Source organism: Haloferula luteola (genome assembly GCF_014201715.1).
Taxonomy (GTDB): domain Bacteria; phylum Verrucomicrobiota; class Verrucomicrobiia; order Verrucomicrobiales; family Akkermansiaceae; genus Haloferula; species Haloferula luteola.
The window spans coordinates 115,343-173,013 of the sequence record NZ_JACHFD010000004.1 but is presented as its reverse complement, the minus strand read 5'-3'; the positions used below and the strand labels follow the sequence as shown (position 1 = coordinate 173,013).

General features: G+C 61.2%; 44 protein-coding genes and 1 pseudogene (2 of these 45 running past the window's edge). 29 read left to right on the top strand and 16 right to left on the bottom strand.

Translation table 11 applies throughout. The features are described 5' to 3' along the window. A protein-coding gene (locus HNR46_RS05495) for an A/G-specific adenine glycosylase (protein WP_184016596.1) crosses the window boundary here: on the bottom strand, positions 1–613 show its 5' portion. The gene continues 380 nt to the left of window position 1, outside the view; 613 of the gene's 993 nt are visible here — the first part of the coding sequence; the start codon lies at positions 611–613; the stop codon falls past the left edge of the window. A 114-nt stretch (positions 614–727) separates the two neighbouring features. Here HNR46_RS05495 and rnhC point away from each other — a divergent pair, with 114 nt between their 5' ends. The 3 genes and pseudogenes from rnhC (at position 728) to HNR46_RS05480 (ending at position 2,717) form a co-directional block, all read left to right on the top strand. Next, positions 728–1,669 carry a ribonuclease HIII gene (gene rnhC, locus HNR46_RS05490; protein ID WP_184016594.1) on the top strand — a complete coding sequence of 314 codons (942 nt, stop codon included), beginning with the start codon at positions 728–730 and terminating at the stop codon, positions 1,667–1,669. Between the two features lie 74 nt (positions 1,670–1,743). Then, a pseudogene (locus HNR46_RS05485) lies at positions 1,744–2,073 on the top strand (HU family DNA-binding protein); the annotation flags it as partial. Between the two features lie 251 nt (positions 2,074–2,324). Beyond that, on the top strand, positions 2,325–2,717 hold the full coding sequence (locus HNR46_RS05480; protein ID WP_221285027.1) for a septal ring lytic transglycosylase RlpA family protein: 393 nt from the start codon (positions 2,325–2,327) through the stop codon (positions 2,715–2,717). On the opposite strand, the gene HNR46_RS05475 is transcribed toward HNR46_RS05480, so the two are convergent. Beyond that, positions 2,695–3,561: a phosphatidylinositol-specific phospholipase C gene (locus HNR46_RS05475; RefSeq protein WP_221285026.1), complete on the bottom strand. Its 867-nt coding sequence runs from the start codon at positions 3,559–3,561 to the stop codon at positions 2,695–2,697. The two genes, HNR46_RS05480 and HNR46_RS05475, sit on opposite strands and share 23 nt — an antisense overlap. Before the next feature lie 247 nt (positions 3,562–3,808). Between HNR46_RS05475 and HNR46_RS05470 the strand changes: the two genes are divergently transcribed. Next, positions 3,809–5,305, top strand: coding sequence for an oligosaccharide flippase family protein (locus HNR46_RS05470; RefSeq protein WP_184016586.1), 1,497 nt, complete (start codon positions 3,809–3,811; stop codon positions 5,303–5,305). 7 nt (positions 5,306–5,312) lie between these two features. Here HNR46_RS05470 and HNR46_RS05465 read toward each other — a convergent pair whose 3' ends face one another. After that, complete coding sequence (locus HNR46_RS05465) at positions 5,313–6,446, bottom strand: glycosyltransferase family 4 protein (RefSeq protein WP_184016584.1); 1,134 nt, start codon at positions 6,444–6,446, stop codon at positions 5,313–5,315. Beyond that, positions 6,443–7,669: a WecB/TagA/CpsF family glycosyltransferase gene (locus tag HNR46_RS05460; RefSeq protein ID WP_184016582.1), complete on the bottom strand. Its 1,227-nt coding sequence runs from the start codon at positions 7,667–7,669 to the stop codon at positions 6,443–6,445. The genes HNR46_RS05465 and HNR46_RS05460 overlap by 4 nt, the downstream gene beginning before the upstream one ends. Before the next feature lie 201 nt (positions 7,670–7,870). On the opposite strand from HNR46_RS05460, the gene HNR46_RS05455 reads away from it, so the two are divergent. The 24 genes from HNR46_RS05455 (at position 7,871) to HNR46_RS05340 (ending at position 35,196) form a co-directional block, all read left to right on the top strand. Continuing rightward, positions 7,871–8,503, top strand: coding sequence for a response regulator (locus tag HNR46_RS05455; RefSeq protein ID WP_343076018.1), 633 nt, complete (start codon positions 7,871–7,873; stop codon positions 8,501–8,503). 127 nt (positions 8,504–8,630) lie between these two features. Continuing rightward, positions 8,631–9,467: a hypothetical protein gene (locus HNR46_RS05450; protein WP_184016578.1), complete on the top strand. Its 837-nt coding sequence runs from the start codon at positions 8,631–8,633 to the stop codon at positions 9,465–9,467. Next, positions 9,460–10,494: a hypothetical protein gene (locus HNR46_RS05445; RefSeq protein WP_184016576.1), complete on the top strand. Its 1,035-nt coding sequence runs from the start codon at positions 9,460–9,462 to the stop codon at positions 10,492–10,494. Before HNR46_RS05450 ends, HNR46_RS05445 begins: the two co-directional genes overlap by 8 nt. After that, complete coding sequence (gene xrtZ / locus HNR46_RS05440) at positions 10,461–11,876, top strand: exosortase Z (RefSeq protein WP_184016574.1); 1,416 nt, start codon at positions 10,461–10,463, stop codon at positions 11,874–11,876. Before HNR46_RS05445 ends, xrtZ begins: the two co-directional genes overlap by 34 nt. 346 nt (positions 11,877–12,222) lie before the next feature. Then, positions 12,223–12,777 (top strand): heme NO-binding domain-containing protein, encoded by a 555-nt coding sequence (locus HNR46_RS05435; RefSeq protein WP_184016573.1) that lies wholly within the window; start codon positions 12,223–12,225, stop codon positions 12,775–12,777. Continuing rightward, positions 12,774–14,213 (top strand): PAS domain S-box protein, encoded by a 1,440-nt coding sequence (locus tag HNR46_RS05430; protein ID WP_184016571.1) that lies wholly within the window; start codon positions 12,774–12,776, stop codon positions 14,211–14,213. The genes HNR46_RS05435 and HNR46_RS05430 overlap by 4 nt, the downstream gene beginning before the upstream one ends. 5 nt (positions 14,214–14,218) lie before the next feature. After that, positions 14,219–15,352, top strand: a complete 1,134-nt coding sequence (locus tag HNR46_RS05425; RefSeq protein WP_184016568.1) for an FIST signal transduction protein — start codon at positions 14,219–14,221, stop codon at positions 15,350–15,352. Then, complete coding sequence (locus HNR46_RS05420) at positions 15,345–18,017, top strand: ATP-binding protein (protein ID WP_184016566.1); 2,673 nt, start codon at positions 15,345–15,347, stop codon at positions 18,015–18,017. Before HNR46_RS05425 ends, HNR46_RS05420 begins: the two co-directional genes overlap by 8 nt. A 158-nt stretch (positions 18,018–18,175) precedes the next feature. After that, the gene (locus tag HNR46_RS05415) at positions 18,176–18,844 is read left to right on the top strand and encodes a sugar transferase (RefSeq protein ID WP_221285040.1); all 669 of its coding nucleotides are present in this window, start codon (positions 18,176–18,178) and stop codon (positions 18,842–18,844) included. Next, positions 18,841–20,139, top strand: coding sequence for an LbetaH domain-containing protein (locus tag HNR46_RS05410; RefSeq protein WP_184016564.1), 1,299 nt, complete (start codon positions 18,841–18,843; stop codon positions 20,137–20,139). The genes HNR46_RS05415 and HNR46_RS05410 overlap by 4 nt, the downstream gene beginning before the upstream one ends. Further along, positions 20,085–20,384: an STAS domain-containing protein gene (locus tag HNR46_RS05405; protein ID WP_184016562.1), complete on the top strand. Its 300-nt coding sequence runs from the start codon at positions 20,085–20,087 to the stop codon at positions 20,382–20,384. The genes HNR46_RS05410 and HNR46_RS05405 overlap by 55 nt, the downstream gene beginning before the upstream one ends. 40 nt (positions 20,385–20,424) lie before the next feature. Then, positions 20,425–22,095 (top strand): SpoIIE family protein phosphatase, encoded by a 1,671-nt coding sequence (locus HNR46_RS05400; protein WP_184016560.1) that lies wholly within the window; start codon positions 20,425–20,427, stop codon positions 22,093–22,095. Positions 22,096–22,099: 4 nt separating this feature from the next. After that, positions 22,100–22,474 carry a response regulator transcription factor gene (locus HNR46_RS05395; RefSeq protein ID WP_184016558.1) on the top strand — a complete coding sequence of 125 codons (375 nt, stop codon included), beginning with the start codon at positions 22,100–22,102 and terminating at the stop codon, positions 22,472–22,474. Further along, on the top strand, positions 22,471–23,652 hold the full coding sequence (locus HNR46_RS05390) for an alkaline phosphatase family protein (RefSeq protein WP_343076017.1): 1,182 nt from the start codon (positions 22,471–22,473) through the stop codon (positions 23,650–23,652). Before HNR46_RS05395 ends, HNR46_RS05390 begins: the two co-directional genes overlap by 4 nt. Positions 23,653–23,688: 36 nt before the next feature. Beyond that, positions 23,689–24,957 carry a glycosyltransferase family 4 protein gene (locus HNR46_RS05385; protein ID WP_184016556.1) on the top strand — a complete coding sequence of 423 codons (1,269 nt, stop codon included), beginning with the start codon at positions 23,689–23,691 and terminating at the stop codon, positions 24,955–24,957. Further along, positions 24,954–26,081, top strand: coding sequence for a hypothetical protein (locus HNR46_RS05380; protein WP_184016554.1), 1,128 nt, complete (start codon positions 24,954–24,956; stop codon positions 26,079–26,081). Before HNR46_RS05385 ends, HNR46_RS05380 begins: the two co-directional genes overlap by 4 nt. A 6-nt stretch (positions 26,082–26,087) precedes the next feature. Next, a complete protein-coding gene (locus HNR46_RS05375; RefSeq protein ID WP_184016552.1) occupies positions 26,088–27,293 on the top strand; it encodes a glycosyltransferase family 4 protein in 1,206 nt (401 codons plus the stop codon). After that, positions 27,277–28,161, top strand: coding sequence for a glycosyltransferase family 2 protein (locus tag HNR46_RS05370; RefSeq protein WP_184016550.1), 885 nt, complete (start codon positions 27,277–27,279; stop codon positions 28,159–28,161). The genes HNR46_RS05375 and HNR46_RS05370 overlap by 17 nt, the downstream gene beginning before the upstream one ends. Continuing rightward, positions 28,158–29,381, top strand: a complete 1,224-nt coding sequence (locus HNR46_RS05365; protein WP_184016548.1) for a glycosyltransferase family 4 protein — start codon at positions 28,158–28,160, stop codon at positions 29,379–29,381. Before HNR46_RS05370 ends, HNR46_RS05365 begins: the two co-directional genes overlap by 4 nt. Then, a complete protein-coding gene (locus HNR46_RS05360; protein ID WP_184016546.1) occupies positions 29,378–29,983 on the top strand; it encodes a uridine kinase family protein in 606 nt (201 codons plus the stop codon). Before HNR46_RS05365 ends, HNR46_RS05360 begins: the two co-directional genes overlap by 4 nt. Further along, positions 29,980–31,182: a glycosyltransferase gene (locus tag HNR46_RS05355; RefSeq protein WP_184016544.1), complete on the top strand. Its 1,203-nt coding sequence runs from the start codon at positions 29,980–29,982 to the stop codon at positions 31,180–31,182. Before HNR46_RS05360 ends, HNR46_RS05355 begins: the two co-directional genes overlap by 4 nt. Positions 31,183–31,184: 2 nt before the next feature. Next, positions 31,185–33,128, top strand: a complete 1,944-nt coding sequence (locus HNR46_RS05350) for a GumC domain-containing protein (RefSeq protein WP_184016542.1) — start codon at positions 31,185–31,187, stop codon at positions 33,126–33,128. Between the two features lie 8 nt (positions 33,129–33,136). Beyond that, the gene (locus tag HNR46_RS05345; RefSeq protein ID WP_184016540.1) at positions 33,137–34,120 is read left to right on the top strand and encodes a polysaccharide biosynthesis/export family protein; all 984 of its coding nucleotides are present in this window, start codon (positions 33,137–33,139) and stop codon (positions 34,118–34,120) included. Next, positions 34,117–35,196, top strand: coding sequence for a polysaccharide biosynthesis/export family protein (locus HNR46_RS05340; RefSeq protein ID WP_184016538.1), 1,080 nt, complete (start codon positions 34,117–34,119; stop codon positions 35,194–35,196). Before HNR46_RS05345 ends, HNR46_RS05340 begins: the two co-directional genes overlap by 4 nt. On the opposite strand, the gene HNR46_RS05335 is transcribed toward HNR46_RS05340, so the two are convergent. The 7 genes from HNR46_RS05335 to HNR46_RS05305 all read right to left on the bottom strand — a co-directional run bounded on the left by HNR46_RS05335 (position 35,177) and on the right by HNR46_RS05305 (position 47,235). Beyond that, on the bottom strand, positions 35,177–36,613 hold the full coding sequence (locus tag HNR46_RS05335; protein ID WP_221285025.1) for an O-antigen ligase family protein: 1,437 nt from the start codon (positions 36,611–36,613) through the stop codon (positions 35,177–35,179). The genes HNR46_RS05340 and HNR46_RS05335 overlap by 20 nt on opposite strands. 119 nt (positions 36,614–36,732) lie before the next feature. Beyond that, positions 36,733–39,117 carry an immunoglobulin domain-containing protein gene (locus HNR46_RS05330; RefSeq protein ID WP_184016534.1) on the bottom strand — a complete coding sequence of 795 codons (2,385 nt, stop codon included), beginning with the start codon at positions 39,115–39,117 and terminating at the stop codon, positions 36,733–36,735. Positions 39,118–39,180: 63 nt separating this feature from the next. Continuing rightward, the gene (locus HNR46_RS05325) at positions 39,181–39,888 is read right to left on the bottom strand and encodes a PEP-CTERM sorting domain-containing protein (RefSeq protein WP_184016532.1); all 708 of its coding nucleotides are present in this window, start codon (positions 39,886–39,888) and stop codon (positions 39,181–39,183) included. A gap of 24 nt (positions 39,889–39,912) precedes the next feature. Continuing rightward, positions 39,913–42,342 carry a glycoside hydrolase family 27 protein gene (locus tag HNR46_RS05320; protein ID WP_221285024.1) on the bottom strand — a complete coding sequence of 810 codons (2,430 nt, stop codon included), beginning with the start codon at positions 42,340–42,342 and terminating at the stop codon, positions 39,913–39,915. Between the two features lie 203 nt (positions 42,343–42,545). Continuing rightward, positions 42,546–44,330: an NPCBM/NEW2 domain-containing protein gene (locus HNR46_RS05315; protein WP_221285023.1), complete on the bottom strand. Its 1,785-nt coding sequence runs from the start codon at positions 44,328–44,330 to the stop codon at positions 42,546–42,548. Between the two features lie 138 nt (positions 44,331–44,468). Beyond that, positions 44,469–46,667: a serine/threonine protein kinase gene (locus HNR46_RS05310; protein ID WP_184016528.1), complete on the bottom strand. Its 2,199-nt coding sequence runs from the start codon at positions 46,665–46,667 to the stop codon at positions 44,469–44,471. After that, positions 46,657–47,235, bottom strand: a complete 579-nt coding sequence (locus HNR46_RS05305; RefSeq protein ID WP_184016526.1) for an ECF-type sigma factor — start codon at positions 47,233–47,235, stop codon at positions 46,657–46,659. The genes HNR46_RS05310 and HNR46_RS05305 overlap by 11 nt, the downstream gene beginning before the upstream one ends. A 216-nt stretch (positions 47,236–47,451) precedes the next feature. On the opposite strand from HNR46_RS05305, the gene HNR46_RS05300 reads away from it, so the two are divergent. After that, positions 47,452–52,065: a hypothetical protein gene (locus HNR46_RS05300; protein WP_184016524.1), complete on the top strand. Its 4,614-nt coding sequence runs from the start codon at positions 47,452–47,454 to the stop codon at positions 52,063–52,065. A 76-nt stretch (positions 52,066–52,141) separates the two neighbouring features. Here HNR46_RS05300 and HNR46_RS05295 read toward each other — a convergent pair whose 3' ends face one another. The 5 genes from HNR46_RS05295 to HNR46_RS05275 all read right to left on the bottom strand — a co-directional run. After that, the gene (locus HNR46_RS05295; RefSeq protein ID WP_184016522.1) at positions 52,142–52,645 is read right to left on the bottom strand and encodes a YciE/YciF ferroxidase family protein; all 504 of its coding nucleotides are present in this window, start codon (positions 52,643–52,645) and stop codon (positions 52,142–52,144) included. Between the two features lie 178 nt (positions 52,646–52,823). Then, positions 52,824–53,279 (bottom strand): hypothetical protein, encoded by a 456-nt coding sequence (locus HNR46_RS05290; RefSeq protein ID WP_184016520.1) that lies wholly within the window; start codon positions 53,277–53,279, stop codon positions 52,824–52,826. Between the two features lie 31 nt (positions 53,280–53,310). Continuing rightward, a complete protein-coding gene (locus HNR46_RS05285; RefSeq protein ID WP_184016518.1) occupies positions 53,311–56,466 on the bottom strand; it encodes an efflux RND transporter permease subunit in 3,156 nt (1,051 codons plus the stop codon). Then, a complete protein-coding gene (locus HNR46_RS05280; protein WP_184016516.1) occupies positions 56,466–57,566 on the bottom strand; it encodes an efflux RND transporter periplasmic adaptor subunit in 1,101 nt (366 codons plus the stop codon). The genes HNR46_RS05285 and HNR46_RS05280 overlap by 1 nt, the downstream gene beginning before the upstream one ends. Before the next feature lie 8 nt (positions 57,567–57,574). Further along, positions 57,575–57,671: the end of a TolC family protein gene (locus HNR46_RS05275; protein WP_184016514.1), read on the bottom strand. Its footprint extends 1,136 nt past the window's final position; only the last 97 of its 1,233 coding nucleotides appear in the window; its start codon lies off the right edge, out of view — the gene reads right to left on this strand; the stop codon is at positions 57,575–57,577.

Below are 57,671 nucleotides of genomic sequence, written 5' to 3'. Positions count from 1 at the left end.
CCAGGCAGTCGGGAACCCCCGGTCGACACAGCGTCTGCCCCAGCTCCATCAACGCCGAATTGAAAATCCGCGGTTTCCGTGGATCCACGAGTTCCCCCGCCCATTCCCAGATTTCCCGGAGTCCCGGCCCATCAACTGCTCCAAAAAAGTTGACGATTCGTGATAGAACGCGAGCGACATTCCCGTCTACAACGGTTGCTTTACGGTTGTAGGCGAATGAAACGACCGCTCCGGCCGTGTATTTTCCGACTCCCGGTAATGCCAGCAGTTCTTCATGGCTCTCAGGAAACCGGCCACCGTGGCGACTCACCACCGCTCGGGCAGCCTCTCTCAAAAACCGGGCCCTCCGGTAGTAACCCAAACCTTCCCACGCCTTTAGTAAGTCCTCATCACCCGCCCCCGCTAGTGATTCCACTGTTGGAAACCGTTCCATAAATCGCCCATAAAAGCCCTTCCCCAGAACCGTCCCAATCTGCGTCTGCTGCAACATCACCTCGCTCACCAGGATCGCGTAAGGATCCTGCGTCCGTCGCCAGGGATAGTCGCGGCCGTGCCGCTCGAACCAATCGCCCAACGCCACCCGAAACCCCTCGGGATCGTCGAGCGCCGGCATTTCGCACCTCGGTTTCAACACGCGCGCACTCTGAACTGCGCCGCCCACACCGCTCCAATCATTTCGTTCTTCGGTGTTGGTTCCTCTCTCTCTCATGTGCATGATCTCCCGACCATGTCTGCCACCTCCCACACGGCTGCGCTGACGCTCCCCCAAGCGGAGAAACTGCGCACCCTGCTCGGCGACCGCGGCTTCGACTTCATCGAAAAGCCGTACACCCTCTTCGCCGCCCGCAAGGGCAAGCTCCAGGTCTCCGTGTACCAAAAGGGACCGAAGATCCTCGTCCAGGGCAAAGAAACCGAAGACTTCGTGCGCTTCCTGCTCGAGCCCGAGATCCTCGGCGAAGCACGCCTCGGATACGAGGAAACGCTCCATCCCGACCGCTACGCACCCCACTTTGGCATCGATGAGAGTGGCAAGGGTGACTACTTCGGCCCCCTAGTCATCGCCGGTGTCTACACCGACGCCGCCATCGCCCGCGCCCTCGCCGAAATCGGCGTGATGGACTCCAAACGCATCACCAGCCCGCAGCGGATCCGCACCCTCGCGGCAAAAATTCGCGACCTTCCCGGAATCGAAACGGCCATCGTCTCGATCGGTCCCCAAAAATACAACGAGCTTCACACCCGCCTCGGCTCCATCAACCGGCTTCTTGCGTGGGGCCACGCCAGGGCAATCGCCCTCCTCCACGAAAAACGACCCGACTGCCCGCGGGCTCTTTCCGATCAATTCGCCCAGCCCCAAGTGCTCGAACGCGCCCTCAAAGGGCAGAAAGTCGAGATCACCCTCGAGCAACGCACCAAGGCCGAATCCGACCCTGCCGTCGCCGCGGCCTCCATCCTCGCCCGCGAGAGATTCATCGATTGGATGGATCAAACCTCCGCCGCCAGTGGGGTTTCCCTCCCTCTGGGAGCTTCGGCTTCGGTCATCGACGCCGCTAGGCAGGTGATTGATCTTCATGGAATTGCATCTCTCGAGAAGATTGCAAAATTGCACTTCAAAACCACCCAACAAGTGCGGGCAAATGATGGTAAAACTGGCACGGAATCCGCATGAATTTTCATGATTTTTCGCGGGACAAATGCCCGTGGTTATGATGTCCATCAACCCGCACAACACGCTATCTTTCAAATAGATCCATGGCCACTGTCACTAAGCGAGAACTCGTCATCAAAATCAGCAACGAAACGGGGCTGACACAACAGCAGGTCTTCGATGTCATTCAGAAGACTCTCGATTCCATCACCGACGCCTTGGCTCAAGGCGATGCCGTCGTGATGCGGAATTTCGGCGCCTTCCAGGTGAAGGAGACCAAGGCCAAAATTGGCCGGAATCCTAAGGACCCATCGAAGGACGTGCCGATTCCGGCCCGCGCCATCGTCAAATTCAAACCCGGTAAGGAAATGAAGGAACAGGTCGCCGCCACGCTCCCGCTGATCCGCGAGCGCGAAGGCTCCTGAACCTCAGGCTCCCCGCGAAAGATCCGACCCGGAACCTTCTCAGGTTCCGGGTTTTTTTGTATCGTCAAAATCCCGTCCCGAACCGGGATAACACCTTGATCGAATAGGCTTTAGAGATATCATTCGATGCTATGCGGAAGTTTATTTCGTTCATTTACGTAACACTTCTCGTTTCATGCGCCCAACCTGGGGGTAACTACGAAGGTTACATGACTCGTTCCTATCATGTTCGTGGCCAAACCTATCATCCCATGGACGTGGAAACTGCCCTTTACCATGGCGAGGTGGGGACCGCCTCCTGGTACAACGAATCGCGCTGGTTCGGCCTCGTCCGCGGCAATACTTCCTTGGGTGAGAAGGTCATGCCTTGGCACAACATCGCTGCCCACAAGACCTTACCCCTCCCATGCGTGGTCAAAGTGACCAACCTGGAAAACGGCCGTTCCGTGAAATGTCGGGTCAACGACCGCGGCCCCTTCATTGGCGACCGCGTCATCGACCTCTCCCCCCGTGCAGCCAAAAAACTGGGCTTCTACGACCAAGGACTGGCGACGGTTGAAATCGAGGTTCTTTCCGTGGGGGATGGCCCCTATCGACGAAAACCCAAGAAACCGGGGTTCTTCAGCCGCCTTTTCGGCGGCTAAGCCCTGCTCCGTTCCGCTCATAGAGCGCGCGAGCCAAATCTGGAGTCACAAAATCCATCATCACCACTCCCAGACGGCCCCGAGGATTTTGCTCCAGCCAAGCCGCCAGCCGAGCATGCATCGGCCTCGCCACCGCCCGGATGTCGGGCAGACCCCATGCCCACGGCTGATAGCCACTGGTGAAATTCACCACCAGAACGGAACTGGGCCCCGTCGCTGCCTCTTTCAACATGGCCTCGACCGCCTCCCACTTGGACGCAATGTTCTCCACCCGATAACCATCCTGCACCCGCCACCGATGGTCCCCAAAAGTGCGATTGTCGGGCCACTCCGAAGCCGCGAACCCGAGTGGGCCTTCGACAGCAGAGAACCTTCGAAAGAGGACCACCTTGCCGCGAGCGGCACCTAGGGAAGGCATTTTTTCCCCGATCAACCAACGATCGGGGTGATGGCTCCAATAAGCGCGAAAAGTCTCCTCGAAAGACCTCGTGGTCTGCGACGGCCGGTGCTCCTCTTGAACACTCATCACCACCGTTTCCGTGGGGTGATGATCGAGAAACCCCGCAACACTCGCCCAAACTTCGTCAAACGACAGCTTCTGGTCGATGCTGCCGTGATAGACCTGAAAGGCATCGCCGACGTGGCGGCAGCGGACATCGAGAAACCGCACCCCCGCCTCAAGTTGTTGTGAAATCTTGAGAGTCTGGCACTTGGCAGTCCCGCGCAAGGGTTCATGGAGGGCTCCCGAATTGTGGGTGCCAGGCAAGGTCAGCGCGGTGATGGGCCGATCATCGGGCAGCTTGGACATCCAATCTTCGCCCGCCGCGGCGAGCGACGAAAGCATTCCGCAGAAAAGCCCCGAAAAAACCACGCACCTGGACCAGCCCCTTGAGATGATGCATCGAATCCGCACGCTGGCCTCCTAATCCTTCCGTCGATTCCCAGCAAGCCAGGCATTCCATCGGCACCCACCCAATCTAAGATTCCTGCATTCCCGAACATTCCACGATTCCAAAACAAGCCCACGACTGCTAGGAAGCCGTCCACCGGAATCTCCGGCGCTCTTTTCACCCGAGACCCCTTGAAGATCCATGGCTGAGTGGCAACGCCGATTCTGGAGTACGACCGCGAGTGGCTACGTCGCCCTCGTCACCCGCATGATCTCAGGCCTCGTGATGTTTCGCCTGATGTTCCAACACTTCAGCGAGGCGGAGTTTGGATTTTGGGCACTGCTGTGGTCCTTGTTTGGCTACGGAATCCTGCTCGATTTCGGTTTCGGCTTTACCGCTCAAAAGGCCGTCGCGGAGAAGACCGCAACCGGAGACCGCGAAGGGCTCAGCCGCCTGCTCGCCACCATTTTTTGGACCTTCGTCGGCATGGCGGGACTGCTCCTGACGGTCTTCCTCCTGATCCGCGGCCCCTTTCTCGCACGCATGGGAGTTCACGCCGAAGATCATCCCGAGTTCGCCCAGGCCTACACCGTCTTTTTCATCGGCCTCGCCTTCATGTTCCCCCTCGGCCTGTTCCCCGAAATTCTGCGCGGCCTCCAACGCATCGACATCGCCAACTGGTTCGGAACCCTTTCCACCGTCCTCAATTTTGGCTTCCTCGGCTGGGGACTGCATGCCGGCTGGAGCCTGCCCTGCCTCATGGCCGTCAGCGTGGTGTCCTCCGCTTTCCCCAACTTGATTGCCGCCTTCTACTCGCTGCGTCGACTGGAGGGGGTTTCGTTTTCGCCCCGCTGGTTCGAATGGCGGTCGGTCAAAGCCCAAATGGGCTTCTCGATCGCCGCCTACCTCATCACCTTCAGCAACATGCTGATGGGCAAGAGCGACCAACTGGTTCTGTCCCTCACCATCGGAGTCGCCTTCGTCGCCGTCTATCAGGCAGGCTTCAAGGCCAGTGAAATGCTTGGCCTGTTCAGCTCCCAACTCCAGCAGGTCCTCTCCCCTGCAGCCGCCTCTCTGCATGCTCTCGGCGACAAGGAGGGCTTGCGACGATTGCTCCTCTCCAGCTCGCGCCTGGTCTTCCTTCTGGTCACTCCCTGCTACCTCCTCGCCGCCGTCTACCTCGAACCTCTCATCCGTCTCCTCACCGGATTGGAGGCGGTCCCGCGGGAAACGTGGCTGGTAGGTCAGGCGCTGCTCTTTGCCACCTTCAGTTCCCAGCTCACCAGTGGCTCCTCGAAGCGCGTGCTCATGATGTGTGGAGATGAACGGCAACTTCTTTTCATCTCGCTCGTCGATGCCGCCATCAACCTGGTCCTCAGCATCATCCTCGCTTTCAAGCTCGGCGTCCTCGGTGTCGCCCTCGGAACCTTCTTCCCCACGGTGCTCGTCGGTTGGCTATGGATCGTCCCGCTCACGGTGCGCCGTCTGGAGCTCCGCTGGACCACCTATCTCTCCCACCATCTCCAAGGCACCGTCGCCCCCCTGGCGGCCTTCACCGCCGTCCTCTTGCTTCTCCGATTTGCCTACCCGCTTCCCGAAGACGGGGGCCTGATCGGACTCGGCTGGCGAGGCCTCGTGTGCATGGTCCCTCTGCTCTTCCTCGGCCGTGGAGTGATTCGACAAATGGCCCGTGCCTAAGCCGCTCTCATCGCTGCACCCGGCGATACACCTCGACCACCCGGTCCGCAGCATGCGCCCACACAAACCGCTGAGCATTCGCCAAACCCTTCTCGCGCAAGGCCCCTGCTTCGGCCGGATCTGATGCCACCGCCACCAAGGCTCGTGCCATATCCGCAACATCTTCGGGGTCGATCACTCGCGCCGCATCGGCAACCACCTCTTCCAAGGCTCCCCGCGTGCTGCTGATGACCGGAGTTCCGCAGGCCATGGCTTCCACAGGAGGCAGTCCGAAGCCCTCAAACAAGCTGGGATAGACCATGCATCGGCTCGCTTGATAAATCGTCGCAAGATCCCCATCCGGCACAAATCCCAGAAAACGAATGTCCTTCGCAAAGGGAGATGCGGCAGCCGCAGCATGGATGGCTTCGGCTCCATGCCACTCACCACCGCCTAGGGCGAGCTGCCAATCGGAACCCGTCTCGCACTTGAACTGATTGAAGGCCTCGATCAGCCGCACGTGGTTCTTCCCCGGATGCTCAAGACGTGAAATATACAAAAAGAACGGAGCATCCATCGCATGCTTCGACGCCATCCAGGCCCTCGCCGCCGCAGGCTCTCCGGGTTGGAAGCGGTGGTGGTCGATCCCATTGTGAATCACCTCGATCCCCTCCTGCGGAATGCCAAAGAAACGCTCGATATCCTGGGCAGTGCAGTGGCTCACCGCAATCAATCCATCCTGGCGCCGCGCCAAATCCTTCACCACCACGCGGCCGTAAAACATTCGTGCCACGTCGTACTTCCCACGAACATGAAAGGGCGCCAAATCATGAATGGTTCCCACGGTAGGGCATGGCGCCTTGCGCACCAAGCGGCGGTAGCTCGGCACATGCAACACATCGAGTTGCAGTTCCCCCGCCATCCCCGGCAAGCGCAGTTGATGCCAGAGAATGTTCTTCACCGGAGGAGCAAACTCCCGCGGCACCTCGACCAACTCGCAATGATCACGCGCGAAGTCGAACAGCTTCCGCTCGTCCTCAAGAACGAACACAAAAAGCTCCAAGTCCTTGCGCTTCATCAGCTCGCGCACCAGCGCGAACACATACTGAGCGACGCCGGACTTCCCGCCCTGCACCATCGTTGCCGTGAGTCCAACCTTCATGACCCTTCCACCATCGCCAAAGCCTCCTTCACGGAGGGCGCTTCCACAAACAAGCTGCGCAAACGCATCAATTGCAAAGTCCCCAGCATCGACTCATTGGCTTCCGCCAAAATGCACTTCCCTCCCTTTTCACGGGCCGTGCGAGCAAAGCGGACCAACTTCCCGGTTCCGGTGCTATCCAGGAACGTCGTCCGCGAGGCATCGAGAACCAGCGAGGCCAGTTCTCCCTCCGGCCACAATGAAGCGTCGCGTGCCGCCAGCGCATCCAGCCGCTCGGGCAATCGCACCACTCGGGCCTTTCCTTCGACAACCACCGGCGGCACTGATGTCGCCGACTCGGTCGGGGCGCTTGCCATAGCCGAAACCTCATCCGTTTTCACGGGGACCTCGGAGACCCCCTCGACGATCGGGGCCAACGGCGCGGCCGCAGCCGCAGGAGATTCCTCACGCGGGGCCGAAGGCACCAACAGTGCACCTGCCTTCTCCGATCCGGAACGCATCCGAATCCATTGCCGAGTCAAACCTGGCATCACCACGCGAATGTCCCGCCAATAGCGGCCTGCGAGCCGCCGCGGCTCCTGCAGAACCCGGTAAAACCATTCCAACCCTGCCTTCCGCATCCACACCGGAGCCCGTTTCACCGCCCCGGCAATAAAATCAATCGTTGCGCCCACCCCCATCGTCACCGGGACTCCAGCTCGGCGGTAGTTCATCGAAAGCCACTTCTCCTGCTTCGGGCAGCCAAACGAGACAAACAGCAAATCCGCCCTCGCCTCCTGGATCTTCCTACAAATCCCGTCGTGATCCATCTTCTCCAGTGGCGCGAAGGGGGGCGAGTACATGCCTGCAATCTGCAACCGCGGCCAACGCTCCAAGAGCTTTTCCTCTGCTACGGCCACCACCTCATCGCGCCCGCCCAGGAAAAACACTCGATGGCCTTTTTCCTGCGCCAGATCCAGTAGCAAGGGCACCATGTCGCTCCCTGCCAAGCGCTCCGGCAAGGGATCGCCAAGCCATTTCGACATCCACACCAAGGGCGTCCCATCGCAGAAAATGAGGTCCGCATCGACCAAGATCTGCTGAAGATCCTCATCCTCTTGCACTTGAGCAAGAAAGTCGACATTCGCCGTCGCCAACAAATGCGGCCTGCGGCTTTGAATCATCTCCTCCGCCACCTCCAACGCCTGCGCCGTATTCAACTGATCGAAAGGCACTCCCATCATCACAATGGGAGGAGGAAGCCGGTCGGACCAAGGCCGGGTGGAAGCCGACGCCGGGTCCATTACGTGAATTGTGGAAACGGACATTCGACAGCAAAGATGAAGTTTTGTAAGAAGCCACTTAACAGCAAACTTTCTTGCGTTTTGAAAGGCGAGATTTCCAAAAAGCACAGCAATCCTGACCATGAACCTCCCCGCCTCCGGGTGGCAGTGATTGAAGATGATCGAGTGGCACGCGCCGTTCTCGAAAAACTCGTCGGTGCCCGGACGGACATGGAACTGTGCGCATCCTGGCAGGATGCGGAGTCCGCCCTCGCTCAGGCCGTCACGTTGCGCCCGGATGTGGTCATCGTCGACCTTGAGCTACCCGGCATGTCCGGTGCCGACCTGATCCGCAAGCTCTCTCTCGCCCTCCCGTGCACCGCATTTATGGTGCTCACCGTACACGATGATCCGGAGCGGGTTTTCGAAGCGATCCGCGCCGGGGCCAACGGCTACCTCCTCAAGGAAAGTGCCATGCAGTCTCTGGGCGACAGCATCCATGCCGCCCATCGCGGGGGCTCTCCGCTCAGCCCGGAAATTGCGGGCCTGGTCATCCGGGCATTCCAGAAAGCGCCCAGCCAACCGAAGACCAGTGAACCGCTACCGTCCCTCGCCCCGCGCGAACGGGAAATCCTCGAATACCTGGCGACAGGCATGGCCCCCAAGGAAGTCGCCGCCGAAACCAATCTCAGCTATGAAACGATCCGCGATTACCTGAAACGCATCTATCAGAAGCTCCATGTTCGCAGCCGGACCGAGGCCGTCATCCGCTTCCTCGACGCCACTGGCGGTTGATCCGATTCCCCGCAATTGCGGGGATTGCGAATCCCTCATAACGGGTATGCTTCCTCCCGTCACCCCAAGGTTCCTGTCACGATTTCCGTGACGCCCCAAAGGTTCCATCATCACCCACACCCCACCCTTGCAAACGTTCCCTCGTCTCCTCGCAACCGTCTTTGCCGGACTCCTCACGGCAGCTTCGGCTCAGGATGTCACCTCACGCGCCCTCACCGATGCCATCTATCGGGGCGACGGCGTGATCAATCTGCTGAAAGACATCAGCGGTTCCGCCCTCACCAGCTATTTCACCCAAACCGGCGGCTTGCTCCTGCTCGGTGCGGATGTGAACGAGAGCAATTCCGGCAATGAAAGCCGCGACTCCCTCGGTGTCGCCATCAAGCAGGTGCAACTCTCCATCACCACCACCGCTGGCGATTTCACCTTCAGTGACTTCTTCACCAACACGACCGCCCAGCTTCGTGAAAACGGCAGCTCGGTGAGCAGCGACTACTACACGCTCTTTGGCCAAGCGGGCAGCAGCAACATCACCGGCAATGCCAACCTCGGCACCTTCGACGACGTGATGTGGCTGGAAAACGTCACCTTCACCGGTGAAATTCTTTCCGCCAACCTGCAGATCACCTTGCTCGATACCCCGACCAAGAACGCCACCGGCAACGAATCGTTCTTCGACTTCTCCGGCGGTTTCGAAGATTTCGCTCTGCTCAGCGCCGCGGATGCCGCCCAGATCGATGACGCCAACATCGGTGTCTCCGCCGCTCCATCCGACATCAACTTCGCCACCACCCGCTCGGTGGGCGAAGCGATCGCTGCCGCCACGGCCGGGACCTCACCCGCGCCTGAAGCTGGCGCACCGGCCCCCATCACCTCTCCCCCCGCTGCACCTGCACCACCCTGGCTGTTTGCCGCCGCCCTCGGAGGGCTGGCGTTTCTCAAGCCGCGCAAGTCTCATGCCTGATACCCGACGGGGGATAACCTTCACCTTGCAAGCACCGACCGCTCTGGTGGCCGGTGCCTTGCTATTCTGTTCCGGATGCTCCCGGAAAGTGCCCGAGCAGGTCGAATCCCCCCTGCCCGGCACTTCGGTCGTCATTGCCTCCGCCTCCGGTGGCGTCGATCGCCAGCGCCTGGAGACCATGCTCTGGCAGGACATCGCGCCCACCGCGGAAACGACCCTCAGTCTCGGCCTGATCTCCGAGGTCATGGCGGCCAGCGACGGGAGTGAAGCCTCTCCCTGCCGCTACCTGCGCGGCTTGCTGGAGCTGTCCTCCAACCACCCTGAAGAAGCTTCCAACGAGTGGGCGGCGATCCCATTGGAGGATTTTCCTCCCGATTTCCTCTATGCTCCGTGGCGCGTCGCCGAATCCACGGCGAAGGATGCCAACCGCTACACCGAGCCCCTCACCGCCGCCGTCACCGACAACAAGACCAGCCCTCTGGTCACTGCCCGTTGGCATGGTGGCCACGGAGCCTTCAATCGCGCCCTCAGCGCCTACCTCAAGAGCGATCCCGCCCAATGGACCCCTCATGAGCTTGAGCAATTGCGCGTCATGAAGCTCTACCAACCGCTGACCAGTGAGGTGACACGGATGGTCGCCGGAGCCCTCAAAGGCGGCCGGATTCCGAAAGCCCTGCAGGCCGATTTCCTCCAGCTCCTTCAAGCTCCCGCCGAACCCGATAAGGAACAGGTCACCGAACTCCTCAAGTCCGACCCCGTCGTCGCCAGGGCCGCTGTCGAAGGCGCGCGCCGTCAACTCGATCTCCGTCAGGCCTTTGCCTCCGATCGGTTTGAAGACGTCGTCGCACAAACCCGGAACCTCGATACGGCCACCGCCACGGACGAAACCGTCCTGCTCGCCTTCCTCGCCTCCACCCGCACCGGGGAGAAAGACCTCGCCTCTCGTTGGGCCGAAGAACTCCTCCGCCGCAAGCCCGGCTCCGAAACCGAAACATGGATCCAGAACATCCAGCAAAGCTCCCCCTGATTCGCACGGTCATCGCCGGCGTGTTGGTGTTTGTGCTGCTGCAAACCACCCGCACTTCGGATGCCTTGTCCTGGCTCACCCGGCCCGCCGTGCTCGCCGTCACCCGCTTGTTCGGGGGCACCGTGTCGGATGATGGAGGCTTTCTCCACGTCGGACGCCTGCTTGTGCCCTGGTCGCGCGACTGCGCGGGTTTTGACGTCCTTCTGGTCCTCTGGGGGCTGATCCTGTGGGGAAGCCGCTTTGAACCCGTATCCCGAAAATTCTGGATCCGCATGGTCGCCGCGCTGCCCGCTGCCGTGGTCGCCAATATCGCGCGGGTCCTGACCATCATTGGCTGGCGGGAAGTCTTCTACCCCGCAGTCGAAAGCCCGCAGACCCACTACTTCATCGGCTTCCTCTGGCTCCTGCCCCTGCTCTTCCTATTCGTCCCCCGTGGACAACGCAAAGTCGGCCCATGGCTGGTCGGCATGATGCTCCCCGCGGCCGCGCTTTCACTGGCCGCCCCTCAAGCCTCGGCCCCCGGCGGCGTGTTGGTCACCGCCTGCACTCTCATCCTCCTCGGCTCCCAGCACTTCCACCGGCTCCAAAATACGGGAGAACGCATCCTGGGCGTGCTGTGGCTGATCGGCGCCCCCGTCATCGTCAGTTCCGGTCTCGAATCCCTCTGGCTGCCCTGGCTGCTCGCCTGCCCGTGGTTCTTGCCTCGCACCCGTGGCTTGCTGGCCACCTTCCTCCTGCTCCCCGGTACGGTACCTCTCGTTTCCATGACCGTGCCATGGCTGATCGGTGGCCTCCTGGTCATCATGGCCATATTGCTCTATTTTCAGTGGCGGAAGACCGACCATGCTCCTGACTCATCTTCGGAGAAATTCAGTACGACGCGGGCAGCCGTTCTCGTCATCCTGTTTCTCGTTCCCTTTGTCGCCTCCACCTTGGGGCCTGCCATGCAGAGTGGCATCCAGCCACCTGCTGGCGTCATGGCCCAGCCGATGGAAGCTGGCACCTGGAACATCCGGCTACCACGGCAATCCCCGTACATCTCCCTGTCCTGGTTCGCTCCGAGTGGCTCCGGCCGCCATCACACCCTGCCGGTCTGCATGAGCTATCGCGGTCGCAAGCTCGAACCTGTCGAAGGTCTGCAGGGTCTGTATGCCGATGATGACCTGTGGCTCGCCGAATCGTTTCTCCTGCCCGATGGCAGCCTGCATGACTACCGCAGCTACCTCAAGGCCACCCTCGTCCCCTTCCGCAGCCCGGGCATTCACCTGATCGCTTCCGCCCGTCGTGATCAACTCAGCCCATCCCGGTTCAGCGAGGACTCCCAAGCCCTTTTCGAAGCCATCGCCCGCCATGCGGGTTCCCACCGCCCCGCCCTGCCATGAAACCAGATTTCTCCGATTTTGGCACCGCGATGGGCACCCCCCAATTGCGAGAATGGTTCTTTCTCAAAGACAGGCGAAACTCAACCTGTCACTCCCTACGGAGAAATCGTCGCGGATCTCCCCCGGTCCACGGCTTTCTCCCTCGGGGTGTCACCCGTGTGAAGACGGTCCTCCTCTCGGGGGAGCCGCACCGGTCGGGAACCCTGCTCACAGGGTCTGGACCGGCGGAGAACACCCCACTCCGCCGGGATCGGAATCCCGGCCGGAGCGGTCAATCGTTCCTGGGGTCCCCCTTTCCGGGAATGCTGCTGACATGCCTCAGTCACCCAGATAATACGCAGCAACCATGTACGGACTCGTCAACCGAGCGATTCGCGACCTCATCACCACCCGCTTTGGCGACGACGCCTGGCACCACATCAAACAACGGGCGGGCATCGAGGTGGAGATCTTTATCCTCAACGAAAGCTATCCGGATGAGATGACCTATGACCTCGTTTCGGCCTCGGTCGAAGAGCTCGGCATCCCCCGCACGGAGATGCTCCGCATGTTTGGCGAATTCTGGGCCCTCGATACAGCCTCCGGGCCCTATGGCGCGTTGATCACCGCCTGCGGCACGACCCTGGAGTCATTTCTCATCCACCTACCCAACCTCCATACTCGGGCATCGATGATGTTCCCCAACCTTGATGCGCCCCGGTTCGAATTCGAGCCGACGGGGAAAAACCAGGGAAAACTCCACTACATCACCCCCCGGCACGGCCTCACCGATTTCATCATCGGCATCGTCACCGGGGTGGCCAAGTTCTATGGCTCGCCCTGCGAAGTCCAGCCACTCGAACTCAAGAGCGATGGCGCCGATCATGACGTCCTCGAAATCTCGTGGCCTGATGCTGCATGAAGGAACCCTCAACACTTCCCTTGCTCCCAGGCACCTTTCTTCCAGAGGTGTTTCCGTTCTACTTCCACTGGAATGCGGACATGACACTGCGGGCGCTCGGCCCCAGCCTCACCAAAATCTTTCCCGACGCTCAACTCGGCCAACCCATGGCCGAACTGTTCCGCTTGGTCAGTCCGGCTGGCTCTTGGGAAATCTCCCGATTTCAGGGCGGTCCCTCGGTCGTCTACCTCTTCGAGATCCCTGCGCTCGGCCTCAAACTGCGGGGGCAGATTCTCGAACTCCACGAACCCGCCAGCTTTCTCATGCTGGCCTCCCCCTGGATCTCCAATATCGAGGACATCGCCCGCCTGGGACTCTCGATCGACGACTTTGCGCCGCATGATCAGACCATGGACCTCCTCCAAATGGTCCTCTCCTACCGCATTTCCATCGATGACCTGAAGAAGCTCGCCGACTCGCTCACCGAACAGCGCGCTCGCATGCACGCCCAGCAGGCCGAAGCTCGCAAGCTGGCACTCGTTGCCGCTCGAACCGACAACGCTGTCGTCGTCACCGATGCCGAAGGACGCATCGAATGGGTCAACGATGGCTTCACCCGCATCACCGGCTGGAAACTGGATGAAGTGATCAAAAAGCGCCCCGGATCTTTCCTCCAAGGCCCTGATACCGACCCGGAAACCATCGCCCTCATTCACAACAAGCTGATCCACGCCGAACCGGTCACCGCTCAGATTCTCAACTATTCGAAAAACGGTCGGAAATACTGGGTCGATCTCGAAATCCAACCCATCCACGACGAGGACGGACGCCTGATCAACTTCATGGCGATCGAAAGCGACATCACCTCCCAACGGGAAAGTGAACGCCAACTGCGGGAAACGGCCGCCCTTCAGCACGCCATGCTGCAGAGTGCCGGCTACGCCATCATCGCCGCCGACACCACCGGCATCATCCGCCTTTTCAACCCCGCCGCCGAACGACTCCTGGGCTACACCGCTTCCGAACTCATCGGCCTCGTCACACCGGGCGTTTTCCATGATCCCGATGAAGTCGCCGAGTATTCCCGGCAGCTCAGCCACGAACTCGGATTCCCGGTGGAACCCGGCTTCGAAACCTTCGTCGCCAAGGCCCGCCGGGGTCGCATCGACCAACGCGAATGGACCTACATCCGCAAGGACGGCGTCCGCATCCCGGTGTTGCTCTCCGTCACGGCTCTGACCGACGATCAGCAAATCACCGGGTTCCTCGGCCTCGCCACCAATCTCACCGAAATGAAGAAGGCCGAAGAACGCGTCCGCAACACGCTCTCCGAGCTGGAACGCCTCAACCGGGTCATGATGAACCGCGAAGAACGCGTTCTCGAACTGAAACAGGAAATCAACGAGCTCTGCCAAATCCATGGCCTGGCTCCCAAGTATCCCTCCGCCCTCGACTGACCGCCATGGAAACGCTCACCACGCTTTGGACGCCGGAAAACGGTTGGGATCTTGACCTGCAAACCGGCGGTGACCCCCGCCTCATTCTCTACTTCGGCAATCGCAAAGCCTTAGGATCAGGAGCCATCCATGAACTCGGTGAGCGGTTTCCGGATGCCCTCGTCTGCGGCTGCAGCACCTCCGGGGAAATCCACGGAGCCACCGTGCATGATGGAGCCATCGTCGCAGCTCTCTGCACTTTCCACGGCACCCGTGTGCATGCCGTCAGCCAACAGCTCCCCGAAAACTTCGACAGTCGCGAAGTCGGCCGCCAGCTCGCCGAGAACCTGATCGGTCAGGACCTCAAACATGTCCTCCTCCTCTCCGATGGCATTCACGTCAATGGCAGCGCCCTCATCGAAGGCTTCCAGCAAGTCCTCCCCCCCGGCGTGATCGCCTCCGGCGGGCTCGCCGGCGATGGCTCCCATTTCGGCGAAACTCTCGTCGGCCTCGGTGACTGCATCAAATCCCGCCAAATCGTTGCCATCGGGTTCTATGGCCCCCACTTCGATGCCAGCTTTGGAGCCTGCGGAGGCTGGGAAGCCTTCGGCCCCCGGCGCCTCATCACTCGCTCCGAGGGCAACACCGTGTTCGAGCTCGATGGCCAACCCGCCCTCCAGCTCTACAAACGCTATCTCGGAGAACTGGCCAGCGGACTGCCCGCCACCGGCCTCCTCTTTCCCCTCGGTCTGGTCCGCGGGGACGAACCCGAGCAAGTCGTGGTGCGCACCATCCTCGGCATCGACGAAGCCACCCAATCCGTGCGCTTTGCCGGCGATATGCCGGAAGGCACTTTCAGCCGCCTCATGAAGGCCAGCGCCGAGCAGCTCATCGACGGCGCCGCAGAAGCCGCCGAAATCGCCCGCCCCATCGGCGATTTCACCCCCTCCCTCGCTCTCCTCGTCAGCTGCGTCGGCCGCAGGCTCGTGCTCGGTCAACGGGCCGAAGACGAGCTTGAGGCCGTTCTCGACAACCTTCCCCCATCGACCCCGACCCTCGGATTTTATTCCTACGGTGAAGTCTGCCCCCACCATCGCACCGGCTCGTGTGCGCTGCACAATCAGACGATGACCGTCATCCTCCTTGGAGAAAATGTCTGACATCCATCCCCTACTGCTCCGCCAACTCCGCCGGCTCCCCCAGCTGGATCTGGACTCCCATCCAGATCTGCAACGCCTCGTGACTGTCGTTGGAAAGACCTACGAGGACTTCCAAACCCAGCACCAATTCCTCTCCCATACCCTCGAAACCGCCTCAGAAGAACTCACCGAAGCCAACGAACGCCTCCGCCAAGAGTCCGAATCCCGAATTCGTGACCTCTCCAAGCTCTTCGAGGAAACCCTCAACGAACAACCCAACATCATCTTCCGCTGCGCGCGCCACGAGGATGCCTTCCAAGTTCACCTCGCCCGCGGCCGCAGGCTGATCGCCCGCCTCGGCTGGAATCACAATCGGCTCGAAAAGGAAACCATCGCGATGCTGATCGAGGACCCCCGTCACTCGATCCATTTCCTCCGCGCATGGAAGGGCGAAGAGCAACGCTTCGAAATCGACTTCTGGCACGCCAACATCGTCTGCGAAGTCATCCTCCTCCCCATCCGCGAGAACCATAAGGTCAAGGAAATCATGGGCGTGATGGCCGACATCACCCGCCAGAAAGCCGCCGAAGATCGCCTCCGCCACGCTTCCGACGACCTCACCCGCCGCGCCGAGGAACTCGAAAAAAACCGTCGCGTCATGCTCAGCATGATCGAGGACCTCGACCAATCGCGCACCCGCATCACCCAGGAGCGTGACCGCGCCAACGCCCTCGCCGACGAAGCCGCCAGCGCCAACCGCGCCAAGAGCGACTTCCTCGCTACCATGAGCCACGAAATCCGTACTCCGATGAATGGCGTACTCGGATTCGCCCAGCTGCTCCAGCAAACCATCCTTTCTGACCAGCAACAGGATTTCGTCTCCGCCATCCGCACCAGCGCCGAGGCTCTCCTCCGCGTTATCAACGACGTCCTCGATTTCTCCAAAATCGAATCGGGTCACATGGAGATCGAAGACCATCCGTTCTGCCTCCAAACCTCCGTCGACGATGCCCTGGGCACCGTCTCGACCGCTGCCGCGGAAAAAGGCATCGACCTCGCCGCCCGATTCGAACCGAACGTCCCCACCTCCATCACCGGCGACTCGCATCGTCTTCGACAGGTTCTTGTCAACCTCGTGGGCAACGCCGTCAAATTCACCCCTCACGGCGAAGTTCGCCTGGAAATCTCCGCCAACAAGCCGGACGCCACAGGCGAAATCGAACTCACTTTCCGCATCTCCGACTCCGGCATCGGCATTCCCGCCGACCAAATCGGTAAGTTGTTCACCCCATTTCACCAACAAGACAGTTCCACCTCGCGCCGCTTCGGTGGCACCGGCCTGGGGCTCGCCATCTGTCGCCGACTCGTCGAACTCATGGGCGGAACCATCCGTGCCGATAGCACTCCCGACGTCGGCTCCGTCTTCACCTTCACCTTGCGGACTCGCAAGGCCGAGGACCTCCCTGATCTCATCCAGCCCGTTCCGCACCCCGGCCTCACCGGTCTCGCCGCCCTCATTCTCGATACCCACGGCTGGAGCCGCAGCGTGCTCGCCGAGCTCCTCGAGCGTTGGGGCATGAGCGTGCGCGTTGCCTCCACGGTCTCCGAAGCTCGCTCGAGCTTGCTCGAAGGCCCCATCTCCACTGCCCTCGTCGATCAAGGCTCCGCGGAAACCCCCGAGGGCATTGAATTTGTCCGCGAACTCGCCGAATCGGGAACGCCACCCCTCATTCTCTGCCCTCCTGGCGACCTCGTGGCCGAACGCGATCGTTTTGGCGACGCCATCTCCGGCACCGTTTCGAAACCCCTCAAGGTCTCTCCCTTCTTCAACCTTCTCATCAAAAAGACCGCCAAGGATTGGGTCCCTACACCCGAAGTCCAACCCGCAGCGTCTCCTGCCGAAAAAGAACAATTCGAGCTGCGCCTGCTCCTCGCTGAGGACAACCCCATCAACCGCAAACTCGCCCTCGCAGCACTCGCCCAGATCGGCTGCACCCCGGACATCGCCGTCGATGGCCAGGAAGCCCTCGATGCCGCCGTCCGTGAACGCTACGACATCATCCTCATGGATGTCCAAATGCCCGGCATGGATGGCCTCGAAGCCACCCGCCGGATCCGTGAATGGGAGGCCGACCATCAAGTCCCTCCCGCGAAGATCATTGCCCTCACCGCCAATGCCTTATCCGGTGACCGCGATCTTTGTCTCAAGGCGGGCATGAATGATTATCTTCCCAAGCCGATCAAGATCCATTCCCTGCGTGATATGATTCGATCCAACTCCCGGCCCGATGCCGCTCCCTTCCAGGAAACCCCTGAAAGCCAAGCGACTCGCACACTTCGCCAACTCGCTCAGGAACTCACCGTCGAGGATGCCGTCACTCTCGCGGCCGAATTCAATCAAGATCTCGAAGCCCAGATTGATTCCATCCGCCACTCCCTCGACCTGCGCAATGACGAGGATGCGCGCCGCCACGCCCACTCACTCAAAGGATCCTCCTCCATTTTTGGCCTGGAGGACCTCCGCCACGCCGCCGCGGCAGTGGAAAAAGCCTGCGCCGACCGCGATCTGAATCTCGCCAATCAGCTCATGCCCGACCTTCAAAAAGTCGCCCAAACGGCCTCCCGTGAGCTCCACGACGCCGTCCAAGCACTCGGAGTCAATACCGTTATTTTCCCGATGTCTTGAAATTTCGCATTTGCTTCAAGACGGTGGGATGAACTTCATAAGGGGTCTCGATTCACCCCAGTCCCACCGTGTTAACTCAGGAAGCCATCGCTGAACTCTCCGCCAAGCGCCTGCTTGGTAGTACGAGTCGCATGGGCCGGCTCCGCATGCGGGCGTACATGGCGTGGAAACGATCCGCATGGCGGCTCACCATCGGCTTCACCCGGGGAGTCAAACGCCTCATGGATCTGGTAGCTGCCGGAATCCTGCTGCTCGTTTTGTCCCCGGTGATGATCACCGTGGCCCTGCTCGTGCGACGCGATGGCGGGCCGGTCTTTTTCCGTCAAACCCGGGTCGGCTTCCGTGGCCGGGAGTTCGGCATGCTCAAATTCCGCAGCATGTGCGTCGATGCCGAGGCCCGCCTCAAGGAACTCCTCGCCCACAACGAGAAGTCCGATGGCATCACCTTCAAAATGAAGGACGATCCCCGCATCACCCCAGTCGGGCGCTTCATTCGCAAATCCTCGATGGATGAACTGCCTCAGCTCATCAACGTCCTCCGGGGTGAAATGTCCCTCGTCGGACCCCGCCCGCCATTGCCCCGCGAGGTGGCCCTCTATTCGCCGGATGACCGACGCCGCTTGCTCGCCGTGCCAGGCATCACCTGCCTCTGGCAGATCGGCGAACGCGAAGGCCGGCTCCTTGAAGTTGGCGATCGCAACCAGATCGAATTTCCCGAGCAGGTCGACCTCGATGTCCGCTACATCGAGAGCCAATCCGTCTTCAAGGACCTCCTCATTCTCGCCAAAACCGTGCCGGCCGTGCTACTAGGGAAAGGAGGAGCATGAGCCACGCCCATTTCATCTGCCCGGATACCCGAGAAGGCCTCGCCGACCACACCGGTGGCCTGCCGCTCGTGCTCGGACTCTATCTGGGAAAACCTTTCCTCGATCATGCCCTCCACGGTTGCTCCGTCGCAGGCGTGAAATCCGTCACCCTCTACGCCAGCGATCGTCCTGCGGAGTTGCGCGATTACCTGAGCGGAGGCTCCGCCTGGGGGCTCGATGTCCAAGTCGTCGCCACTCCTCACGAACTCAGCATCGCCGAGGCCCGCAGCCGCTATGACATTCCCACCGAGGCATCCATCGAGCCGCTCGATCACCTCCCCCAACGCCCGGATGTTCCCATCCTCACCGGACCGGCGGACTGGCATGCCTCTCGCGCCGAACTCCTGCCCATCCTTGCTCCAGGCCAAGTCGGCGCCCGGGAAATCGCCCCCGGTATCTGGGCCGGCATGAAGACCCGTATCTCGCCCACCGCCGTGCTCGTCGCGCCCTGTTGGATCGGCCATCAAGCCGCCATTGGCGAGCACGCCCACCTCGGCCCACGCGCCTTTGTCGAAAATGACGCCCTCGTGGAGGCCCACGCCGAAATCGCCGATTCCACGCTCGGCTCCCGAACCTACCTCGGCAGCCTCACCCACCTCTCCCGCTCGGTCGCCACCGGTTCGTCCCTCACCAACTGGTCGAATGGCTCTCAGGTCCGCCTCACCGATGCCTTCCTGCTGTCCCACCTCGATCCCCCAAGGGAAGCTGCCTCGCGGCTCACCTGGCGCATGCTGGCGCTGGGCATGCTGGTGCTCACCCTTCCCCTGCCCCTTTTTGCCCTCCTCCTCGCCCCGATCCGGCGGCGGCCATTTTGGAGAAGCCGACTCGCCGTCCTGCCCAGTGCACCGGGCGAGGGACTTCGCAGCATCTCCTTTGGGGACCTTCCCGCTCTTCCCGGCACTTGGTCACGCTGGCCGCAGCTCTGGCGGATCGTCACCGGCCACTTCGCGTGGACCGGCAATCCTCCCCTCGATCCCGAGCAAGCCTGCCTTCTCCAGTCCGAATTTGAGCGCCTCTGGCTTCATCTTCCTCCCGGGGTCTTCACCGCTCCCGAGGCGGAAGGCTGCTCCGCACCCTGGGACGATGAAGCCCGCGCCCATGCCGCTCTCTTTGCCAGCCACCCCACCTTCGCTTGGCGTCGTCGCATCCTGTCCCGCGGGCTTCGCTCGCTCGTTTCCCGAAACCGCCCATCACCCGATCCATGCACACCGAAGCCACCGGTGACACCCTCCGTGTCTCCGGCATCACCGAACTGACCGCCGGGTCCGCCCGCGATGTGAAAGACGAGATCCGGTCCCGCTTGGAGAATCACGTCATCCACATCGATTTCGACGCCTCCGCCCTCTCGTTCCTGGATTCCAGCGGACTCGGCACCCTCATCTCCCTTCAGAAACTCGCCGCCGAACGGCAGGGGCACTTCCGCTTGCTCGCGCCCACCCCTCCCGCCATGCAGGTGCTCGAACTCACCCGCCTCCACCGCGTCTTCGAAATCGTTCCCTGAAGACCTTCCATTGAGCCCGACCCAAGAAATCGGCAACCCGATGGCCCCTTCCACCGCCGGCACCTCCTGGCGTTGGTCAGGTCCCTATACCCTTGAGGCCGTCCGCGACGCCTCAATGCAGGCCCGCCAGTTCCTCAACACTCACCGCGTTCCCGAAGATCACGCCTCTGGCTGGGAACTCGTCCTTTCCGAAGCCGGAAACAACTGTGTCCTCCACCCGGGTGACCCTCCTCCCACCGGCGACCTTGAGGTCACCCTCACCCTTCATCCTGAGGAAATCGTTCTCCACCTCACCGATCGCACCCCTGGATTCGATTGGCCCGACGATCCTCAACTCCCTCCCGAAGACTCCGAGTCCGGACGGGGGCTGTTCCTCATTGAAGCCCTCACCGACGACCGCATCTATGCTCGCGGTCGCCACGCCAATCTCCTCCGGCTCAGCCGCCGACTCCCTGCACCTCTGCCACCCGAGGAAGACTACGAGGCCACTCTCGATGCCATGACCGAAGAGCTCTCCGCCTGCTACGAGAGCCTTTCGTCCATCTTCCGATTCACCGAGGAAGCCCGCAACGCCCGCTCCATCGACGAATTCGCCCGCCACCTCCTCGACCACCTCATCACCGTCACCTCTGCCGACCTCGGCCTGCTGCGCATCGTCCAGGATCAAGAACTCACCTGCCTCGCCCATCAGGGAGTCGCAGACTTCGCCCCCACTGCCTCCGAACTGCAAGCCATCGAAACCCGTCGCGATCTTTGGTGCGAAGGCTCCGACGCCGAGCTTCTTCCCGCCGGCTCCCGCACCGGAATCATCCACCCCTTCTTCCAGGAAGATGCCCCCATGGGCTCCCTCATCCTGGCTCGCACCCGTTCGGACGAACCCTTCAATGCCGGTGAGGTCAACCTCATCCACACCTTCTGCGAATTCCTCACCCAACAACTTCTCACCCACCGCCACCGCCAAGAAGCCATCCGCTCAAGCCTCGCTCGCCACGAGTTCGAACTCGCCGCCGCCATCCAGCGCTCCCTCCTGCCACCCAGCCTCCACCCCGTTGAAGGCATCCAAGTCGTCGGCCATTGCGAAAGCGCCCTGTCCATCGGTGGAGATTTCTACGACCTGATTCCCTGCGAAGGCACCGGCTACTTCTTCGTCATCGCCGATGTCATGGGAAAAGGCGTCGCCGCCAGCATGATGGCAGCCGTCACCCGAGCGATCATTCGCACCCTCGGAGAGGACTTCGACCACCCGGGAGTCGTTCTCGAAAAAGTCGCTGCTCAGATGTTCGAGGACCTCGATCGCCTCGAAATGTTCGTCACCCTCGCCGTCGGCATTGTCGACGTCCCCTCCGGCACCGTCCGCATCGCCAATGCCGGGCACGCGCCGATTGTCGTCTCCAATGGCAGCCTCATGGAGGCCGGACCCCTCGAACCCCCCATCGGCATCGAGCCCTATCCCCGCTTCACCGAACACACCCTCTCCATCGGACCCGGCTCCCGGGTCTTCGCATACACCGACGGCCTGACCGATCCCCGCAACGGCCGCCCCACCTTCGAAACCCAAGACGAAGTCGCCGCCTGGTTCCACCGTGAAACCCGCGGCATCACCGACCCCGAACAACTCAAATTCCTGCTTCTCCAACACCTCGGTTATCACCCCACCGCCGCCCCCTTGGCCGATGACCAGACCTTCATCCTGCTCACCCTTCCCCACTGATCCCATGGCCTTCCTCGTTGTCGCTGAAGACGCTCCCCACATGCTCAGGTTGCTCGAAATGACCCTGCGTCGTCAGGGTCACCAATGGACCTCATTTGGCGACGGAAACTCCGCCCTTGAGTCCATCCGCAACCACCACCCCGATGCCGCGATCCTCGATGTCATCATGCCAGGCATGGACGGGCTTGAAGTCCTCAAAGCCCTCAAGGCCGACCCCAAAACCGCCGACATTCCAGTGATCATCCTCACCGCCCGCGGCCACACCTTCACCCGCGAGCAGGCCGAGCAATCCGGCGCCGCCGCCTTTCTCACCAAGCCGTTCAGTCCGACCGAGCTCCTCGACACCATTTCCCGTCACACCTCGCCCGCCGCCCCGTGAAAGATCGCCTCTCTCTCTTCATCATGATCGACGCCTGCGGGTGGGAGATCGTCAAAAACCATCCCTTCCTGCAGTCGATGGCTCCCCATCGCCGGCGCCTCGAAAGCGTCTTCGGCTACAGCTCCACCTGCGTCCCGTCCATCCTCTCCGGCCGCTGGCCCGACGAGCACCGCAACTGGTGCTACTTCGTCTACAACCCCGCCGAATCCCCCTTCCGGCCGCTGCGCGCCTTGCGCTGGCTTCCCACCGCTCTCACCAGCCGCCGCATCGTCCGCCGCTACCTCACCAAGTTCGTCAAAACCCACCTGGGCTTCCGAGGTTACTTCGACCTCTACAACATCCCGTTCCGCTACATCCACCTCTTCGACTTCACCGAAAAGAAGAGCCCCCTTCAGCCACGTGGCATGAACGTCGGCCCCAACATCTTCGACCTCCTCGAAGAAAAGCAGGTCCCGTACTACGTCACCAACCCCGCCCTCCCCGAAGAAGAGCACCTGCGCCTTCTCCTCGCCGATATCAAAAGCGAACGCATCGACTTCGCCTTCCAATACTGGGCCGGCCTCGATGGACTCCTCCACAGCGTCGGCAACGACTCCCCGGAAATCCCCAAAAAACTCGACCACTACGATGCCTGGATTTCCCAAGTCATGGAAACCGCTCGCAAACACTATCGCCATATCGACCTCCACGTCTTCAGTGACCACGGCATGGCCAACTGCGACGAACACCTCGACCTCCGCGCCAAAATCGACACCCTCGGGCTCCGCATGGGCATCGACTACGCCGTCGTCTACGATTCAACCATGGCGCGCTTCTGGTTTCTCAAGCCCGGCGTCCGGGAAAAAGTCGAAACTCTCCTCGCTACCGTTCCCGAAGGTCGGATCCTGCCCGAAGAGGAACTTCGACACTACCGCACTTGGTTCGACGACCAGGCCTTCGGAGAACTCATCTGGCTGGCGCGCGAAGGAGTCCTCATCGTCCCCAGCCACATGGGAGAGCGCCCCATCCGCGCCATGCATGGCTATCACCCGACCGATCCTCAAAGCTACGCCACCCTCTTCAGCAACACCGACCAAGTCCCGGAGGACCTCACCCACATCCCCCATATCCACCGACTCATGGAACAGGCCGTGCTCGCTCATGCCGCCGCCCGTAGCTCCCAACCAGCCACCCCCTGAACCACGGTGCGCCGGTCCGAGCCGACATCTCCTGCCATGCCTTCCATCATCCACGTTCCCAGACGCTTTGTCGCCAACGAATGGGGCGGCACCGAAACCGTCATCCTCGAAATCTCCAAACAACAGAAAGCCGCCGGAGCCCATCCCCGCATCATCACCTCCATGGCCCTGGCTGAGACCCACCATGACGTGATCGGCGGCATCGAAGTCGAGCGCCACGCCCACCTCTACCCCTTCTTCGGCCTCACCACCGAACAACGGGCCGCCATGGACAAAAAAGGCGGCAACCTGCTCTCCCTTCCGCTCCTCTCCGCGCTCTTGCGCGCGCCCGACGTCCGCCTATTCCACGCCCACGCCCTCAAGCGCCTCGGCGGCACCGTCCGCACCGTCGCCCGCCTACGCCGGAAACCGTACGTCGTGTCCCTGCACGGCGGCATCTTCGACGTGCCCGCTGCCGAACTCGCCGACCTCACCCAGCCCATTCAGGGGAAATTCGAATGGGGCAAACCTCTCGGGGCCCTCCTCGGGGCCCGCCGCGTCCTTGACGATGCCGATCACGTCATCTGCGTGGGGGAAAGCGAAGCCATCAAGGCCCGCCAACAACTCGGACACGACCGCGTCAGCTATCTTCCCAATGGCGTCGATAGCCAACGCTTTGCCCACGGGGATGGTTCCGCCTTCCGGGCCCGCTTTCAGGTTCCCGCCGACGCCTTTCTCATCGTCAATGTCGGTCGCATCGATTCCCAAAAGAATCACCTGTGCCTCCTCCAGGCATTCGCCCGCTTCCACGCCACCACTCCGCACGCTCGCCTGGTTCTCATCGGCCCCATCACTCAGCCCACCTACGCCGAGAAACTCCGCGCCTTCATCGCCGCCGAGAACCTCACCGAATCCGTACAGATCATCCCCGGCCTCGGCAATGACAGCGGCTCCCTGGTCGATGCCTACCACGCCGCCGATGCCTTCGTTCTCGCCTCCCGCCACGAACCCTTCGGCATCGTCGTTCTGGAAGCTTGGTGTGCCGCCCGCCCTGTCATCGCCAGCCGCGTCGGCGGCCTCCAATCCCTCATCCGCGATGGCGAAACCGGCCTCTTCTTCGATCCCGAAGCCGCAGATGCCGCCGATCAACTTGCCGACCGCCTCAACCGCCTTCATGCCAGTCCATCCCTGCGCCAGCAGTTGGGAGAGGCCGGCCGCCAGGAAGCCTTCGCCCACTACGATTGGGCCCGAATATCCGAACGGCTCGAAGGAATCTATCAACTCGCCGAAACCCACGCCGCCGGCCCACGCACCCACGCCTCGTGAACTCGCAACGCTTCACCCGCGACGGATCCGATGCCCTCGAAGAGCGCATCGACAGCACCTGCCGTGACATCGCCACCGAAATCACCCAACGGATTCCATCAGACCGCCTCCAAGGCCTGGTCCTCGCGGGCGGTTACGGTCGCGGCGAAGGAGGCGTTCTCGAAACCCCAGAAGGACACGCCCCCTACAACGACCTCGAATTCTTTCTTCTCCTGCGTGGCATGCCACGGCTCAACGAGCGCCGGCACGGGGCCGAAATCCACGACCTCGCCCACCGCATGACCGAGCGCCTCGGCATCGAAGTGGAGTTCAAAATCACCTCCCTCGAAGCCCTCGCTGGCGGCATCACGACCATGTTCATCTACGACCTGGTCGAGGGCCATCGCATCTTTGCCGGCCCGGAGAACCTCCTCGAAGTTTGTCGCCCCCACGCCAAGGCCTCGCGGATCCCACCCCACGAAGCCACCCGCCTCCTGATGAATCGCTGCAGCGGACTTCTCTACGCCAAAGAGCGCCTGAGCCGCGATGCCTTCAACCGTGAGGATGCCGACTTCGTTGCCCGCAACATCGCCAAGGCCCGGCTCGCTCTCGGCGATGCCCTCCTCGCCGTCCACGGCCTCTACCACTGGTCCTGCATCGAGCGCCACCAAGTCCTCCGCCAACTCGAATGGCCAGAGCTGCCCTTGGAGGAACTCATCACCGCCCACGCTGATGGTGTGGACTTCAAACTCCATCCCACCACCTCCACTGCCACCCACGACGAACTCGCTGCCCGCCATCAGTCCACCCTCGAACTCGCCTGGCCCGTGTGGCGCCATGTCGAAGAGTGCCGCCTCCACCGTCCGTTCCCATCGCCAGCGACCTACTCACGCAGCGGCGACAAGTGCCCCGAAACCCAAGCACTCAAGAACCTCCTCCTGCGGCTCCGCACCTTTGGCCGCCGCGGTCTCCACAGCCGCCCCTTCCGCTACCCCCGCGCCGCCCTGCTCAACACCTTGCCGATCCTCCTTTGGGATGCGGAAGCTGCCGATCCTGCTTGGCTCTCCTCCCAACTCGTCGCCCCCGTCACCGGATGGCGCGATGCCATCCCCGCCTATCAACGCCTCTGGGAACACTACAACTAGATCCCCATGAAGCTCCTCGTCCTCTACCCCTACGCTCCCTGGCCCCTCGACCGCGGCACCTACCAGCGCACCTTCCATCTGCTCAAGGCACTCGCCCAGCACCATCAGGTCGACTTCATGGCCCTTGTCGAAATAGGCGAAGACTCCCCGGAAAAGCGCGCCGTCTTCGAGGCCTTCTGTCACGACGTCGAGTTCGTTCCGTTCGAGCACCCACCGTGGGAAAAAATGTTTCCCCAACGCATCCTCAACCCCCTGCCATCCAGCGTCCAACACTGGCAACAACCCGAAGTGGCCGAGGCCATCAACCGGCGACTCAGCCCCGGCCGCTACGACATGGTTCATGTCTGCGACCTGGTGCTCATGCCCTACGTCCTCCCCCATCGGCACCACACCCCTTTCGTCGTCGATCGATCCCGCGTCGACCTCCAGTTCCAGCTCATGGAATACCAAACGCGTCGCCACGCCCTGCGCGACAAGGCGCTGCGCTGGGAGGGTCTTTCCAAAATGTGGTTCTACGAAAAACGCCTTGCTCGCGAAGCGCGACTCGAAGTCGTTTGCGGCCCCGATGACGAAACCTTCATCCATCGTCACGTCTCATCGGATGCTCCCGTCATGGTCGTCGCCAATGGCGTCGACCTCGACTACTTCCACCCCGCGGCCGCTCCCGATCCTCGGGCTCCCATTCCCACCGTGATCTTTTGTGGAGCCATGGACTACACGCCCAATGTCGATGCGCTCGACTGGTTCTTTCACGGCGGCATTCACGGCCAATTGCTCGCCCGCATTCCCGAGGTCGAAATCCTCATCGTGGGCAAAAACCCTATCGATGAAGTCAAAGCCTACGGTTCGCGAACCGGAGTCACCGTCACCGGCGGCGTGCCCGATGTCCGGCCCTACTACCGCCGCGCCTGGGTTCAGATGGTTCCCCTCCGCATCGGGGGCGGCACCCGCCTGAAGATCGTCGAATCCCTCGCCATCGGCACCCCGGTCATCTCCACCACCATCGGTGCTCAGGGGCTCGAGCTGCAGCACGGACACGATATCCTGCTCGCCGACGATGAATCCTCGTTCGCAGCCGAAATCGCTCGCGCACTCACCGACGAAACCCTTCGTACTTCGCTCGAACGCGAAGGCATCTCCACCGCCAACCAACGCTTCGGCTGGCCCGCCATTGGCGCCCGCCTCGCACGCCACTATGAATCCCTTGCCTGAAGCCGTTTCCGTTGTCATGCGGAGTTTCAACGAAGGATGGGCCATCGGCGATACTCTCCGCGAACTCTTCGACCAGGACTTTCCCGGAGAAATCGACCTCATCGTCATCGACTCCGGATCCAGCGACGAATCTCTCGAACTCATTCGCCAGGAAAGCCGCGCCCGCCTGATCGAAATCCCGCTCGGCACCTATGTTCCCGGTCCTGTCCTCAATCTGGGTGCCCGCGAAGCCCGGCACGACTGGATCGTCTACCTCAATGCCGATGCCAAACCGGTCGGCCGCGATTGGCTGGTCAATCTCCTGCGACCCTGTCTCGACGATCCCCAATTCGGTGCCGCCTTTTCCCGTCAAATCCCGCGGCCCGACTGCCAGGCCGTCTTCGCCCATGACTATGACCGCTGCTTCGGACCCGAGCGGGAATCCGTGAACTGGGATCACTTCTTCAGCATGGTCAGCTGCGTCACCCATCGCTCCGTCCTCGATAAAGTCCCCATCCGCGAGGACCTCCAATACGCGGAAGACGACGAGTGGACCCGGCGACTCATCGAACATGGCTACCACGTGCTCTACGCCATCGACTCCGTGGCCATGCACTCCCACAACTACACCCTCAAACAAACTTACAAACGCTCCTTCGGTGATTCGAAAGCCGCCGCTGCCACCAGCACCGTCGAGCCGAGGGCCATGAACTACCACTACTACGTCTTTCTGGGTTGGCTGCGCGATTCCCTCAAAGACGCACGCTGGTGCCTCAAAAATGGCCACACCGCTGGCATCCCCCACGCCGCGGCCGTGCGCATGGCCCAGCGCCTCGGCCGCCGCGATGGCTACCACGCCGGCTGGAAACACTACCAACGCCAAGCATGAGGATCCTCGTCCTGTCCAACCTCTACCCTCCGCACGAAATCGGGGGATACGAAATCCGCTGCCGCGACGTCGTCGACCGCCTCCGCGCCGCTGGCCACGACATCCGCGTCCTCACCTCCGACCATCAGGTCGCCGGCCGACCCGTCGACACCACTTCCCATGTCGCCCGCCGCCTAAAGGTCCACGGCATGTACGGTCACCCCTGGCTTTCCATCCCGAAACTCCGCCAACTCGAACACCACAACCACGCAGCCCTGATCGACGAAATCGCGACTTTCCAGCCCGAGGTGGTTCATGTCTGGAACATGGGGGGCATCTCCAAGTCCCTCCTCCTCCGCCTCGAAGCCACGGACCTCCCGGTCGTCTATGACATTTCCGACCACTGGATCGCCCGTAGCCTGCGCGCCGATGTCTGGCTTTCCTGGTGGAACGAACCCCGCTCCGCACCCGTCACATTCCTGCGCCAGCTGCTCACCGCGATCGGCTACCGCCGCGGCATCAGCTCGGAAACTCCCACCGGCTCATGGGACTTCCTTCGCTTCCCCCGGATCTACTTTTGCAGCGCTTTCATGCGCGACCTCACCGTGAGCCGCGGCTGGCCGGTGGAACACGCCGCCGTCATTCACTGCGGCATTGAAACCGCCGCCTTCCCGGTCAAAACCGACCACTCTCGATTCCGCAAACTTCTATGGGTCGGCCGCCTCGCCGAAGATAAGGACCCGCTCACTCCGGTTCGCGCTCTGGCATCCTGCTCCGACACCTCACTCACCCTCGATCTCTACGGCCATGGCGAGGCCGAGTACATCGCCACCCTCGATGCGGAAATCGAGACTCTCGGCCTCTCAGGCCGAGTCATCCGGCGCTCTGCCTCCGCCGCGGAGATGAAACAACTTTACTCGCAGTACGACGCCCTCCTGTTCACCTCAAATTGGGGAGAGCCCTTCGCGCTCACTCCACTGGAAGCCATGGCTTCCGGACTGCCTGTTATCACCTCACTCGATGGAGGGCAGGCCGAACTCGCCCGCCACGGTGAAAACTCCCTCGTCGCCGAAGCCGCGAATCCCAGCCTCTATGCCGAGCGCATCGCCGAGCTCGCCGCCGCTCCTCCTCTTCGCGCCCATCTCTCCGCCACCGCCCTGGAGGAAGTGCGCCGGCGCTTCGACATCGCCGTCATCACCGCAGAAATCGAAGCCTACCTGCTCGCCAGCCTTCCCTCATGAGCCCCGTCCGCCTCATCGCGATCGCCGGTGGCAGTGGCTCCGGCAAATCCCGCCTCGCAGCTTCGCTCCACCAAGCGCTGCTGCCCGACGCCGTGATCCTCACTCTCGACCACTTCTATCAGGATCTCTCCCACCTCGACCCCGACACCCGAGCCGCCACAAACTTCGACGACCCCGGCACCATCGACTGGCCCGCCGTCGAATCCGCGCTCCAATCGCTCACCCAGCGCCAACCGGCCGAGATCCCCGACTACGACTTCTGCACTCACACCCGGCGCACCGCCACTCAGCGCGTTGAACCTGCCACTTTCCTGATCCTCGATGGCTTGTGGCCGCTGACCCGTCCCACCATTCGCCACACCGCCACGCTCCGCTTGTTTGTCGACTGCCCTGCCGACCTACGGCTCACCCGCCGCATCGCCCGCGATACCGTTGAGCGCGGCCGCAGCGAAGATTCCATCCGCCGGCAGTGCGCCGAACACGTCGAACCCATGCACCGCCTGCATGTCCAACCTCAAGCCGAACTGGCCGACCTCGTGCTCGTTTCGCCGCTGGATGAAAGCGACCTCGCTACCGTCCTCGCCCGATTGATGTCCGCATGAGCTTCCTCTTCTACGATGATAGTCCGATCTTCGGAGGCCACGAGGTCATGACCCTCGCTGGCCTGGAGGCCGTGCTCAAGGCCAGCCCCGTATCCGTCCGCTTTCTAGCGAGCGAAGCGAACTCCAAGCTCCTCGATGCCCTCGCGGCACTGCAGAAAAGGCACCCCCAGCTCCACCTCGATCCTCTTCCCTGGCAATCCTCGAAACTCGAGGCCCTTCGCCATCGCCTCAAACCGGCCCGCGTGGCCCATTTGGCCGAGATCTTTCGTCGTCATGCGCCCGGGCTCGTCGTCGCCATCCAGGGCAACATCGAACACTCCTCGCTGGCACTCCTCGCTGCACGCAGCGCCGGCATCCCTAGTACCAGCTACATTCCGGTTCCTCATTCCAACCACGAAATGGGAGCTCGATTCGGAGCCTTACGCGATCTCTTCAGTCACCGCCTGTTTCGCATCCCGGACAGCTTCGTCACCATCACCGATGAAATGGCCCGGCTGCTGCGAACCCGCGGCGCCACCGCACCCATCCATCTCGTTTACAACGGCATCGACGTCCACCGCTTCACTCCAGGCCCCTCAGCGGCCGCTCGTGAAACCCTCGGACTGCCTCTCGATTCCCTCCTTCTCGGGGTCGTCGGTCGCACCGAATTTCGCCAAAAGCAACAGCACCTGCTCGTCGAAGCCGTCGCCAACGACCCCGACCTCCGAACCACCGCCCATCTCGTCTTCGCCGGAGACGGCCCCGATGCCGACACCCTCCGTGCCCTCCTCCGGGAACGAGGCGTCGCCGGCACTCTCCTCCCGTGGTGCGACCCCGCTCCCCTCTACCGCGCCCTCGATGCGCTCGTCATTCCCTCTCGCTACGAAGGCCTCCCCCTCGTCATGCTGGAAGCCTTGGCAAGTGGCACCCCTGTGTTCGCCAGCGATCGCGATGGCATGCGCGATTTCCTCCCTCTTCACCACCGATTCCGCGCCAACGACTCCCAAGCCCTGCACGACGTTCTGCGAACATGGCTCCAAGCCGGAAAGCCCGCCGCCGATCCGGCCCTCGTTGACCGCGTCCGCACCCACATGTCTCTCGACGCCTTCGCGCGGGCCTTCGCCGGCACACTTTGCCACCTTCTCGCCGGACCTGGGAAGATGCCTGAAGGTGACGCTTCCATTGTTAATTTTTCCGTAATAACCTTCCCGGAGAACTAAACATGTCGCCACCCGGACTCCAACTCCCTGGGGCGGACGGAACGGAATCCGCCGCGCCCCCCCCGGCCTCGGCCACCCCCCCAGCTCCCAAATTCCGCTTCCCGATCGCGGTCGATCCCATCCGCTTGCTGGCTGGGATTCTGAATCGTTGGCCCTGGATCTTGGTGGGCATGATCGTCTTCGGCGTCATCGGTGCCTTCGTTGGCAAACTCATCACCCATCAAACCTTCTCCCTCTCCGTCGCCCTCATCAAACGACGCGTTCCTCAGAACGTCCAAACCTCTGAAATCGGCCAATCCTTCCGACCCGCCGACCTCAACGATTCCACGCTCCTCGCCACCCTGCTCTCCGGTGAGCCGCTCGACCTCGCCCTGCAGAAATCCGGCAACAACCTCTCTCCCTCTCAGATTTCCTCTCATGTCGAAGCCAGCCAGCTCGACACCACCGATATCTTCTACATCACCTACCACTCGCCCATTGGCGTCAACGATGCCCTTCGTTTCACCGGCATCTGGGCCACCGAAATCTGCGAGTACACCAAACGCCTGCAACAGACTGAAGCCCGCGGCGTCCTCGTCCTCCTCGCCAAGGAAGTCGCCGGCCTCGAGAAGCAGATCGACGAAACCAATCAGGAAATCCTCGCCTTCTGTCAGAAAAACGACTTCGTCGGAGGCGAATCACAGGTCGCTGCGGTCCTCTCCCAACTTTCGCAGATCGATCTTCAGCTCGAGGACGCCCGCACCAGCGAAAAAGCCCTTCAGGCCAAACTCGCCAATTTGGATGAGCAAATCCGCCACCAGAGCCCTCTCGAACTTCGCATGCGCGAAGCCCGCGAAGAACTCGCCAACCTTCGCTCGACCTACACCGACGAGAATCCCTTAGTTCAGGCGAAGATCGAGAGCATCCGCTACCTCGAAGGACAGCTGACGGACCTCGGCGACGGCCAGAATGTGCCCCTGGATGCCTTCACCGGCACCTCACTTGGCAACCAGCTCTACCTCGACATCGTTGCCGCCCGCAACGATCTCATCCAAGCCACCAGTCGCATTCAGTCCCTGGAAGCCCTTCGCGCCAAAACCTCCCAGCGGCTGGCCGAATTCCCAGCCATCATCAGCAACTACGATGCACTTCGTAAAAAGCGCGATTCCCGGATTCAGGAGCTCACGCTGATGAGCAATCGGCGTAAGGAGGCCGAGATCTTTGCCACCGGTTCGCCGGGATACTGGCAGATCTTTCAACCCCCGGATGCCCGCAAGATCATCCCTTCCTCCCGCCTCAAGAAACCTCTCCTTCTCGGTGGCGCCGGCAGCCTCGCAGGAGCCGGATTCACCATGGCACTTTGTCTCCTTTTCACCCACCGCAGCACCCGGCGCTCCGCCCTCGAATGCTGTGCCACCACCCGTGCACCCCTCTTTTACGCCCTCCCTCAGGGCGCTGGCGAAGCCGTCAGTGCGGACTACCAGGACTTTTGGCTCGCCAATCTTTCCCGCGCCCTCTCCCGCCGTGGCACCCTGTTGATCTGGACCGACGCCGTCGACCCCGCCACCGAGCGAGACTTCTGGCGATCCCTCGGCCGCGCCATGAAGGACGACGCCTCCGAACCCATCCCCGTGGTCGATTTCACACCCGATTCCCTGTGGTCCGGGCAAGCCGCCCCTGAGGGCCTCCTTTGGACCTCCGAACTCTCCGAGGGTTCCGTCAAACTGCTGCGAGCCTCCGGCCTGCCCGCTCTCCCCGATCGCGACATCCTCACCGAACTCGAGGGCTGGCTCGCGCTGATTCGGGGCGATAAGCATTCCCTTCGCGACTACCAGGAAACCGCCCACCTCGCGACCGCCTATCTGCCCCCCTGCCAGGGAACCCTCGTCATCCTTGAGCCCGCAAAAGGCCTCTTCCGGGTCCTCGCCGACAAGCTCTCCCTCCTCGTCACCCGCCAACTGTCCTGACCTCCGTCATGCCACGCCTCGGATGCCTGCTCCTGCTCCTTTCTATCCTCCTCACCGGCTCTCTTCCGGCCCAGGACAGCCAGGGTGTGCCAGGAAACCAGGCCGATACCTCCTCGTGGCGGGAGCGCTACGAGCTCGGCGCCGGAGATGTCATCAACTTCTCCCTTTTCGGACGGCCGGAACTCGATCGTCCTGGCTTCCGCATCGCTCCCGATGGAACCATCAGCTATCTTCAAGCTCAAAACGTCAATGTGGCGGGCCTCACCATTGATGAAGCACGCATCGAGATCGAAAAGGCTCTGGGCGGACACTTCAAATCGCCACGCGTCATCATCACTCCCCAGGAAGTCGGCTCCAAGCGCTTCACCATCCTCGGCAAAGTCCTCCAAAAGGGTGTCGTCACCCTCGAGCGCCCAATCACCCTCGTCGAAGCCGTCGCCAACGCTGGAGGCATCGAAACCGGCCTCTTCGAACGCAAAACCGTCGAACTCGCCGACTACGACCGCTCCTTCATTTCACGACGCGGTGAGCACCTCCCCGTCGATTTTCGCAAGCTCTTCCAGGATGGCGACATGACCCAAAACATCCAGTTGGAGCCAAACGACTTCATCTTCATCGCCTCCACCATTTCCAATGACTACTACGTCCTGGGGGCGGTCAATGCCCCCGGAGTACAAGGCATGACCAACGACGCTTCCGTCGTCGCCGCCATCTCCCGCCGGGGTGGCTTCACCGACCGCGCCTGGACCGATCGCGTCCTCGTCATCCGTGGCAGCTTCACCGAGCCGGAGACCCACGTCGTCAGCCTCCGTGACATCCTCGCCGCCAAGACCGTCGACTTCAAGATCCTGCCGAAGGACATCATCTACGTCGCCGACCGTCCGTGGGCCGAAGCCGAAGACATCCTGAAGCTCGCCCTCTCCGCTTTCGCCACCAGCGCCGCCTCCACCTGGGTGAATGTCAACGTCGACCCCATCCTCACCGATCCGTGACGCGCTCTCTCCTTTTTCTCCTTCTCGCCTGGATTTGCCTCTTCGCGAGCTCTTGCAATCAGCTCATTCCTGGTGAGGACTTCGATGCCCGCACCACCGATCAAACGGTCCGCAACCTGACCTTCACCAACGTGAAGATCAACCGGAAGCCGGACGCATCGTTGCTCCAGCCACCACGCGACCCCTATCTTCTCGGCCCCGGCGACATTCTCGAAATCGAGATCGCTGAAGTCTCAGGAACTCTCGCGCGCACCTTCGTCATGCCCGATGGCATGGTCTACTACAACCTCGCTGGCGGAGTGAAGGCCGAGGGCCTGACCCAACGGCAATTCGCCGATAAACTCACTCAAGCCCTCAAGCGCGACTACACCCAACCCCTCGTCAACGTCTCGCTCGTTGAAGTCCGATCCCGCCGCTACTGGATCCTCGGTCGCGTCTTCAAACCCGGCCTCTACCCGCTGCGCCAACCCACCACCCTGATCGAAGCCATCTCAGGTGCCGGAGGTCTTTTCACCTCTGGATTCTCCGGTTTCACCGAAGAACTCGCTGACCTTTCCAATAGCATCGTCATCCGCGACGGCGAAATCCTCCCCGTCAACTTCGAAAGACTCGTCCAAGGTGGAGATACCTCCCAAAACATCTACCTCCGCCACAACGACTACATCTACCTTCCATCGGCAACGAGCTCCACCGTCCTTCTCCTCGGCGCCGTTGCCGCCCCTCAAGCCGTTGGCTACAAAGAGTCCCTCACCCTCATCGACTGCATCGCCCAAGGCCGCGGCCCCGCCCCGGGGGCCTACACCCGCCAGATCGTCATCGTGCGCGGTTCTCTCGACCAACCCCAGGCTGCCATCGTTGACCTGAACGCCATCCTTACCGGCAAGGACACGGACGTCCTCCTCCAACCGGGTGACATCGTCTGGGTTCCCAAGCGGCCCTTGGGCGTCCTCGAAACCACCGTGAAAGACGTCTTCCGCACCGCCGCACGCACCATTGCCTCCGGCGAAGGCTCACGCGTCGCAGGCAGCGATGCGGATCCCGTCATCAGCATTCCGCTCAGCTCGCCCTCGCCGTAAGGCGCGCCGCCTTCCGCGCCTTCTTCGCCTCTCGGCGCCACCACTCTCCTCGCGCCACGATCGCGCAGAAAATCACCCAGGTGGTGAGGTTTTTGGTCTGAGTCAAGACACGCTCCACCTGGCCATGGAAGTACGTGACGGCGAGTGAGATCGTCATCCCCATTAGGAACAATCCCGCCGGGGTCCTCCAAAACGCCACCGTTGAGCGAATTCCGTACCCCATCGTCAGCGCCACGATCAGCAGGAACGTCCCGAATCCCAACGCGCCGTTCTCCGCCAGCATCAGCCAGTACAAGCTCTCCGTCAGCGGATTCTTCTGGAAATTCTCCGGGTAAATATTGCGACCTCGATTGCGCTCCCAGTTCTCCAAAACCTCCGAATACTTCGTTCCCCGTGGCCGGCTATTCGCCAGCCCGAAATTGTTCCAGCCAATGCCCGTCATGGGGTGATCATGGAACATCGCCGCCGACTGCTGATTCAGAGCATAGCGCAGATCGTTCTCCGGAGAGTCATCACCACCCTCCATCCGCGCCATGAAAGTATCCGCCGCCACCCCAATCACCACCAATCCCCCGATCGCTCCCGCCAGCCCCAAGCTGACCCGTCGCACTGTAAACCCGTGGACAAACGAGCCCAACATCACCAACGCAGCACCCAACCCAAAGGCCGCCAGCGACGCCCGAGACACCGACAACACCACCACCAATCCCGCCGACCCAAAAGCCGCGAAAAACAACCCCACGTCCTTCATCTTCGTCTCCTTCGAAATGGCCAACGCCAATAACGGAAACGCGACCATGTAGGACCACATCGCCATCGGGTTCTGGTGCTCGAACCATCCCATCACCCGGAACCCCCCCTGCACATAGCGCCCCCACAGACACACGATCACCTGCACGATCAACGCCACCGCAAACCCGCGCATCAATGCCAGCACATCCTTCATATCGCGAACAGCCGCGAACACCCCGACCCAAATGAAGGCCATCTTCAGATACTTGAAGGCCGGCATGAAAACATACAGCGGCTCCAAGGCCGCCACCACCGACACCAGCGAAGCACCGATCCACAACAACCAAGCCCCCAACCCCGGCGGTAAGTACCGAAAATCCTTCCGCTTCTCTAGAATCGCCGCCACCGCGAAACCCATCGCAATCGCCTCGAGAAAGTTGAATTCGAATCCTTTCGTGTGCCCCCGGTAGGTCTCGATCGAATACAGCATCAAAGTGAAATCCGACGGCGGGCGGACCAACTCAAACGCCAAGAAACCCAACAGGAAACGCCGCAGGCCATCCCGCCCCTTCATCATCACACCGAGTGCCGGCCCGAGTCCGAGATAGACGAAGGCGATCACGATCACCTTGATCAAGGTCTTGACGATTTCCATCCGTTGCGCCGCCCAATTCACCAGCGGCACCGCCCCGTGACCAGATCAAACGCCTTCACCCTCCGTCTCCTCCACCCCACCAGCCAAAAACCGCTCCCCACCCCCCATGCGGGGCGAAGAGCGGTCCGAACCCTCCGAGAAAAATCTCCTCAGGGAACCCATTGGGCCACCACCCGGACAAAGCAGCCCGCCGGAGCGACGCCACTCCATGACGCCGTCACCGTCGTCATCCCCGCGGTCGGACTGCCATCACTCCGCACCAAGGTCACGGTCCGCACGCCATCCGATGCGCCACTTTCCCACCAGGTATTCAGGTCTGTGGACCATTCATACGCCACCTCCAGATCACCCGCGGGCATCGCATTCAGCGGATGCACCCATGCCAGAGCAGCCGAAGATGCCTGAACCGAACTCCATCCTCCGTCCATGACCGTTGGGTCCGTGCCGAAGTAGTTCTCCAGCGCATTGCCCAGGCCGTCACCATCAGCAGCATCATCGGGACCGTCCAATTCCCCCACTCCCGGATAACCCGCGATCCACGCCGCAAACCCAGCAGGGGGATTCGGGTTGAGCGTCACGCTATCAAAGCTGCTGCCCCATCGCACCTCATCCCACGCCATCGAATTGCTCCCGTAGTCGGAAAATGCGAGCGAATCGAAGGCCAAATCCAAGTCCACCAACTCCGTCCCTCCCGTCGGTTCTCCACTCCCCAGATCGGGGTCGAGCCATACCGTGACCTTGTCGCCCAGAAAATCCGCACTCAGGTCGAACTTCACCACGAAAAGGTGCACCCCGGCGTCCAGTTCCACACCCAAATCGCCAATCGTCAGGTCATTGCAACGGAATCCATAGTGGGTCATGCCAAAGTCGACATCCGAAATGCCCGCTTCGAACACCCGCGAAGCCGCGTCTCCCGAAGGATTCGCTCCTCCCGTGTTGCGATACAAAGAGAGCACCGAATGAACCGTCGGGGCATCCGCGGCCCCTTCGTTGCCGTTTTGATAGATCCAGCTCAGGTAGCGAACTCCCGTCGTATTCGCGCCCACCCTCAGCGCCGGTGCCAACTCCCGAAAGACCCGCCCACTGTTGGTGACGTCGATTCCAGCAGCATCCGCGACCTTTCCCACGCGGTCACCCGATGAGCCCAGATAGTAGGGATCCGCATAGACCAACGACCCCTCAAGCACTTCAGGTTCGGCATCCCCGAAGTCCACATCGGTCCAGGCTCCTTCATACCCCTCGATCACCGGCTCCTGCACGGGCAACTCACCCGTGACATATCCAGCACTCCCTGCAAACGGATCATCGCTCACCAGCCCGTCCCAAGCTGCAAACGTGCGCACCTCCACCACCACCGAATCCGCAAACAGGCCTAGTTCCACATCGTCGGTGACCCTCAGGTAATACTCCCCGTCATCCGTCGAGCTCACTCCCGTCAATATCAAGGAAACGTCCGTCTCCCCCGGAATCGCCTCACCGTCCTTGAACCACTGATACCCCGGGTTTCCATACGTGTAAGCATCTCCGGTCAGCTCGACAGTTGAGCCTTCGACCGCGTAGGTGTCCACCGGCTGCTCAAAGAACTCGGGAACAGCATAATACACGTCCAGATATGCCGCGTCACTTTCCGCCGTGCCATTCTCGTTCGTCGCCACCAATCGGTAATACCCGACATCCGATGGCTGGACTGCAAACAGCTCCAAGGTCGTGAAGGTCTCAAAATCCAGATCCATCCAGTTGCTCACCCCATCGGCCGAAAACTGCCACTGCACCGTTGGCGCAGGATCGGCGGTCACTCCCGCTGCAAACGTGGCCACTCCATCCACCGCCACCGCTTGATTCTCCGGTTGAGATCCGAATTCCGGCAGGGACCCGACATGAGCCACTACCTGAAATCCCGCAATGCCCCCCCATTCGTCATCATCGCGCATTTGCACCGTGATGGTCTGGGACGATCCCGTCAGGCCGTCGAACACGGCATAGTTCGCCGCCGTTCCATACGTCCCCTCTCCATCGGTGGTCTCCGCAAACACGGCATCCGTCCCACTCACACTCGCGGGACCCAGAGAGTTGAAGGAATAGGTCGTGGTTCCGTCACTCACGTCCCCCTCCCGACCTGCCACATCCGAGGAGAAATAGACAATGATCCGGTAGCTGGCGTACGGAATTTGGGTGAGCTGCACCGAAGTGAAGGTGGGATTCGGGCTCCAGGCAGCCTGACCCGCATTGAGATAGCCGTTCAGCAGCTCCCGGTTATAAGTTCCGTCCCCATCCACACCAGGATTCCCCTGGGGATTGTTGACGGTCCATCCATTGAACGAGGTCACCGTCAGGTCGAGAGAGGTCACCTCTCCAGAGTCATCGATCAAATTCGTCACCGGATTGTCCGGCCACGAGTTGTTCCAGTTCGCAACGGGTTCCACACCGGCAATCCGGTCGCCATTCACCGTTCCGTAACGATCGTAGTTCCAGCTGACCGTATCCGCCTGGGCGTGCAGAACTAAGCCCAGCAAGAAGAGTATGGGAGCTTTCATGGGTTTGCAAAAGGGTAAGAAGAGAAGAGGAGCCACCACCGATGCGTGGTGGCCCCTGAAATCTCAGCGCCGACGGCGAATGCCCAAGATCCCGAGTGCGCCGAGAAGCACCACCGAAGGCTCCGGCACCGAAACCACCTGGAATCCGGCGATGCCGCCATACTCCCCAGCATTCATGAAACTGGTCGAGAGGGTCACCGAGCTTGTGGTCAATCCACGAAACACCGCGTAGTTCGCCTCCGGATAACCGGTCCCCGTATCGGTGGTCTCCACCAACAGGGCATTCCCACCGGAAACCATCCCATCGAGCACCCCAAAGCTAAACGTCGTGGTGCCATCCGTGACCGTGCCACTGCGCGCGTGGTCGTCCGACGCGAAGTACACGTAGAGATCGTAAACCGCATACGGCACCTGGCTGATCTCCACAGAGCTACTATTCGCACCAGTGCCGTTCAGATAGCCGTTCAGCATCTCGCGATTGTAGGTCGTGTCAGTGTCCTGTCCCGGATGGCCACCTTGAGACCAACTTCCACTGTTGGACGCGGTAGTGATATCGAGAGTCGTGGCCGCTCCGGTATCATCCACAAGATCGATGGTCGGATTGTCCGGCCACGAATTGCTCCAATGATCGACAGGCACAACGCCCGCAATGTTGGAACTCGCGAGAGTTCCATTGTTGTCGTAGTTCCAGCTGATGGTGGCAGCGGAGGCGACGGAGAAGCCCAACAAGACAAGGCTTGGGGCCATCATAGTGTGTTTTCTGGATTTCATGGGGATTCTGGGTTGGTCGACGGTTTAGGGTCGAGAGAGTCGAAAAAAGTGGGTCGCTTCGGGGGTCGCGATCTCCACAGGAGGGCCCTCGGGCTGAGGATCGAGAGGAGTCCATTCGGAAAGATCGGCACTTTGCTCCACCACCACCTCGCCCAGGGTTGAGGACCAGGTGAGAACCGCAACACCGTCCGCGACCGAAAGAATCTCCAACGTCGAAGTCCCCAAGGGATCCGCTTGCGGGACCACCTGAATCGCAGCAATCCCTCCCCATTCGTCGTCGTCCCGCATCGCCACCGATACCGATTGGCTCGTTCCGCTCAATCCACGGAAGATGGCGTAGTTCGCTGCCGGATAATCATCCGATGTCTCCTGCGTCGTTTCGGTCAGAATCGCATTTTCTCCCGCGACACTCGCTGGCCCCAATGTGCGGAAATAGAAGGTCTGATGTCCATCGCTCACCGAGCCCTCCCGGTCGGCGGCATCGGAGGAGAAATACACGATAAGATCGTAGTAACCGTGCGGAATCTCAGAGAGCGTCACGACCGATCGCACAATCGCCGGGCTCCACGAGGCAGGACCTGCGTTCAAATAACCATTCAGCAACTCGCGGTTGTAGTGACCATCCGCATCCATTCCCGGGTTCGCCTGCGGATACTGGGTCGTCCAACCATTGAACGAACTGTAACTGATATCCAGGGTCGTCACCGTTCCATTCTGGTCGATCAGGTCGGTAGTCGGGTTGTCCGGCCAGGAATTGTTCCAATTGGCCGCCGGCACCACCCCGGCGGTCCGTCCACCACTCACAGTGCCGTAGCGATCGTAGTTCCACCCGACGATGCCCGCCACGCCGACAGGCGTCGCTTTGAGCGCTCCAGAATCCGGAGTCTCGCCCGCCGCAAGTGCCGCCGAAATGGCATAGTAGTACGTCGTACCGTTCTCCACCTCCCGGTCGGTAAACTGCGTTTCCAAAACTCCTTCCGCGACCGTCACATAAGGACCCGCTTCGAGAGTCGCGCGTTTCACCTGATAACCCAACGCGCCCTCCAATGCCTCCCACTCCACCGTCACCTCTCGATCCCCCGCCTCGATCGATTCCACCCACGGCGTCGGCAATCCGGCACCGGAAAGCCGAAACAACTTGGCACCGTGCGCCTCGACTTCGGCTGCCAGCACCCCGCTCGCCAACTCGTCCGTCGTGCCATCCCACAACGAACTCACTTCCACGGCTCCCGTGAACCCGAGACGCGCCAGATCCACACTCACAGTCGTCGTGGCAGCCCCGGTGTTGAAAACCGCCAAATACTTGTCGGCAGAATCTTCCACATCGGCCACCCAGGCCACCTGGTCGACGTCTCGAAACAGCTGGCGATTGTGGGTGCTCGCCTGATTCACCGCGATCACCTCGTCATTCGTCAACAAAGCGAGCGTGAACGCATCCATCTGGGTCATATCCCCCCCATGAATCAACGGAGAGCGGGCGATCGCCCACAAGCTCATCAACGTGTACTGCTCTTGGGTCGTGAAATGGGTCGTCCGCCCGGATGCGGATGGGCTCCCCCCTTCGACCTTGCCCAGCGGCAGCATGTCCGCATCCGGGAAATGCCCCGGACCACGATACGGGGTCCAATCATGCAAGCGCTGAAATTGATCATAGAGCGCCGACCAGTTGTCCCAAAAATCATCGCTGATCCGCCATTGGTTGGCGTGCATTTCGATGTGTGGTCCCGAACTCACCGGAGTTTCACCCGGTGAGGTGCTCAGTACCATCGGACGTCCGGTATGATCGATCGCCTTGCGAATCGCTTCGATCTCCTGCTGATGATACGGACGACTGAGATCGTCGATCTTCAGAAAATCCACCCCCCACGATGCGGCAAGCTCCATCACCGAATCGTAGTAAGCCTGTGCCCCCGGCCTCGTCATATCCACCCCATACATGTCGGGATTCCAGGAACAGATGCTGGTGGGATCCGCCACATCACGGGCGGTGTAAGAGGTCCCTTTTACCGGCAGGTCCTGCTCCCAGGCCTGACGAGGGATCCCACGCATCATGTGGATGCCGAACTTCAGGCCCTTGCCATGCACATAGTCCGCCAATGGCTTGAAACCAGCCCCCTCCGCAGCAGAAGGAAAGCGACTCGGCGCAGGGACCAGTCGCCCCCAGGCGTCCATTTCGAGGGTGGCCGTCTCATCATAGTAGAATCCCGTCGCATTCGGTTCATACCATTGGATATCCACCGTCATCAGGGACCAGCCGTGCGGCAATAGCACCGCGGCTTGATAGTCCGTTTGCGCCTTGATTCGCTCTTCGTTGACCGAGGTTCCGTAGAAGTCCCAGCTGTTCCAGCCCATCACTGGACGCTCAGCCCAAGCATGAAAGGCCGGTTCCGCTCCACTCACAGGAGACAAGCAGCCAACCACAAATAACAACAGCGAACGAGAAGTCGTATGCACCAGGAAACACGATGGGTTTGAGTGCTCCCGGCGGGCTTCTGGGTTCGGCCCGACAACCGGGCACACCGGTAATCAGCGGAAGACGTGTCATCCCCTCGTAAAACCCGACATCTCTCCGAAAAAAATTCGGCCCGGTCTCCTCCCTCCCCCAAAAAAAAGGCCGCCCGGGTCACCCAGGCGGCCTCTCATGCTCTGATTTCAGCTCACTTCACGGGCCGAAGTCGGAACAAACCTGCGCCATGCTGGGGAATCTCTTCCCCGAAGCTCCCTTCAAAAGTCCCGAGATTCTTCCGCGACCAAAGGTCCCGCACCATCGCCTTGCCTTCGATGCCCAAGTCCTTGAAGTCGACGCTCACCTTGGCCGTGTCCCCGACCTCGTCGCCGCTACGGTCCACCAACACCCCAAACACCACGGAGCCGCCCTCCATCAGCACACCCGTCGCGGTGAACGTGTCGTAGCCTTCGGGCAGATCGTAAACGATCACCGATTCCGCGTGGGTGCCGATGCCCGTCGCTGACTTGCCGTTCACTTCCAGCGGCTTGCCCTCGCAGGTCCGGTCCACCTGCACCTCTCCCCATCCAGCCCGCGCCAGACTCCACTTCAAATCCGTCAACTTCTTCGTCCCCTTGGGCCCACTTAGCACCGGATCGATCCACGCAGCGTGGTCGAAATTGAAGCCATCCTTCCCGTCCGTCACGAACAACGCCAACTGCTTCCCTCCCTCCAGAGTGACCTCCACTTTCTGAGACTGCCCTTTTCCTGCAATCACAGGGCTGGCGTAGTCGGCATTCGCAAAATCGAGATGATCGCCCTCGCTCTGGGCATTGAACAAAGCCACATACTTATCCTCGCTCCCAGGCACGTCGGCGGTCCACGCAATCAGATTCTTCTCACGATACACTTGCCGGTTGCCTCGGCTGTTCTGATTCACTTCCAGCATTTCGGGATTCGTCAGCATCTCGATCGTGAAAGCATCCAACTTCGTCATGTCCCCGCCAAAAATCAGCGGCGATCGCGCGATGCTCCACAAACTCATCAGCGTCCGCTGCTCGTCTTTCGTGAAATGAGTAGGCCGCCCAAACTCCACAATCCCGATCGGCAACATATCGGCATCCGGCCAATGGCCTGCGTCCCGATAGGGCGTCCACACATCCGTGCGCTCAAACATCGCCTTCAACAGACCCCAGCGATCCCAAAAATCATCCGTGATGCGCCACATGTTGGCGTGTTCCATCACGTGAGCACCCTCACTCACCGGAGTCGCTCCCGGCGATAAACTCAGAACGATCGGGCGACCCGTCTTATCGATCGCCTTCCGAATCGCCTCAATTTCTGCCTTCTGCACCGCATCGTAGGGACGCGAAATGTCGTCCACCTTGATGAAATCGAGCCCCCATGAGGCATACATCTCAAAAAGGGAATCATAGTAGGCCTGGCCACCCGGCTGGGTCGCATCCACTCCAAACATGTCCGGATTCCAGGGACAGGTCGAATCGGTCCGTGCAATATCCCGTGCCTTCAAGTCCGTGCCCTTCACCGGGGTGTTCTGCTCCACTGCCTGGCGGGGGATCCCGCGCATGATGTGGATCCCAAAACGCAGCCCTTTGGAATGCACGTAATCAGCCAACGGCTTGAACCCCTCCCCGTCATTGGCAGAAGGAAACCGATTCCCCGCAGGCAGCAGGCGCCCGAACTCATCCATCGCCAGCTTGGCCCCAGGCTGATAGACATGGCCTTTTGCATTCGGCTCATACCACTGAATGTCCACCGTCAGAATGTCATAGCCTGAGGGCAGGAGGTGCTTGGCCATCGCGTCAGCCTGCTCACGAATCTGCTTTTCCGTCACGGTCGTGCCGAAAATGTCCCAGCTATTCCAACCCAGCGGAGGGCGCTCGGCCCATTTCCAATATTCAGGGGACTCCGCTGCGGAAATTGCGGGATTCGTGACGATCCAAAAGGCGGCCGAAAGCCAAGGGAAGATGCTCATTGGGGATTTCATGGGTTCCTCGTTTCTGCCGGAAAACGTGACAAATGGCAGCCAAACCCGACACAAAATCGAAATTCTCCACCACGGCACCCTCCCTCTCTCAAATCCGCCCGCTCCAAAGGATGTCGGGATCTTCACTCACAGACTCCCCACCACCCCTTCTGCCTCGCGCACCAGCAGCCGGACATTCACCCAATCCTGCCAAACCGGCTCCCAGACATCGAAAATGCTCGGCTCGCTGGCAAAGCGATTCACCACGATGTGGCGCGCCGCCTCCAAATCAGCGACCGCCTCCGAGTGCCGGTTCTGGTGCTCCAAGGCCATCGCCCGCAACGCCAGCGCAATCGATCTCCGTGCCAGATTCTCCGAAGGACTGGCCATCACCCGGTCCAGCCAATCCAGAGCTTCACTGAAACGTCCCTGACGGTACTCGAACAGCGCGATCGCAAACTCTCGCCACGCCCTCAAGTTCTCATCGCGCGCACCCGTTTCCGATAGCTCCACCTGCCGCATCAATGCCTCCAGCCTCGCCAGTTTTGACAACAGTCGCTCATCAGCCGGTTGCAGCAAACAGGCCTTGAGCACCTGCTCCGCCACCACGGGATGAGACGTGCCGCCAAATCGCTCCAGAGCCATCATCCGCAAGCGTCGATACGCTTCGAAATCTCCTGCTTCGCAAAGCGACGATGCCGCGGGTTGAAGATTCAGCGATACCGCGTCGGTATCGCTGCTATCCGCACCCGTCAGCGAATACGCCAACCCTGAGAACCGTTCCGCGGCGTCTTTCCACCGCCCCTCCCGCGCATGCCAAAGACCCAACGACCGAAAGGTCTCAGCGCTCTCCAAGGAAGGCTCGGCCGATGCCGGGGGAATCGCCGCCAGCAGGGCATCCGCTTCCTCAAATTTGCCATAGCGAACCAGCACGGCCGCATGCGCAATGTTCTGTCCAATCTCCGCTTTGCGCCGCAAGACTTCCTCGTTTTTCCGAGCCATCTCAGCTCCTTCCCGAGCCCGATTGGCCCGAAAATACATCGCTGTCGCCGCTCCCAACCCCAGTACCAGAGAGGCGAAAATCAGCGCACCTGCCGCAAACACTCCCTTGTTTCTCCGCACCAACTTGCGCAGCCGGTACCATCCGCCCGGAGGTCGGGCCGCGACCGGTTCATCCTGGAGAAAACACGTCAAATCCGCCGCCAAGGCATCGGCACCCGAATACCGGCGCTGACGGTCCTTCGCCATCGCCTTCATCACGATCCGATCAAGGTCACCACGCAGACTGCCAGCCAGCTTCCCGGTCTCACACGATCGTTCCCCCGCCACCTTCTGGCGCTCCTCTTCCGACATCGACTCCACCGCGTGGGAGAGCGACTTCGGCTCCACCTCCTCGAGAATCCGCCGGATCTCCTCCACTCCCGCTTCCCGCAACCGCGCAGGCTCAAAGGGCGGCCGCCCCGATAACAACTCATACAACAACGCTCCCAGACTGTACACGTCCGTCCGGGTATCGACGTCCCACCCGCGACCCAATGCCTGCTCTGGACTCATGAATGCCGGCGTCCCCACAAACTGCCCATCCACCGTATACGTCGCCTGCTCGTCCAGCCCCGTCCCAGTCGCTTTCGCGATGCCAAAATCGATCACCTTCGGCACCGCTTCCCCATCGTGCTCCCACACCAGGATGTTGGACGGCTTGATGTCCCGGTGAATGACTCCTTTCTGGTGGGCATGTTGGACCGCCTGGCAAATGCGGATCCCCAGAGCCACACGTTCGCGAATTCCCAGCCGCTTCGCATTGCAGTAGTCGGTGATCTTTTCCCCATCAACCAACTGCATCACGAAAAATGGCCGCCCCGTCCGAGTCGCTCCCACATCCAGCACCCGCGCGATATTCGGGTGATCCATCATCGCCAGCGCTTGGCGTTCCAGCTCGAAGCGGGCGATCACATTCTCGGTGTCCATCCCCAAGCGAATGATCTTCAGTGCGACCCGACGCTTCACCGGCTCCTCTTGCTCCGCCAAATAAACCACCCCGCAGCCCCCCTCTCCCAAACGCCCGAGCAATCGGTACCGCCCAATGCGCATCCCCACGCCTTCGCGACCATCTTCCGGCTCGTCACTCCATCGCTCCTCGCCCCCACCCGGATCATTCTCGAAAAACGCCTCTGCACTCGGCTGCAACAACAACAATCGCTCCAAGCGAGTGCGCAATTCAGGCTCCCCACGGCAGGTGAAATCGAGAAAGGACTCCCTTTCCACGGCGCTTTCCAGCCCAGTCAAGGCTTCCAACAGCACCTGCAGCGGAGGTCCTTGCCGCGAGTGATCCGGCTCAGCCTTCATCGCGCATCGCCTCCATCAGCAAAGTGCGGGCAAACGCCCATTGTCGCTCGATGGTGCGCTCCGTCACCCCTTCCATTTCGGCCACCTCGCGATGGGTCAATCCACCAAAAAACTTCAAGGTCACGATCCGCGCACTGTCAGGAAATTCAGCCTCCAGACGGGTCAAGGCCTCGTCGATCATCAAGATCCGCTCATCCGGCTCCGCCTCCGCCAACTCCAACCCCTCCAATTCGACGCGTGCCGGATGACTTCCTCGCTTCAGGCGCGATTTCCGGCGCGCATTCTCCACCAGCACCCGCCTCATTTCCGCCGCCGCCACCCGGAAAAAATGGGCGCGGTCATTCCACGTACGCCCGCCTTTTCCCGCCACCCGCATCCATGCCTCGTGAACCAATGCCGTCGCCTGCAAGGTCTGCCCCTCCGCCTCTCCTCTCATCCGCGCCGCCGCCAGCCCCCGCAGTTCGTCGTACACCAAGGGCAGCAGATCCTCCGAGGGCAGCTCTCCCTTGGCTCCCGCAGCCTTCAATATCCGGGTCAAATCTCCTTCGTTGCTCACAGACTTGGTCACCCTAGCCTTTCCAACCCCTCGTGCGAAAGGTTTCCTTTGCCATCCATCTGCCCCCTGCTCGCGGGATCACCGATTTCCCTCTACCATTCCGCAGCCCAAATCATTAACTCCTTGAGATTCTTCCTCCCCTGAACAGGGGAGGAAACCTATCTAACAGTAAATTTGGCGCTGAGATTGGGGTTGCGGCGTATGGAACCCCCAAGCTTTCCTCGCACCATGCGTGCTTTTACCCCACCCCCCCGCCTGGGTCCTCTCAGGCTCCTGCTCTTCGTTTTTCTCTGCTGGGGTGTCCTCCCGTGCCTCGCTCAATCTGAATTTCAGGGAAGCTATCAGGGCGATGTCTTCCTGCGCATGTCAGGCCATCTGACCCAGGCCGAACGACCGATCGGATACGCCATCGCCATCGTCGGGCCCGATGGTGACATCTCCGTGCAGGATGGAGCCATCACCGGTCAGGTCGATGCCACCGGAACCATCACTTGGAACCAACCCAATGACTTCTCACTCGACGCGGGATCGATCTCCGCTGGCACCCTCGCCGCGACCGGCAGTAGCACTCAAAATGGCACCACCACTCACACCCGCCTCGATCTCCGGCTCGGCGGTGCTTTTGAGCCCTCGGGCTCGCTCGACGGGGTGATGAACCCCGTCAATCCAGATGACTTTCTCACCGATGGCATCCGGGTCATCCACGACGGCAGCCGATTCGTCGCCCTCGCGACCCACGGCACCGTCTCCTCCTCCGACGATGGCATCCACTGGACCCACCATTCGACTGGAAGCCCGCTCCCCCTCACCGACCTGGCCTATGGGCAAGGCACCTACGTGGCCGTTGGCGAGGGCAACGCTCTCTACACCAGTACCGACCTCGAAACCTGGACTCCCCGAGCGTCCAGCTTCCTCGAACTCCAGAAATGGCCCATCACCTCGGTCGCCTTTTTTCAGGGCCGCTTCTACGTCGGCAACCTAGCGGGAGCCATCGCGCGCTCTGCCGATACCACCGGGGTCACCTGGGAGGCCCCTTTCATTCCCGGAAATGTGCTCGGCTCTCTGGCCGGTCCGATTCTGCGGGTGCTCAATGACCGCCTCTATCTCTCCGGAAAAGGCTACAACGCGGTTCAATCGGATCTCCGCTACTCCACCAATGGCACCACCTTCACGCCCTGCACCATCGTCGCCGATGGCCTCTACTTTGCCATCACCCATCTCGCCTATGGAAATGGGGTTTATGCAGTGACCAGCGGTCCCGTCACCGCCACATCCAGCGATGGTCTCACCTTCACCAAGGCCAACTCCCCCGCCACGCTCTCCACCCTCGCCTTCGATGGAACGCATTTCCTCTCCCGCGGTGCCGCCAGCACCAACACGCCCTTCTTCTACTCAACCGATGCCGTGCACTGGAGCACCGGACCTGTTGGCTCTCTCCATGGAGCTGCAGACATCGCCACCTCGGGCGGGATTCGCGTTGCGGTTGGCACCGAAGGCCGCCGCTCCACCGATGGTCTGAGTTGGTCAGAAATCGCCACCAGCCCGATCGGACCCTCCTGGGTCGGACCGCGCGCCGAACCCCTCAACGTCACCTACGGCAATGGTCGTTTCATTCTCGAGGGCACCACGGAGAACGTCATCACCCAAGACGGCATCGAATGGGAATCCGCTCCAGCCCAACCCGGCATCGCCTACGGCAATGGTATCTTTGTCAGCAGCGCCGCGCAGGTCTCCTCCGATGGCCAGCACTGGGCCGCCATCGCCCCCGGGCTGCAGCCCACCGAAACGATTCGCGCGATCCGATTCGATGGCAGCCAATTCCTCCTTCTCACCACCGCAGGCCGCGCCCTCGTTTCCAGCGACGGCGTTCATTGGACTCATGCCAATCCGGAGAGCCCTGTTCCTTACTCCCTGCATCTTCACGGACACCAAGGGGAATGGATCGCGCTCGGCAGCGCCGGTGCCTACACCCGTAGCCTCGATGGCGGTGTCACCTGGTCCACCGCCTATCTCTCCAATGCTACCCTCACCGGCGTCGCCTATGGCAACAACCAGTGGGTCGTCGTTTCCGCCAGCGGGAAAATCTATGCCGCCCCTTCGCTGGCCGGCAGCTTCTCCACCATCGGCCCGAACTCGACCCCCAGCCCCAACTACCAAAGCATCACCTTCATCGACGGTCAGTTCCTCGCCTTTGACAGCGAGACCCAAGGCTACGACGCCTCACCGGGCATCGGTAGCGAATGGACCCGCCAGGCCTACGCCTTTCCCTCCATCCTCGGGCCCGCAGCCATCGGCCCTCGGCTCGCCCTGCTTCCCGGAACCGATCACCTCGTACATGCCTGGGAACAAAATCACATCGGCCATCCCGTGGTTTCCACCCAGCCTGCTGCCTCCTCCAGTTGGATTCAGGACGAGACCCTCCAACTCTCCGCCGCCGCATTCGGAAATGCCACCCTGCGCTACCGGTGGTTCCGCAACGGTTTCCCCCTCAGCGATGGCGGCCGAGTCAGCGGAGCCACCACCTTGAATCTTCAAATCACCGATCTTCGAACGACCGACGCAGGCACGTATCATTTCGTCGCCATCAATGACCTCGGAGGCGCCCTCAGCAGCGACGCCGACGTCCAAATCCAGGCCAAATCGCGGATCCTCAGCGCTCCTGTGAGTCAACTTCTCACGCCCGGCGATACCGCCCACTTCTCCGTCGAGGCTAGCGCCGACACCACGGCCATCCAGTGGTATTTCAATGGCAATCCATTGCCCGGCGCCACCTCTGCCAACCTTGATATCTCCGGCGTCTCCATCGCAGACGTCGGCATCTACGAAGCCCGCCTGACCAATCCCTACGGCGACACCTTCAGCCCGCCTGCATCGCTGTCCTTCCAAGGCATCGAAACCGCACTCGGACGCGATCCTGATTTCGAAGCCGCCCAGCCCGACTTCCAGTTCGCCAACTCGCGCGCCGATGGATTCCTCTCCGGACGCTTCGTCGTCTACACCGCTGTCGAACAACCCGACGGTAAAATCCTTGTCGGTGGCCAGTTCCGCTACACCACCTCCGCCGGCACCCGCGCCGGGATCGTCCGCCTCCACCCGGACGGATCGCTCGACGAATCCTTCGCCATTCCCCACCTCCAGGAATACGTCAGTGGCTATCTGTACGACACCGCCATCGTCGACATTGCCCTGGCATCCGATGGCACCGTCTACGCCTTGCCCGGTGCCCCCTTCACCTACATCGACAACAACCACGCCGGTCGTAGTTTTCGCCTCCTGAAGATCTCCTCCGCCGGCGTCGTCGACACGACCTACGATCCCCCGGCGAACACCTACTCCTACACGACCTTCTCTGCCATCGAGATCGATTCCACCGATCGGCTCTATCTCGCCGGCGACAGCGTTTCCGGTGCGGGAAGCTCCAAGAAAAACGTCGTCCGCATCACCACCGCCGGCAGCATCGATGCCAGCTTCGACGGTCGCTTCAGCCAACTCGCCCTAGCCAGCCCGCCACCAGCAGGATTCCGGCTGCTCCCGAATGGCGAGCTTTTGATGTTTGCGAAAAACTCCAACAGCCAGTGGCTGAGCCAGCGCCTCACCTCCTCGGGAACGCTCAGCCCGGGATTCACCCAGGCCAACTTCGGGGCCAACCAGATGGGCTCACTCGTTCCGCTGGAAAACGGCGATTTCATCGTGGCTGGGCGCTTCACCAGCGTCGCCGGTGCCTCCCGAATCGGCATCGCCCGGTTCACCTCCACGGGCGTTCTTGATGCCAGCTTCGCACCCGGAAACCCCTACCACGAACTCTACAACCAACTCGTCAATGGCGCCGGCGAACTCCCCGGAGGAACCGTCATCGCCGGGGGCTCATTCGCCCTGGCTGACACCACCGGCCCGGTGAAAAACCTCGCCCAATTTGCCACGGACGGCTCAGCCACCGCCATCGATTCCATCACCAGCCTGACCGTCGATGCTCCCTCCAATTGGTTCATCCGTTCCATCGAACCCGCTGGCGATCACCAAAGCCTGTTTGTCGGCCTCGCCGTCACCTCGGTCGACACTCAGGCGCGCGCGCGCCTCGTCAAACTCGGTCCCGGCGCTCCATCGGCCCAGACACCCTCATTGTCCATCCTCCACACCTCCGGCGGCGGCTATGCCGAACCCGGCGATCGAGTCACCTTCACCGCCTCCGCTGTGGGGGGGGCTCTCACCTTCCAATGGTACCACCAAGGCACCGCCATTCCTGGGGCCACCGATCCTCAGCTCATCCTCGATCCCGTCACACCCGATGACCATGGAAACTATACGATGGTGGCCGTAGACGATTCAGGAAGAGTCACCTCGGCCGCCATCTCGCTTCAGGTCCTCGGCGCCAGCAGTGGCTACGATGGCTGGGCCGCCGCCTATGATCTGCCTTCAGGACTCGATGGGTTTGATGACGATGCCAGTGGCGATGGAGTCGCCAACGGCTTCAAGTTCCTCTTCGACCTCGATCCGACTCTCTCCTCTGCCCTCCAGATTGAAGTGCCTCATCCATCGGGAGAATCCGAGTTGGCCACCGCAGCCCTCATCTCGCTCAACGACGCTGCTGGACAGAGTTCACCGGACACCGAAGCGGGCAAATCCTACCGCATCGTCTCCTTCCGAGTTCCCATCGACATGAAGGGCTTGGAAATCGGAGTCGCCGCCAGCACCACTCTCGTCATGAGCGATGGAAGTGGCACCGCCCATCCTCTCGGCCAGCCGGAAATCGACGGCGACTTTCAAATCCAGTCCTTTTATCTGGTGCCAGCAGTCGAAGACGCTCCACGGCTCTTTTGGCAGCTGACCCTCACCCAGCCCTGACGACACGGAACGACCGGGACCGCACCCGCGGCCCCGGCCGTGACATGGGGAACTCACCCCGGAGTTCCCAATCGGTTCAGGCCAGAGCGGCTTCGTTCACGCCATCGTGAAACAACCCGCCTGTGGCAATCTTGGTGAGCTTCTTGTCGGCCGCACCCTCCTGCTCAAGAGTCTCGTCGAGGAGCTTCACATCCTCGTCGAATCCCAGCACGTCGGCATAACATTTCGCCGTGCCGTAACCGGCAATTTCGTAGTGTTCGACGCGATTGGCGGCAGCAATGAGCACGGCGTCCCTCACCGAACCCGGCAGGGTCTCATTGCCATGCTTCTCGGCCTCTTTCACCAGGCCCTTCATCGCATCGCACGTTTCGCCGGCGGGTTGGATGCCGTGACGAGCACAGATCTTTTCCAAGCGGCTGCGTTGACCACGCGTTTCCTCCAAATGATCGGAAAAGGCGTCCTTGAGATCCGGATGGCTGGCTTGCGCCATCATCTTCGGCAAGGCTTCGATCATCTGCGTTTCCGCACTGTAAAGATCGCGAAGCTGGTCAAAGTAGAGAGATTTCAAATTTTCAATCATGGCTTTATCGAGTTTGGGATGGATGGGACATCAGTCCCACCTCATCCTTGGCATGCGCCGTTCCAACTCGATAAACCCTTGATTTGAGGCGGTTTTCCTTTCTCGAGCTCGGCCCAAGCTGCGCGTTCTGCACCTCCAACAGGGGAATCTGCATGCTCAGCTCAGGGCCGATGAGCGATCAATGCTCATGCTCACAAGTGCAGGCATACTCGGCATGCTCGCATCCAGGACAGTTCGCCAAGTTCAGCTTGAAGCGTTCATACACCGCCTTCTCGTCTGGAGCGCTCTGAATACTCACCACCACCGGCAAGCTCTTGCCCTCTGGAAAAGCCTGGTCGGACACGAGCACTTCGCCTTCCCGGGTAAAGGTCAACTTCGCCGGATGCGCCCGCTCTCCCCCTGTGACCGAGATGATCTGAGTCCCCCAGGCTTGCGCCTTTCCTTCGTCGTCCACGGAGGTGATTTGCACCTTGCCATCGTCCCGGCGGAAAAACTCCACATGGGGCTCAACGACGGTGATCACGCGCCCGCCATTCGGACCCGCAATCTTGGCTTCATGATGATGATGCTCCTCCTCCGCCTGGCTGGAAGGAATGAGGGCGACCGCCGCCATCGCGGCCAGAATGGATGTCATGTGTTTCATATCAATTTCGTTCGTTCTTCAATCAGGCGGCCGCAGCCGCATTGCGTGCGAGAGCTTTTGCCGCAGCACCGCGGCAGAAGCGGAAAAACAAGGCAGGTGTCACTGCGAGACCCAACAGGGTCGAACTCAACAGACCTCCCACGATCACAATTGCTACCGGATTCAGGATCTCCTTCCCCGGCTTGTCTGACGCCAGCACCAAGGGAATCAGTGCCAACCCGGCCGATAGTGCCGTCATCAGGATCGGCACCAGCCGCTCCTCCGTACCCCGAATCACCATCGCCCGGGTGAATCCCTCACCCTCGTGGCGCATCAGATGCAGATAGTGGGAAATCAACATGATGTTGTTTCGCGCCGCGATCCCTGCCACCGCAATGAACCCCACCAGAGTGGCGATGCTGACATTGTCCAGAGTCTGCTGCGTCGAGAGCACCGCACCGATCAACGACACGGGGATGATCGTCAGCACCAACCCCACAAACCGCAAACTACGGAAGTAGGAGTAGAGCAGAAAGATCACCACCAGCAGCACCACCGACGACATGATCAGAATCGTCCGTGAAGCCTCCTTCTGTGCCTGATACTCCCCTTCATACGAAAGGGTATAGCCTTCCGGCAGGGCCACCTTGTTCGTCACTTCCTCTTTGAGGCGATCCACGGCGGATACGAGATCACTGACCGTTGGGTTGATCTGAACCACAAACCGTCGCCGCGAATTCTCGCGCAAGATATTGTTCGGGCCACTGGCCATTCGCAAATCGGCAACCGATCCCAGAGGCACCAACTTGTCATCGAGAGTATCGACATAGAAGTCCTCCAAGCGCTCCGGGTCTTCCCGCCATTCCTGGGGCAGCCGGACGACCAGGTCATAGACTCGAACCCCTTCATAGACTTCCGAGACTTTCTCGCCTGCCATCAAGCTGGCCATCTCTCCGGTCAATGTCCCCGGCGTGACCGCGTAGGCCGCCGCCCGTTCCGGATCCGGCTCGATGCGCAACTGGGAAACCGGTGCCTGCTGTTCGCCGCGGGCTTCCTCCAACCCGGGAATCCCTCGGGCAACTTCGACGATCTCCTCGCCGATCCGCCGTAGCTCATCCAGATCAGGCCCATACACCTTCACCGCCACCTTCGCGGAAACTCCGCTCAGCATGTGACCGATGCGGTCCGCCAAAGGCCCACTCATCGCGCTGAAAGTGCCCGGAATCCCCTTCATCGTGTCTCGAATGTCGGCCACGATCTCCGGGTGCGTACGGCCCGCCGACTCATCGAACTCGACATCGAATTCCACCGTCGAAACCGGCACCACGTGGTCGCCTCTCTCTGCCCGACCAGCTCGATAGCCCGCCGATTTCACTCCCGGAATCCGCAGCAGTCGCTCCTGCGCCACATCCGCCAACTCCGTCGTCATCTTCAGCGAAGTTCCCGGACTGAGAGTCGTCGCCACCAAGGCCGTTGGCTCGCGGAATGCTGGCAGGAAATTCCGCCCCATTTGCGCGTAGGCCGTCCAACTCATCCAGATCAGAGCGCCGGTGATCACCAGCACCAAGATCGGCTGCGACAATGCCAACTTCATCCAGCTCACCCGGAAACCCGTCTTGAGCCACCGCACCACGATGAAGTCCCGATGCTCACGACCCGCCTTCGGGTGAAGCAAAAACGAACTGAGCACCGGAATCACCGTCAACGACACCACGAAGGACGCCGCCATGCTGACAATCGTGGCGATCGCGATCGGGGTGAAAAGCCGTCCCTCCACTCCGCTCAGCGCCATCAATGGCAAGAACACCAGAATGATCAGCACCGTGGCATACAGGATCGATGACCGCACCTCCCCAGAAGCCCTCGCAATCACCTCCAGTTTCGGGAGGGGCTCAGCACGACCGGCATTCTCCCGCAACCTTCGATACACGTTTTCGACGTCCACAATCGCATCGTCGACCACCATCCCCACCGCCACTGCAAGGCCCCCGAGGGTCATCGAGTTCACACTCAGTCCGAGCAGATCGAAAACCAGAATCGTGATTCCTAGAGAGAGCGGAATGGCCGTAAGGGTGATCGCTGTGATCCGGAAATCCAACAGGAACAGGAACAGGATCACCGCCACCATGATCGAACCGTCACGCAGCGCTTCCTTCAGGTTGTCGATCGACAAATGAATGAACTCGGACTGACGATACAAGGGTTGGATCTCCACTCCCTCTGGCAGCGAGGCACGCAATTCGTCGAGGGCCGCTAACACCTCCTTGTCGAGATCGAGCGTATTGAATCCAGGAGATTTTCGCACACTGAGCACCACGCCGCGGCGGGACAGATTGCCTTCGTCGTCCGCCACGCCGCCGGCGACTCCAAAGCCGGCGTCACCGCGCATGGCCTCGACATCCCACGTCACCGTCGCCACATCGCGGAGGTGAATCGGTCGGTCCTGCCGATAGGCCACCACGGTTTCTCCGATGACATCCGGTGCAGTGGTCATCGCCAAATTGCGCACCATGATCTCCTCCGGCCGCTCCGTCAGGAAACCTCCGGTGGTGTTGCCGACCGCTTCCGCCGCCGCTTGCCGAATCTCCTCGTACGTCACTTGCTGGAGCAGCATCCGCTCGGGATCCGGTTGGATCTGCAGCTGCTTCACACCACCGCCCATGGCCAGGACTTCGGCGATGCCCTTGATCGATTGCAATCGCCGCGCCACCACCCAGTCGGCAGTCTCGCGGAGATCGCGCGGCGGAATGCGACCCGTCGTATCCCGCAGTCCCACCAGCATGATGTCACCCATCAGTGAAGTCACTGGGGTCATGTACGGCGTCACTCCTTCCGGCAGGGATTCCCCCACTCCCATCAGACGTTCCTGAACGAATTGCCGGGCCTGATAGATATCGGTGCCCCAATCGAATTCGACGAAAATCAGCGAAAGGCCGATGTCATTGGTCGAGCGGATCCGGTCCACTCCGGTCACTCCCATCAGGGAGTTTTCCAGGGGAATCGTGACCAGCGTCTCGACTTCCTCAGGAGCATAACCCTTGGCCTCAGTGAGCAGGGTAATGGTCGGCTTGGTGAGATCCGGCAGCACGTCGACCGGCATCTCTTGCGTCTTCTTGATGCCGAAGAACAACAGCACCACCGCGACCATCAGCACCAAGCCCCGTTGGGCCAGGGAAAAGCGAATGAGTGCGTTGAGCATCAGTTCTCCTTTCGCTTCGAATTCCACCACAATTGCCCGAACAGCAAGGTGAGCAGCGTCGACACCACCGCATAGCCGATCACCCATGCGGGCGCTCCGCCCGCCTTGTCGGCGTGACCTTCTTCATGATCGTGGTCTTCATGAGCCGCCTTTTGATCCGCGGTCATTTCCGAACCGTCCTCGTTGTGCTGGTGTCCGTGAGCGGCATCAAGGGCCTCTTTCAGCGACATCCCGCTGGAGCCTCCCACGAAACCCAGCGAATAGGATCCCCGCGTCACGACCTCATCCCCAGGGAACACACCCTGCTCGACCTCAACCCAACCCCCGCCCTTTTCGCCTAACACGACGGGAACCCGCTGATACGCATTCGGCAGATCAAAGTCCTTCACGAAGACGACCCGCGAAGCCGGATCTCCTTGGACGGCTTCTTCCGGGATCGCCAACACCCCCGGACGCGTGCTCACCACGATCTCGAACTCCGCACGCATGCCCGGCAACAAACGCCCATCGGCATTCGACACCTGAAACACGCCTTCGACCGATCCGGCATCCCGGTTCGCCTGCACCCCAAAGCGTCGAAGCTCTGCCTCGACCGGCTCTCCTCCCAGTGCCGGAAAGTGGATTCTCGCCCGAGTCCCAGGCGCGATCCCCGCTGCCAGTTGCTCGGGAATTTGCGCCACGACCCACATCTCCGAGCGGTCGGAAATATCCAGGAGATCCTTGTCCGGCTCGACCGGCTGGCCCTTCAGCACATGGGACTCCGTGATCAAGCCGTCGTGGGGTGCCCGCAGCTCGATCGTCGGCGGGGGATTTCCTGGCTGCCGGCTTTCCACCCGCGCCAGCACTTCGCCTTCGCGCACCGTATCGCCAAAGAAGGCATTCACCTCCACCGCACGACCGGGAATGCGTGAGGAAACCGACCACCGATTGCCGGGGATTTCCTCGACCCGACCCACGGCAAACACCGTACTTTCGAAATCGCGTTCTTCGACCACCAGCGTTTCGAGCCGCAGGTTTTTCACCGCTACCTCATCAAGAAGCAGCGTATCCGCAGCCTTGGCCGCAACACACAGACAAATAGTAAAATAGAAAAGTTTCATAAACAGGATTAGAAATCGCCCAGGGCGGTGCGGTAACGCACGCGGGCAAGGTGGAAGTTCTTGAGGGCATCCAGACGGGCGGCAGCGAGCTCGAGCCGCTGCTCG

Excerpts from the sequence above, each read along its gene's own strand:
- rnhC (WP_184016594.1), top strand. The coding sequence starts at position 728 with ATGTCTGCCACCTCCCACACGGCTGCGCTGACGCTCCCCCAAGCGGAG.
- HNR46_RS05345 (WP_184016540.1), top strand. The coding sequence starts at position 33,137 with ATGCCACGCCTCGGATGCCTGCTCCTGCTCCTTTCTATCCTCCTCACC.
- HNR46_RS05285 (WP_184016518.1), bottom strand. The coding sequence starts at position 56,466 with ATGCTCAACGCACTCATTCGCTTTTCCCTGGCCCAACGGGGCTTGGTG.
- HNR46_RS05310 (WP_184016528.1), bottom strand. The coding sequence starts at position 46,667 with ATGAAGGCTGAGCCGGATCACTCGCGGCAAGGACCTCCGCTGCAGGTG.
- HNR46_RS05400 (WP_184016560.1), top strand. The coding sequence starts at position 20,425 with ATGGCCCCTTCCACCGCCGGCACCTCCTGGCGTTGGTCAGGTCCCTAT.
- HNR46_RS05290 (WP_184016520.1), bottom strand. The coding sequence starts at position 53,279 with ATGACATCCATTCTGGCCGCGATGGCGGCGGTCGCCCTCATTCCTTCC.
- HNR46_RS05425 (WP_184016568.1), top strand. The coding sequence starts at position 14,219 with ATGGAAACGCTCACCACGCTTTGGACGCCGGAAAACGGTTGGGATCTT.
- HNR46_RS05480 (WP_221285027.1), top strand. The coding sequence starts at position 2,325 with ATGGACGTGGAAACTGCCCTTTACCATGGCGAGGTGGGGACCGCCTCC.
- HNR46_RS05460 (WP_184016582.1), bottom strand. The coding sequence starts at position 7,669 with ATGATGGGAGTGCCTTTCGATCAGTTGAATACGGCGCAGGCGTTGGAG.
- HNR46_RS05470 (WP_184016586.1), top strand. The coding sequence starts at position 3,809 with ATGGCTGAGTGGCAACGCCGATTCTGGAGTACGACCGCGAGTGGCTAC.
- HNR46_RS05295 (WP_184016522.1), bottom strand. The coding sequence starts at position 52,645 with ATGATTGAAAATTTGAAATCTCTCTACTTTGACCAGCTTCGCGATCTT.
- HNR46_RS05385 (WP_184016556.1), top strand. The coding sequence starts at position 23,689 with ATGCCTTCCATCATCCACGTTCCCAGACGCTTTGTCGCCAACGAATGG.
- xrtZ (WP_184016574.1), top strand. The coding sequence starts at position 10,461 with ATGGATCCAGAACATCCAGCAAAGCTCCCCCTGATTCGCACGGTCATC.
- HNR46_RS05395 (WP_184016558.1), top strand. The coding sequence starts at position 22,100 with ATGGCCTTCCTCGTTGTCGCTGAAGACGCTCCCCACATGCTCAGGTTG.
- HNR46_RS05420 (WP_184016566.1), top strand. The coding sequence starts at position 15,345 with ATGTCTGACATCCATCCCCTACTGCTCCGCCAACTCCGCCGGCTCCCC.
- HNR46_RS05350 (WP_184016542.1), top strand. The coding sequence starts at position 31,185 with ATGTCGCCACCCGGACTCCAACTCCCTGGGGCGGACGGAACGGAATCC.
- HNR46_RS05325 (WP_184016532.1), bottom strand. The coding sequence starts at position 39,888 with ATGAAATCCAGAAAACACACTATGATGGCCCCAAGCCTTGTCTTGTTG.
- HNR46_RS05375 (WP_184016552.1), top strand. The coding sequence starts at position 26,088 with ATGAAGCTCCTCGTCCTCTACCCCTACGCTCCCTGGCCCCTCGACCGC.
- HNR46_RS05435 (WP_184016573.1), top strand. The coding sequence starts at position 12,223 with ATGTACGGACTCGTCAACCGAGCGATTCGCGACCTCATCACCACCCGC.
- HNR46_RS05405 (WP_184016562.1), top strand. The coding sequence starts at position 20,085 with ATGCACACCGAAGCCACCGGTGACACCCTCCGTGTCTCCGGCATCACC.
- HNR46_RS05300 (WP_184016524.1), top strand. The coding sequence starts at position 47,452 with ATGCGTGCTTTTACCCCACCCCCCCGCCTGGGTCCTCTCAGGCTCCTG.
- HNR46_RS05410 (WP_184016564.1), top strand. The coding sequence starts at position 18,841 with ATGAGCCACGCCCATTTCATCTGCCCGGATACCCGAGAAGGCCTCGCC.
- HNR46_RS05465 (WP_184016584.1), bottom strand. The coding sequence starts at position 6,446 with ATGAAGGTTGGACTCACGGCAACGATGGTGCAGGGCGGGAAGTCCGGC.
- HNR46_RS05365 (WP_184016548.1), top strand. The coding sequence starts at position 28,158 with ATGAGGATCCTCGTCCTGTCCAACCTCTACCCTCCGCACGAAATCGGG.
- HNR46_RS05475 (WP_221285026.1), bottom strand. The coding sequence starts at position 3,561 with ATGCTTTCGTCGCTCGCCGCGGCGGGCGAAGATTGGATGTCCAAGCTG.
- HNR46_RS05445 (WP_184016576.1), top strand. The coding sequence starts at position 9,460 with ATGCCTGATACCCGACGGGGGATAACCTTCACCTTGCAAGCACCGACC.
- HNR46_RS05370 (WP_184016550.1), top strand. The coding sequence starts at position 27,277 with ATGAATCCCTTGCCTGAAGCCGTTTCCGTTGTCATGCGGAGTTTCAAC.
- HNR46_RS05360 (WP_184016546.1), top strand. The coding sequence starts at position 29,378 with ATGAGCCCCGTCCGCCTCATCGCGATCGCCGGTGGCAGTGGCTCCGGC.
- HNR46_RS05415 (WP_221285040.1), top strand. The coding sequence starts at position 18,176 with ATGGCGTGGAAACGATCCGCATGGCGGCTCACCATCGGCTTCACCCGG.
- HNR46_RS05280 (WP_184016516.1), bottom strand. The coding sequence starts at position 57,566 with ATGAAACTTTTCTATTTTACTATTTGTCTGTGTGTTGCGGCCAAGGCT.
- HNR46_RS05330 (WP_184016534.1), bottom strand. The coding sequence starts at position 39,117 with ATGAAAGCTCCCATACTCTTCTTGCTGGGCTTAGTTCTGCACGCCCAG.
- HNR46_RS05355 (WP_184016544.1), top strand. The coding sequence starts at position 29,980 with ATGAGCTTCCTCTTCTACGATGATAGTCCGATCTTCGGAGGCCACGAG.
- HNR46_RS05315 (WP_221285023.1), bottom strand. The coding sequence starts at position 44,330 with ATGAGCATCTTCCCTTGGCTTTCGGCCGCCTTTTGGATCGTCACGAAT.
- HNR46_RS05430 (WP_184016571.1), top strand. The coding sequence starts at position 12,774 with ATGAAGGAACCCTCAACACTTCCCTTGCTCCCAGGCACCTTTCTTCCA.